This is a genomic window from Peribacillus sp. SRI_006 (assembly GCF_057586375.1).
In genome coordinates, this window is record NZ_JBYCZT010000002.1 from 1 (window position 1) to 57,254 (window position 57,254).

Sequence of the window (57,254 nt, forward strand, 5' to 3'; positions counted from 1 at the left end):
GTTCATTAGGCCTCTCAGAATGTAGACAACTCGGTGAAAATCGAGTTTGTCTGCATTTTTTTTATGGTTTGTACAATTTGACGTCGCCTCCAGGCACTCGCTTTTCCCGCAGAAGTCTCGCACAACCGCTCCAATCAACTTAGATCTCTTTATAAACAGTAAGGAGTGCATGTGAAACACTTTAAAAATTAACCCTTGCGAAAATAGACAAAATGCTGTACTGTTATATTTGCTTTTCAAAACGACTTTCGATGTCACGAACTCAGGCAAGTTTACAGCGTGGTACTTTTCTGGCAGGGCATCGTAATTTTTAAATAATTATATAATGTAATCTTCTTATCAAGAGAGACGGAGGGACTGGCCCGAAGATGTCTCGGCAGCGGACTTAAATGGAGTGCTGTGCCAAATCCAGCAGGCTGATTTTCGCCTGAAAGATAAGGAGGGTGTTTTTTATAAATTAAAAGACCTCTTCTTGTTATTAAATAGAAGGGGTCTTTTTTTATGCCAGTTTTTTGCTACAGCTCCATGACTGGAAAATCAGGTAGGTTCAAACTGGAGTTATTTGCGAAAACTGTTAATAGAATAAGAGCTGTGACACATGTCGCGGGAAAAATAAAAAGAGGTGTACATCATGAGTGCAAACAATAAAGGGAATCCATGGGCATTGATCCCATTTGTCGTATTTTTAATTTTATTTATTGGATCCGGAATCATCACTAAAGATTTTTATTCATTTCCGGTGATTGTAGCGATTTCCATTGCATCGGCAGCTGCATTGGCGATGAATCGGAAAGAGACATTCAATGAAAAGGTTGATATCTTCTGTAAAGGTGCCGGGGACGCCAATATTATGTTAATGGTTATCATTTTCCTTTTGGCCGGCGCTTTTGCCGAAGTTGCCAATGGCATGGGGGCAGTTGAATCAACCGTGAATCTTGCCTTAGCTGTTTTCCCCCAAAATCTATTAATGGTGGGGATTTTCATCATCGCATGTTTTATTTCTCTATCCATGGGGACAAGCATGGGAACGATCGTTGCCCTGGCACCTATCGGGGTAGGGATTAGTGAACAAACTGATATTTCACTTGCCCTTTCAATGGCAGCCGTTATTGGTGGTGCGATGTTTGGGGATAACCTTTCATTCATTTCAGATACGACAATCGCTGCTGTTCGAACTCAGGGAACGAAAATGAAGGATAAGTTTAAAGTGAATTTTTTCATCGTTTTACCTGCAGCCATCATCACATGTGCCATCCTAGGAATTTTAACGATGGGTGAACAAGCTGACATTTCCCAACAGTCTTATGATTGGGTGAAGATTCTTCCGTATCTTTGCGTATTGGTCACTGCATTGGCAGGAGTCAATGTGTTCTTGGTCCTTTCCATCGGAATCGTATTTGCCGGAATCATCGGCTTGGCAGATGGTAGTTATCAACCGTTGGGTGTCATTCAAAAAGTTGGAGAAGGAATGGCGGGAATGTATGAAATCTCCTTCCTTGCCATTTTAATTGCAGGTATGGTAGCCGTAATCAAACATAATGGTGGCATCGACTATTTACTCCACCTGGTGACACGAAATAGCAAATCGAAAAAAGGGGCGGAATTCAGCATTGCGGGGCTTGTTGGTTTAACGAACCTTTCAACGGCAAATAACACGATTTCGATTATCATTGCCGGGCCACTTGCCAAAAATATTTCTGAAAAATATGGGATTGATCCGCGGAAATCGGCGAGTGTCCTTGACATTTTTGCATGTTGTATCCAAGGGTTGATCCCGTATGGAGCACAACTGCTTGTTGCAGCAGGGGTAGCAAAAATTTCTCCGTTAAGCATCTTGCCATATTCATATTACCCAATCCTGATTGGACTTTGTGGCGTCATTGCCATCCTGATTGGTTTTCCACGGTTTCAGCCGGGAAATGATGAAATGAAGAAACGTACCTCTTAAAAAGAGAATATAATAATAAAACACCCTGAATCATTGGATGCAGGGTGTTTTCTGTATGGTAAATACATTTATATAGTTTCAATCATTTTTCAATTTTTCTGCTTAATTCCGGTCCAAATTAGTGATAGTAGTGTGTGCGACACCTGTCATGAATAGAGGACAACACCAACTAAACCGGAAAGAATAATTACATAGGCTGGATGCCAGCGTAATTTCATTAGGGCAAATAACGATAAACCAAAAACGATTAATAAGCTTATCGTATGCCATGAAAAGTTCACGGCTATCATATGATTGGAAAGTGCTAAACTGATCGCTGCAAAGATGATCAAACTAGTGACAATCGGTCTTAATCCATAAAACATGGATTGAACAACTGGATAATGATTCAATTTACTGAAAAATGCGGCTATAACGGATACGATTATAATGGCAGGAAGCAAGATTCCTAGAGCAGATGATATGGCTCCTGCTAACCCAGCAGTGGAATAGCCAACGAGAATGGCACTATTGGCGGTTACAGGTCCTGGGGACATCCCGGAAATGGCGATTATATCGGTGAATTCCTGCGTAGTCATCCATCCATGCTGTGAGACTTCCGTTTCTATTACGGGAATCATGGCGTATCCGCCTCCGAAAGATACAAAGCCGATAATAAAGAAGGTGCTAAACAACTCCCACAATTCCATCATTCCATCACATGCTTTCTTAAAAATTAGTTAGTCCCTATTTTGTGTTACCTATATGCCAGCACCCATGAAAGGTTCGAAATCATTTTCTTCTATTTTCCTATCTTTTTTGTCCATCTTGACATTGTAACCTAATTTTCTCTTAATGGAGATGGTCACAATACCGGCTAGGGCTCCTGCTAATATAACCATCACAGGGTGAAGTAAGAAGAGGACGGGAATTCCTGCTATTAAAATACAGAAAGTTGATTTGTCTACAACTGCGGTTTTTCCTATCTTGATAGCCGCATAGGCGATGATGGCTACTATGGAAACTCTGATCGATATGAATGCGGATTCTACCTTCGGATTATCCTGAATGAAAAAATACACAATGCCCAGGAGCAGAACAATTAAAAAGGTAGGTAATGAAACACCGATCATGGCTGCCATTGCCCCCTTCATTCCGGCAATTCGATGGCCGATAAAGGTGGCGGAGTTAATGGCGACAGCTCCCGGTACGGACTGAGATAAAGCAAAAACATCCGTAACTTCTTCGCTTTTCATCCATTTTCTCTTTTCGACCACTTCATTTTCGATTAAAGGGATCATCGCAAACCCGCCTCCGAATGTGACAGGTGCTATTTTAAAAAAGGTCCAAAATAATTGGAATAGAGTTTTCCATTGTCCTTTCATTGACATCAGTCACTTCCTTTGCATGCTTTGTTAATTCTTATCATTAACATATCAAAGAAAAAGGGCTGGGTAAATTGCAACAAAATCATCGGGTATAACAAAACGTTATACCCAGAAGATTTATCCGTTTTATTAGAATGCCGCCAAAAATTGAATAGCCTTAGAATGTTACTCACAATTTTCATTTCACCATTTACCTAATGATGCTATCATTTTAATAAACTATCTAAAAACATGGAGGTCTTTTTCTTGAAATTGGAAAATCTGAAAATGTTTTGTTTAGTGGTGGATGAAGGAAGTATAAGCCAGGCAGCGAGGTTAAGCTTCCTATCTCAGCCCGCTGTAACACGGCAGATCCATCAACTGGAAAATTATTATAACACTTTGTTATTCGACCGTGAGGAAGGAAGGCTTAGAGTTACAGAAGCAGGAAAGCTGTTATATCCTTTTGCAAAAGCCATAGTAAATGACTTCAACCATTCAAAAGAAGTGATTCAGCAATCGACGGGGAAGTACAATGCAAATCTCATAGTAGGGGCTTCCTTGACTATAGGTGAGTATTTATTGCCTAGCTTGCTTGGGAGATTCAAAAAACAACAACCAGAAATAAAAGTGACATTGACGATAAAAAATACGCCCCGGGTTCTGGAGGATCTTTCAAACGATGTCATTGATTTGGCCTTGGTGGAAGGACTTGTGGAAAACACCGATTTTATTGTAGACAAGTTCGCTGAAGACGAATTGATATTGGTATGTCCATCCGACCACCCATGGAAAGACAGAAAAGAAATACAGCTAGAGGAATTGGGAAATGAAAGGATGATTTGGCGTGAATCCATTTCCGGAACACGGCTTATCGTAGAAAATATGCTAAGGGAGCATGGGATTTTAGAAAAAATTGAAAGCTACATGGAGATTGGCAGTACACAAGCGATAAAAAGTGCGGTTGAAGCTGGACTTGGAATCAGCATTTTGCCAAGGTTGACAGTGGCCAGAGAATTGGAGCAAGGCTTTTTGCGGGAAGTGGATATATACAGAATAAATATGGCAAGAAATTTATGGCTAGTCAGGAAAAACAAGCGTTTTAATAAAATAGGAGTGTCTAAATTTGTTGATTTTCTTCAATAAGGATGGGACGCTGCCTTTGTTCACTCATACAATTGGCAGCGTTTTCAGTTTCGTGATTAACGGCGTGGCCCCGGCAGCTAGCAAAAGTCATGGTAAATTGAATATACAGCATTGATTATAAAAGCTCTTCTCTATCGGGAAGGGCATTTTGTATTTGGTTGTTCAGTCTTCGGTTAGACAAACAAAGGGATTAATGGGCATAATAAAAAATATAATGATGGTTCGGAGATGATATAGCGTGGAGTTAAAGGAAATAAAGAAGCTCGCCGAAGAATTAAATGAAAGCGGTAAACAGCAACTTGTATATTGCTTGCAGTCTCGAACGAAACCGATGTCGGCTCCTATTCGTGCAATTGATGAAATCCAGGTACAAAAGCATAAAGCTATTCTTGTCTGTCCACATTGCGATAGCCATTTTGTTGTGCGATTTGGTAAATACGTTATTAAAACATGTGCTGGAAAGGTGAAACAGCAGCGTTACCGCTGTAAGCCTGCCATCAAACCTTCAACGATCTCACAAACACGCCTCTTCAGTGCACCAGAAGACCACATAAATCTAAACGGGCAGTTTTGTTGAACAAGTTGTAAATTTAACATTTTAAAGTAAGAGCATTTCTTTGTAATGAGAAGTGCTTTTTATTTTTGTTAAAATTAAAAAGATATTTCAATAACAATAATAATATAAATAAAAACAATATAAATTTACTGTTATACGATAAATAATATGCTAAAATCAAGTTGTCATTAAATAGGTGAGGTGTTTTAAATGAATGTTAAACAAGGTTCAACGACTTTCTTAAAGGTATTTATTTTTCTGGCTGGAATTGCAGTGCTTGCTTTGTGTATCTGGTTGCCTGACATAGCCGTTAGAGATGCAAGGTTACATCCAGATACGGCATACTTCCTAATCCCCTTTTTAGTATGTGCATACGGATTCTCTATTGCGTTTTCTGTTGCGTTGTATCAAGCATATAAACTATTAACCTACATCGAACAGAACAATGCTTTCTCTGAATTATCCCTTAAATCTTTGAAGATTATAAAGAAATGTGCTTTTACAGTCATTTTCCTCATTTTGTTAGGAATAGTAAGCTTAAGGGTGCTTGCTAAAGTTACAAGTAGTGATGATGCAGCGGGTCCTACATCATTATGTCTAATGGGTATTTTAGCAACAAGTATCATCGCAGCTATTGTGGACGCACTTCAAAAGCCATTAAAAAATGCCCTAGATATAATGTCAAAAAATGAATGATTAACGGATATGTAAGACTTTGAATGGAAGCCTCAATTTTAAGAACTAAATGATTCGCAGGCACCAGTTGATCTAAAGTAATCATTTCAAGTTGATCTCGCTGAATAGAATCTTGTTTCGAAAGCATCCTCATCACCTCAAGTTTTAATAGTTCTATTTTAAAACAAAAAAAACTGTAGACAAAACTCGATTTTCATCAAGTTTGTCTACAGTCTGAACCGCCTTTTCACCAAGGCGGTTTCCTTATGGTCAAATATCAACATTAGAATATAACATTGCCTTTATATAAATAAAATTGAAGTTACTATTAGAAATAGGAAATATACTTAATGGCAAATTAATTATAAGATAAATTCATATTATTCAAAAAAATCCCAAAAAACGACTTCGACATTCGGAATAGATACAAGATATCTACTTAGAAAGGGGTATGAAATGTCCAAAATATCTTTTATTAAAGGAATTGTAACCGTTCCCATTGTTTTTGTTTTACTGGCAGGTTCTTCTGTTACAAATGCTGCTTCAGATGAGCCAATGCCGGCAACAGATGCAACAATCTCAGCAAATAAGGCTATTTATGAACAGTTGAATTTTACAGATAAAGAAGATTTCAAGAATGCACATAAAGGATTTATAGCGCCTTTGAATATGAATCCCATTAAAAATTCAAAAGGTGACGTGGTATGGGATAGTAATCGATATTCATTCATCAAAGAAGATAAGCCGGCAAGCTTTACTGTAAACCCAAGCTTGTGGAGGCAAGCTCAGTTACAAAATATAACAGGCTTATTTAAAGTGGTAGATGGCGTTTATCAAGTTCGGGGCCAGGATTTATCAGTGCTTACCATTGTGGAAGGAAAAACAGGATTAATAGTTTTGGATACACTTTCTACAATTGAAACGGCCAAAGCCGCCATGGAGCTTTATTTTGAACACAGGCCTAAATCCCCAGTAAGTGCAATTGTTATTAGTCACAGTCATGCGGATCACTTTGGTGGTATGAAAGGCATTGCTCAATATGCTGAAAATCCAGCTAAAGTGCCGATTATTGTCCCAGCAGGTTTTAACGATGAAGCGCTAAGTGAAAACATTCTTTTAGGCAATATAATGTCTCGCCGTGCAGGTTATATGTTTGGAAATCTCTTACCCGCAAGTGAAAGGGGATTTGTTACTTCTGGTATTGGCCCAGGATTAAGTAACGGAACTTTTAGCTATTTACCTCCAACAATGGAAGTGAAGGATGATATTCAAACGGTGGAAATAGACGGAATTACATTTAAATTTTTATTGGCGCCGGATTCGGAAGCTCCATCTGAAATGCATTATTATATCAATGATTACAAAACTTTAGTGGTAGCGGAGAACACCGGACACACGTTACATAATATTTATACATTAAGGGGAGCTAAAACCAGAGATACGCTAAAATGGGTGAAAGCACTTGATGAAACTGTTGATCTGTTCGGAAACGAAGATATAGATGCTATGGTTACGGCCCATACATGGCCCATATGGGGAAGGGACAATGTTTTGGAGCAGTTGGAAAGTCAGCGTGATTTATACAAATATATTCATGACCAAACCATACGATTAGCTAATTTAGGTCTCACACCTGACGAAATCGCGGAAGAGTTAAAGCTTCCTGAAAAGTTGGATAAAGTCTGGGCCAATCGGGGGTATTACGGAACATTGAAACATAACGTAAAAGCGGTGTACAACTTTTATTTAGGATATTTCAACGGTAATCCATCCGACTTGGATCCATTACCACAAGAGGAATCGGGCGCTAAATATGTACAGTATATGGGTGGGGAAAAGAAGATCATTAAACAGGCAAAACTTGATTATAAAAAAGGGGAATATCGCTGGGTGGCTCAAGTCTTAAAGCATGTCGTCATGGCTAACCCGAAAAATACAGAAGCAAAAAATTTACTGGCTAAAGCTTATGAGCAATTAGGATACACAGCAGAATCTTCTGTGTGGCGTAATTTCTATCTTACTGGCGCAGACGAGTTAAGGAATGGTGTGGCAGACTCAAAGGGAAGTGGCGGAATGATGAATCTAGATACGCTGCTCAATATGCCAATGGATGATTTCCTCAAATTCTTGTCCATTAAATTAAACGGAATGAAAGCGGAAAATAAAAATATGACTTTCAATTTGACATTTACAGATTCGAAAACCAATTACACGATCGATCTGAATAATTCTGTATTGAACTTCAAAAAAGGGAAAATGGCGTCCAACCCTGATGCAGCATTAACATTAGATAGAATAACCTTCTATCAGATTGCTCTGGGACGGGAAGATTTATCCAAAATGGAAGCAGCCGGTAAAGTTGCCATTTCCGGTGATAAAAAACAGTTTGAAGATTTCCTGACTTTGCTGGATCAATTCCAACCTAAGGTTAATATCGTAACTCCGTGATAATCAAACACTTCATATTCTGAAACAAGGATGGATCAGTTACCCACGAGTCTACTTAGCAGTCTCGTGGGTTTGAATAATTAATCCTGAAGGCAACTTGTTTCGTTTTTAATTTTTTATAAAACGCTCCTAATAGTTACAGAACAAGTTTTGTAATTCGAAAGGAATTGTAAGCGCTTCCTGTGAGGCTGAGGTTTTGTGAAAATATAAAAAAATGGAGTGATGGGGAATGCAGTTATATGCAAGTAAGAAACGAAAAATAATGATTAGCGGCCTTTTATTTGTTGGAATGATTTTAAGTTTTTTTGATCGCGTTGCCATAAATGTCGGGATTATCCCTATTGCAGATGAGTTTCATCTCAATACGTCCCAGACAGGTATTTTAATTAGTATATTTTTTGTTAGCTACTCACTCATGCAACCGCTTGGTGGATGGATGACCGATAAGTATGGTGCCAGGGTCATGGTTACTGTTTCTTTGTTTAGTTGGTCCTTGTTCACTGTAATGACTGGGTTTGCTTGGTCATTCATGTCTTTAATATTCATCCGTTTTCTGTTCGGGTTAGGTGAAGGGCCTTTCTATCCTGCCAGTATGTCCACTATAAGAGATAACTTCCCGGAAGAAGAACGGGGCCGGGCAAATTCGTTTTTCCTGTCTGCCCAAAATATTGGCGGGATATTAGGTACTGCACTTGCAGCTTCCATGGTGGTGGCATTCGGTTGGCGGGGCATGTTTACCATTTCCGGAATTCTAGGGATATTAGCTTCTTTCGGAATTTGGTTCATTCTCAAGCCTCAAGGAAATCAAGAGGTTAAAAAAGACAAACCGAAACAAAAAAAGGTTGCTCTGAAACTGTTATTTAAAATCGAAAATATTTGGAAACTCATAACATTCAAGTTTATATCAAATATTATCAACTATGGTTTGATCACTTGGATGCCTATATATTTGGTTAAAGAAAAAGGAGTGGATTTAATAGCCGCCGGAGGTTTATTGGCAATCCCTTATATTTTTGGTTTCTTGATGTTTAATGTAAGCGGGTGGCTTCTGGATAAACATATGGCTAACCGGGAGAAGTATCTTGCCGCTGCAGGCGCTTTATTATCGGCAATTTTTCTCTTTTTAATGTCTAACGCCACGTCTATAGGACTTATCATCACGTATCTCACCCTCAACTCCGTAGCACTATCTTTCTTTGGAACCGTTCTATATACGATCATCATAAAATACTCACCAAAGGAACTAACGGGCTCTGCCTCCGGACTCGTAACTTTCGCCGGTCAAATTGCAGGTGCTGTTTCTCCTTTAGCCCTCGGTTTGATTATCAGTCTGTTTAATGGCTCCTATAATGCCGCTTTCCTGTTTTTGGTGATAATAGCGTTATTGGGAACGATTGTTGCCGTATCTATTAAAAATAATCAGGCACAACCCGCTAAAGAATACGAAAAAACATCTACCATTGTATAAGGTATTCTGATTTACTTCTCTAAAATTGAAAGGGCTTTCTGTTCGAGGTATGATAGTAGTAATAGGCTAGAAGGAGAATAAACCATGAATATTGAACAATTGGAATATATCATTAAGGTAGCCGAGGTTAACTCGATTTCCACTGCATCAGAAAGCCTCCATATCTCTCAATCTGGAATCAGTATGGCCATTACGAGTTTGGAGAAGGAATTAGGTATAAAAATCTTCAAGAGGTCAAGGTTAGGAACCATACCTACAGAAGACGGAAAGGAAATCATCCAGAAAGCTCTTGAAGTATTAAGCAAATTGGAAGAAATAAGAGACAGTGCCCAAATACATTCAGATACGATGGAAAAAGAGTTGCGCCTTTCATCAACACAAGGTTTATTTCTAACGGTTTTGCCTAAATCCTTGGCCTTATTTAAGAAGAAGTATCCCGAGGTGAAAATTGTCATTGAAGAAAAAGGGGGACAAGAGATAACCGAAGAAGTACGGAATGGTAAGATAGACATCGGGCTATTGAATATCCCAAAGGTTAAACCAAAAGAAATTGAGTTGGAATTCCAACCTTTGATGGAAGCAAAAGTGATTGTGATGGTCAGTAAGAACTCACCATTAGTGAACCGTAAAAGCATAACCCCACGAGAGCTTATGGACCAAAATTTGGTCATTTACAATGGACCAAGAATGAAGTCGTTCATTAAAGGTTTTTTTGATCAATACGGTGAGATGAATATTTTGTTTTTCACAAATAATACAGAGATCATCAAAAAAACCGTCGCTGAGGGATTAGCGATTGCCTTTTCTTATGATATTGGAGTTAACAGCGACCCCTATTTCCTAAGCGGGGAGCTTGTGGCCATTCCTTTGGTGGAGATGGAAAATAATACAATGGAATTCGGTTACGTTTGCTCTAAGAAGCAGTATTTTTCAAAAGCTGCCAGGGAGTTTATAAAATGTCTCGAATTCTACACCACTCTTAAATATTAGTTTCCTATGATGATAGGGAACTAATATTTTTTTATTTACATCAATATTTCTTATATTTATATCATATATCCTTATTTTACTTAAATATTATTTACATTTAAAATTGATTTTATAACATTTCAAATATTTAAAAATTAAGACGAAAATAAAAATCGAAAGGGGAAACATATGGTTACGACCCAGGAAGAGAAATTAGAGGTACTTCAAACAAAGTTGCAGGATTTCATCCAAAATGAATTGCTTCCATATGAACAGGAGCATGGCTTGAACGCTGAAGAGGATATTCCGATGGAAGCCATAAAATGGGCAAGGAAAAGATCCAGGGAATTGGGCTTTTACGGAATTAACCTCCCTGAAAAATATGGCGGACAAGAAGTAAGCTTAAAAGGATTATGCATGTTCAAGGAAGAATTGGCACGTTCCGGAGCGGTTTTATGGGGGCAGGTTATAGGGGAGATTGGCGGGCCGCTAAGAATTGGTCAGATGTTGGAAAGTTTTACACCGGAGCAAATAGAAAAATATGTGATGCCCGTTGTGACGGGAGAAGTGAGTTGCTGCTTTGCCCTTACAGAACCCAATGCCGGGTCGGATGCATTCGCTATCGAAACAACAGCCGTTAAAGACGGAAATGATTATATATTAAGCGGAAAGAAACATTTTATCAGTGCGGCCCCCTATGCTGATTTCGCCATTGTCATAGCGAAAGAATCCCGGAAAGGAGAAAAAGAAAGGATCACTGCTTTCCTAGTTGATAAAAAAACACCACAACATCCAGGGTTTGAACTAGGAGACATTCAAGTTCCCCTATCAGGAGAACGCATACATGCCGAATTGAATTTCAATCAATGTCGAGTGCCTGCCGCCAATATAATCGGAGAACCAGGAAAAGGGTTGCTGCTCGGATTGAAAAGAATAAACACAAATCGCGCTTCCCATGCCGCCGGCTTTATCGGAATGGCTCAACACCTTCTCGATTTATCTATTGAACATGCCAAAACGCGAGTCCAGTATGGCCGGCCCATCGGTGACTTCCAGGCAATTCAGCATATGCTCGCAGATATGGCGACGGAAATCTATGCAGCAAAATGCATGGTCTATGATGTGGTTGATAAAATTGATCAGGGAAAAGAGGATCGGGCCGGTACGTCCATGGCCAAGCTGTTTGCTTCAGAGGTAAATAGCCGTGTGGCTGACAAGGCCATCCAAATCTTTGGCTCCAAAGGCTTGGTAAAAGGCCATCCAGTAGAAAAAATGTACAGGAGTGCACGGATGTATCGGATTCTGAGCGGTACCTCAGAGATTCAAAAAAATACAATTGCCAAAGCACTATTAAAAGGATGAAAACTTTTTCGGGGGAGGAAAAAATTCATGCTGCATAAGTTGACATTTCAGTCACTGATGAATAAAGGAATGAAACGATTCGGTGACCTGCCGGCTATTACCTTGTTGCCAAACGGAGAAACGATAACCTACGATGAGTTATGGAAGAAAACAGAACGTATCACTTCTTATTTAATGCGTTTAGGTGCAGGTAGGGGCGTCCGCATAGCGACCATCATTCCAAACAGTTTGGAAAGTGTGATGTTTGGTTTGGCCGTCCAGCAATGCGGGGCTACCTTGGTGCCATTAAGTGAAAAACTCGGAAAACGAGAAATACAATTCATTTTAAAGGAAGCAAAACCAGAAGTGGTCATAATTGCTACACAGACACACTTTGACACCTTCTTAGAGTATTTGGAAGAAATGAAGAAGGAGGAGGTCCATGTTATTGGGCTCCCTGGCTTTAATAGTAATTATCCGGAGGAGTTTGAACTATTTAAATGTCCTGGTGAAATAAATAATTTAGACTTGCCAACAGCTGAAGAAGATGACATTGCCCTTCTGTCCTATACAGGCGGGACAACGGGTACACCCAAAGGCGTCATGCATTCCCAGAAAGGACTCGGCGCCGCGATACTTTCTGCAGCTATCGAAGACCCGCTGGACGACCGGGACCGGGTATTGCTAAGTACGCCCATTGTGCATTCAGCCGGTTCACTACTTTGGAGATCCCTTGTTTCGGGCGTCCATGTTTATGTGATGGGCTCATTCGACGCTGCAGCATTCATACAGGCGATAAAGGAACATGAAATCACGACGACATTCATGGTACCGACCATGTTATACAGGCTTCTTGATCAGACCAAGAAGATGGAATATGATATGAGCTCCATGCGCAATATCTTCTATGGTGCGTCACCGATTTCACAGAAGCGCCTTAAAGAAGCTTTTGAAGTATTCGGGCCTATCATGCGCCAGCAATACGGCATGACAGAATGTAATATTGTCATTTCAAGACTATCGAAGAGCGCTCATGTATGGGCTTATCATAATAATCCGGAAGTTTTGAAAAGCTGTGGAAAACCGTGCATTCTTACCGAGGTTCGACTGATTGATGAGAATGGAAATGATGTAAAACCAACCGAGTTTGGAGAAATCATCGTAAAGTCCCCAGCCATGATGGTTGGCTATTATCAAAGACCGGATCTTACCCGTGAATACATCCGTGATGGCTGGTTCTACACGGGGGATATTGGTAAATGGGATGAAAGCGGTTACCTTTATATTGTAGATAGGAAGAAAGATATGATCATTACAGGCGGGATGAACGTATATTCTTCAGAAGTGGAGCGAGTGGTGAACCAGCACCCTTCTGTTGCATTAAGCGCATGCATTGGCGTTCCCCATCCAGATTGGGGAGAAGTAGTATGTGTCGTGATAGCATTGCATGAAGGATTGAGCTGTACTAGTGAGGAATTAATTGATTTCTGCAAACAAAGGACCTCTAAGTATATGGTTCCTAAAATTGCCTATTTTCTTGATAAGTTCCCATTAACGCCGATTGGAAAAATAGATAAAAAAGAATTAAGAAAGATGTTTTCACAAGGTATTCTAACCATTTAGGAGAGGCAGAAGAAGTGTATCATAACAGACTTAATTTCAACATTGATACCTACAGAAAACTAGAAAATATAAGATAGACACAAATTATTTTAAGTTACATCATAATTCATACATGAATAGGGGATTTAGGTATATATTCCTAAAAAAATATTTTCGCACCAGGAACCTTAATAATAAAAAAGACGACTCCAATTTTATGAAAATAAATTGGAGTCGTCTTTTTTACTACTAAATTAAATACCACTAAAAAACGAAAATTTTTCAGTGGCCTCAATTTTTTCAAGTGTGTATTTTGATTTAACTTTTAGATCCCGTTTGATGATTTAATTTTTTAACTCCTTCTTGAAGGGCTGGCAAGTAGATTTCTAATAATTTCTTTTTATCTGTTCGGATGACCTGGGTAGAAACATTTACTGCGGCTATCGTTGCCCCCTGCCAATTGATAATGGGCATTGAAATGGAGCGGAGTCCTTCCTCTAGCTCTTCATCACCTAACGCATAACCCCGTGACCTGGTCATGGCCAGGTCTTCCTCGAATTTTTCATAAGTGGTTATTGTATTTTGGGTAAAGGCTTCGATATTGGTGATTCCCCAAATTTTTTTCCTCTCGTTTTCGGGTAACCAGGCAACAAGTGCTTTTCCTAATGAGGTTGCATAATAAGGCAACCTTGAACCGACCTTCAAGTTTGCCCCGACGATCCTTTTAGCTGCATTCACTCTGGAAACATAGACAACTTCCGCCCCATCCAGAATGGCCAGGTTTGTTGATTCCTTTACAGTGGCAGAGATAGATTCCAAGATTGGTTGAGCAAGATCCGGTAAATTCAATGTTTGTAAATAATGGACCGCTAAATCCAAAACCTTAGGGCTGAGTTGAAATCTATTGTTTTCTATTAACCTTATATAACCAAGGTCGACAAGGGTTAATGCAAAGCGTCTAACTGTCGCTTTATTAATGCCTGTCCGCTCTGCAAGTTCCCGAAGCGAAAGACTAGCAGAACTTGAATCAAAAGCTTTTAACACTTCAAATCCTTTTGCGACTGATTGGACGAAATAAGATGATTGTTCCGTTTCATTATTCATCTCGAACTTCCTCCTAAAAATAATGAAAATTTATAGTGAATTTTCAGCCTAATTGTTAGAAAAAACAAACAATTAGGTTGACTTCTTAACAAAAGATAATTATGATTATCCCAAGATACACTATATGTACAATGTGTACGTATAGTGTACGCTTATGATCGCAATTATACAACTCTTTTTTTTAATTTTTTTCAAAGAATATGTAAGGGATTACATTACGTGGAAGAGGAGGCTTTAAGCTACGTTGAATAAAATCATTACTGCATCAGAAGCAGTTTCGTATATAAAAGATGGAGACACCGTCGCTGTAGGAGGTTTTGGGTTGGTAGGATGCCCTCTTAACTTGGTGGAAGCAATGGCTGAACATCCAGTTTCCGATTTAACAATCATTAGCAATAACCTAGGGGAACCCGGAGGAAAAGGTCTAGGTAAGATTCTACTCCAAAATAAAATAAAAAAAGGGATAGGTTCATATTTTACGAGTAATATGGATGCCGTCCGTTACGTCAAGCAAGGTATGTTGGAAGTGGAGCTGGTTCCGCAAGGGACATTAGGAGAAAGGTTACGAGCAGCAGGTGCAGGTATAGGTGGATTTTATACTCGCACGTCAGCGGGGACACTTATAGGAGAAAATAAAGAATCACGAGTAATTAATGGAAAAGAATATGTTTTAGAGTTACCGTTATTTGCTGATGTGGCTTTAGTGAAGGCTAAAAAAGCAGATAGGTTGGGTAATTTAATCTATTCAAAAACAGCTCGGAACTTTAACCCTGATATGGCTAGTGCAGCAAAAATAACTATAGTTGAAGTGGAGGAGATTGTTGAAATGGGCAAGATATCTCCCGAGGAAATCATAACGCCTCATTTGTTCGTGGATTTTATAGTGGAAAGGAGAAATTGACCGAAGATGTCGACATTTACTATTAAAGAAATGATAGCCAAAAGGGTTGCTATGGAAATAAAAGAGGGAACAATCGTCAATTTAGGGATCGGCATTCCGACCATGGTTGCTAACTATATACCCGAAAATAAATCCGTATACCTTCATACGGAAAATGGGCTCCTTGGAGTAGGTCCTTCGCCAGAGAAAGGAAAGGAAGACCCTGAAATCATAAATGCCGGGAAATTACCGGTCACCGCACAAAAAGGTGCTGCTTATTTTTCATCCTCCGAATCATTTGCGATGATTCGCGGCGGACATATTGATACAGTCGTTTTAGGAGCCCTTCAAGTCAGTGAAACAGGAGATTTAGCAAACTGGGCTGTACCGGGAAAGGATATTTTAGGAGTTGGTGGAGCAATGGATTTAGTCGTGGGTGCAAAGGAAGTCATCATTGCAACTCAGCATTGCACCAAAGAGGGCAATCCGAAAATTGTCAATCACTGCGATATTCCACTAACAGCCCAAGGTGTTGTATCGACATTAATATCTGAATATGCAGTTTTTCGATTTAAAGATAATGAAATGATTTTAGAAGAGTTAGACAAGGGGTGTACGATAGAGAAATTAAAAGAAATCACACCTGCAAATTTTATAATTTCACCAAGTTTGAAAGCGTATTCAGTCGAATGAATTAACAATCCGGAGGTATTATAATGGATCATGAATTTGTAATTGTTAGCGCAAACCGTACAGCCATTGGTAGAGTTGGCGGACGATTAAAAGAGGTGCCGGCTGGAAATCTAGCTGCAACAACCATTAAAGATGCGATTGAGCGTGCTGGGCTAGAACCTGAGCAGATCAATGAAGTGATTTTTGGTGAGGTACGGCAGTCCACTGAATCATCTAATCTAGCACGTGTTGCTGCATTAAGAGCTGGTATTCCCCATGAGGCCTCTGCTTTCACAGTAAACCGACTATGTGCTTCAGGCATTCAGGCTGTTGTATCGGGGGTTAAGCACTTAGCATTTAATCCGGATGATATTGTTGTTGCCGGCGGAGCGGAAAATATGAGTAGGGCTCCCATTTATTTAAGAAATTCACGATATGGAGAAGGAAATCCTTACCTTGTTGATTCTAATCTTGAAAATGGCCAGCAGCCAATCGAAGTTTTTGGAAAAGACTTAGGTATGGGGGTTACAGCTGAAAACGTTGCGGAAAAATATAATATTTCCCGTGAGGATCAGGATGCATTTGCTTTGGAAAGCCAGAATCGGGCAAAATTAGCAATTGAGTCTGAATCCTTTAAATCGCAAATTGTTCCGATTGAAATAAAAACTAGAAAAAACACATCGATTTTCCAAATAGACGAGCACCCAAGGGACACAACCTTAGAAAAATTAACCCAATTGAAACCAGTCTTTAAAAAGGATGGAACTGTCACAGCGGGTAATGCCTGTGGCCGAAATGATGGAGCGAGTTCCTTAGTCTTAATGACTCGAGAAAAGGCTTCCAACATAGGTGTCAAACCCATTGCCAAAATCATTAACTGGTCTACAGCCGGTGTCGATCCACGATATATGGGAATCGGTCCAGTTCCCGCAATCGAAAAACTTTTGAAAAAAACTGGTCTGAAGGTTGAGGATATTGGGCTGTTTGAATTGAATGAGGCTTTCGCTTCGCAATCACTTGCCGTGATACGTGAAGCGAAGCTAGATCCTGATAAAATCAATGTCAATGGTGGGGCTATCGCATTAGGTCATCCATTAGGGGCAACTGGAGCGATAATCATAACGAAATTAATTCATGAAATGCAAAAACGACAAGAAAGATACGGGATAGCGACTCTATGTATTGGCGGAGGTCAGGGCATGGCTATTTTATTAGAATTAGCCTAAGACGATTCTAAATGAATGAACTACATTAAATAAATATATTTTGGACATTTACGATCTGAGGAGGCATTACATGGAGACAGAACTTAATAAGCCACAGCTCAAAATTCCACCAGCTACGATGGGGGAAAAATTAAGACAGGTTGGACCAGGTATAGTTGTAGCTGCCACAGGTGTGGGAACTGCCGATTTGATAACATCTATCGTTATTGGAACGTCTTTTGGAATGACCTTTGTATGGGCCATTATTGTCGGTGCAATTTTGAAATACTTTTTAAATGAAGGTGTAGGACGCTGGTATTTGGCAACTGGACAAACCATGATTGATGGCTGGCATTCATTAGGGAAATGGGCAACAGGTTATTTTGGTATCTACTCAGTCATTTGGGGATTTATCTATGGAGCAGCTGCAGCATCGACTTCAGCATTGGCCATGCACGCCATGTTTCCAATCATGCCGCTTTGGGCTTGGGCTATCGTCCATTCGATTCTAGGCTTCGGTCTCGTTTGGACAGGCCGTTATCTGCTGTTTGAACGTGTAATGACAGTTTTAATAGGTGTTATGTTTGTAACGATTATCGGTACAGCGATTCTTTTCCTACCTAGCTTAGGAGATTTTGCAATCGGATTTGTTCCTAGAGTTCCAGAAGGCTCATTCATTTTAATGCTAGGCTTGATTGGTGGAGTTGGTGGAACAATCACCATGGCTTCCTATGGTTATTGGTTAAGTGAAAAAAGCTGGAGTGGAAAAGGTTGGATTTCCATGATGAGAACAGATACCAAGGTTGCCTATACATTAACAGCTATTTTTACATTGGCTGCATTGATAATCGGTGCTCAATTTCTTGCGGGTACAGGTGTCAGCATCCGTGATGATCAAGGGCTTATCCAACTTGCCGAAATGCTTGGGGCGGAGTTTGGCACACCTATGCGTTGGTTATTCTTAATTGCATTTTGGTCTGCAGCTTTCTCTTCCTTACTTGGAGTTTGGAATGGGGTTCCGTATCTTTTTGCTGATTTTGTCAAAACGATACGCAAGAAAAAGGCTCCAGGAAAACAGGCTGTATCAGAAACGGAACCTGCTTATCGTGCCTATCTAACCTGGCTGACATTCCCTCCGATGATTTTGTTTTATTTCGGAAAACCCGTCGAGTTAATCATCATATATGGAGCTTTAGGAGCATTATTTATGCCATTCCTAGCTATCTCCCTGATTTTATTATTAAATTCGAAAAAGGTAGATAAAGAGTTTAGGAACAAAGCGGTTCCTAATTTGGTTTTAACGGCTTGTCTCATCATGTTCGTCTATTTAGGGGTTAACGAACTTATTGAAATTTTTACGAAATAATAGGTAAAGGCTGTGGGGAATCTTCTTCCTGATAGCCTTTATTTTTCCCTTTAGCTGGTCAGTCTCTCTTTCATACGAAGGTTTTTTTACCCCCAAATCTCTTTTTCGCTGCCCCGTAAAAGCATATGTGCTTTACACCTTCACGGAAGAGTTGATGGTCATCGAAAATAATTATATTAAAGAAGGATTTCTAGCAAACATATTCAATCCAAAAGTAGCTGTGTTTTTAAGTTTTTTACCCTAATTTATATCCAGCAGACAAGCACATAGCTTTTACTTTAGAGTTTGGAATGGTATTTCTTTTATATGCCATTAATTAAAGAATTATATGCCTTCATGTAAAATGAAAAATTGAGAAAATCGATGGAGATGATTTGTGTTTATTCCTTTAATGAAATATGGATCTATGATTTAGTGCATTTAACGGTAGTTTAAAATGGAGTTGCATTTTTTAGGCAGAAGGAATAGACTTGAATAAAATTTAATGTTACGGGAGTCTGTGGAATCAGGCTGAGAGTATGACTAACTGTTGTAGACCGTTTGAACCTGTTGGGTAATGCCAGCGTAGGGATTGTGACTAGAGGACCACTATGCACTTTGCTTACGCAAAGTGCTTTTTTATTTTCTATGAAAGGATGTATTCGAGATGAATCAACAGCAAGTCATAACCAATAATATTGTTCGCTATATGCAAAATGCATCGGATGAGGCATTCAATGAACAGGCCTTACAATTATTTTCTTATCAATACGATCATAATCTTCCCTACCGAACCTTTTGTTTTCAAAAAGGAAAGACACCAAGGGTTGTTAAGACATGGAGGGACATTCCGGCCGTTCCGATTAATGCTTTTAAAGAAGTCACGCTAAGCTCCATAGATCCCTCTGAAACAGAAGCTGTTTTCATGACTAGCGGAACTACAAAAGGAATTAAGGGCAAACATTATCATCCCACTTTGGAGGTGTTTGATAAGTCCATGATTTTAAATTTCAGGAAAAGATTTATGAAGGAAACGGAGAAAATACGCATGGGGATTCTTTTTCCAACCGAAATAGAAATGCCTAATTCTTCATTAGCTCGCTACTTGGGTCTTGGAATGCGTGAATTCGGTACGAAGGATAGCCACTATCTATTAAATGAAAGTGGAATTGATATGGACCGCTTGCTGGAGTACCTTGCGCATGCGGAAAAAACTGGGGAGCCTTATGCCCTTTTAGGCGCGAGTTTTAGTTTCGTACATATGATCGAAGAATTAGAACGAATGGGAAAGATCTTTAGTTTACCAAAGGGAAGTAAAATCCTTGATACGGGAGGATATAAGAATCAATCTAAGGAATTGGGTATGGATGAATTCTATCATATGCTTTCAACTCACTTGGGTGTAGACCGGTCTGGATGCATAAATATGTATGGGATGACGGAGCTAAGCACGCAATTTTATGATGACGGTAACGAGACTGTTCCTCCTGTAAAATCGGGACCGCATTGGATAAGGACTAGAGTGATCAATCCTTTAAGTGGGGAAGAGGTCCAAAAGGGCGAGCGGGGAGTACTTGTTCATTGTGATTTAGCTAATTATAATTCGGTCACTACCATCCTAACAGAAGATTTAGGGGTCGAGGTGGATGGTGGTTTTCTTTTATTAGGAAGAGTGCAGGGAACAGAGGCAAAGGGTTGTTCCATAGCGGTGGATGAGTTTTTAAAAGCTGCAAAGGGCGTTTCGGAATGAACGAGATTGCAGGATATATACCGGATATAGGGGATGAAGATTTTACAAAAAGGGTTTTAGTATTTAAGAGAAAGAATGAAGAAGTGGAAGTGGAGATTCCCCTTCTTACGATAGAACAGATGAATAAGGTTATAGAAAAAGTTAAAAGGGCGAGTGTTGAGATATTAAAGGCATTTACGACGGTGGAAATCATGGACATTATTGATAAAGCGATTGATAGATTACTGGATCGTCGCTCACCCTACCGTCAAAAGGCTGAACAGCTCCTGCCGATTATAACAGGGTATGATGAGGAAATAGTTCGTCTTGGTCTTACTATTTATTTGAAAAAATTCCGTAAACATGAACTCCAACGCTTTGTTGTTGAAGATTTAGGAAATCCCCTGATGCTTGATGACTTTCAACCTCGAATCAAAGGCGGGTTCTCTAAGGCAGTAGGGCCAAATCTAATCACCCATATTTGGTCGGGGAATGTCCCAGGTCTTCCTTTGTGGAGCTTCATCTCCGCCTTGCTTACCAAGTCAGGAAACATTGGGAAGGTCTCAAGTGCAGAGCCTTTGTTTGCGGGCTTGTTTGCCCGTTTGTTAGTGGAAATTGAACCTAAATTAGCGGATTGCTTTGCCATTGTTTGGTGGAAAGGGGGCGATGAAGAGCGGGAAACATGCATATTGGAACAAAGTGACGTTGTAGTAGGGTACGGCGGCAACGCTTCGCTTCAGTCTCTTCAAAGCCGAACGCCAATAACCACCAGATTTTTGGCTTATGGCCATAAAATCAGTTTTGGGTTGATCTCTCGCTTTAGCCTGGATTCACAAAAAGCTTTTGAAACTGCACGTCAAGCGGCACTTGATGTCATCCGTTATGATCAGCAAGGCTGCTACTCTCCCCATATTTTTTATGTCCAACATGGCGGCAATGTTTCGCCAAAAGAATTTGCGAGATATCTTGCACATGAACTTGAAAACATGGAAAAAAGATATCCTCGGCGGATCCTTTCAATGGAAGAGTCTGCAGCACTGGCATCGTGGCGTCAAAGAGAAGAGATGAGTGTTTTTTATGATTCCCAAAAAGAGGTATTGGGAAATGTAGCACATGATTGGACCGTCGTATACGAAGAAAAGGACATTTCCTTCACTCCAAGTAGTTTGAATCGAGTGATAAAAGTGATTGCCTTTGAAAAAATAGGGGACCTTATTCCTTCCATTGAGCCTCACCGTTCTTTCCTCCAAACCGTTGGTATAGCTGCAAACCCAAGAGAACTTTTTCATTGGGCCGAGTTATTGGGGGGAATTGGTGTAACGAGGTTAACGGCTTTGGGCAGTATGACGTCTCCCGAAGCTGGATGGCATCATGATGGCCGCTTTAATTTACTAGATTTGATCAACATGGTAGATATAGAGTCCTCTGCTGTAGTGGACAGTGAAAGATTTGCCCCTTATGTTGATTAGGAGGTAGTGGAATGGGGTTTTTGACAGTTAATGATGTGACATACAGCTATCAGGGCAAAAGGTCAGTTATCAATCGTGTAAGCTGGGAATTAGAAAAAGGGGAGTTTCATTGTTTGCTAGGGAAGAGTGGGTGCGGGAAAACGACGTTATTAAAGCTGGCAGCAGGCTTACTGCAGGTGGATACTGGAATTATTTCCCTGAATGGGGACATCGTAATCAAGCCGTCTCCAGAAGCCGGATTTGTCTTTCAATCCCCAACCCTATTAGAGTGGAAAACTGTAATGGATAACGTTCTGTTGCCCGTTTCCCTTAGGGGGAAAGTGACGGTAAAGGATAAAGAGTATGCGATGAAGTTATTGGACACTGTTGGGTTAGCAGACTATCTTCAAAGTTTCCCGGCACAATTATCAGGAGGTCAGCAGAGTCGTGTAGCCATTGCAAGGGCACTTGTTGAACAGCCGTCCATGATGTTCTTAGACGAACCATTTGCTGCTTTGGACGCGATTACAAGAGAAGAATTACAGGACGACCTTTTAAAGATATGCAAACAGCAAAATACGACAGTCCTTTTTATAACACATGATATTTCAGAAGCTGTTTATCTCTCAGATAAGATAGCGGTAATGGATCAAGGAAGCATTGTCTATGATACAGCTGTCGATCTTGCAAAGCCGCGAACGGTAGAAATGAGGTACAGCTCGTATTTTAATGAACTTTGCCTCAAGATCCACCAGGTTATGGGGGGAGCACGGATATGAAACGATTTCCTATATACTCCGTAATCCTTTTAATGCTTTTGCTATTTTTATGGGATCTAGCAGCAAGGTCCATGTCGGAGCTTGTCCTGCCGACACCTATTGTGATTTTCCATACTCTTTTTGAAGGCATAATCGGCGGATACTTTACCCCGCATATTATCCGAACCACATCAGAGGTGTTGCTGGGACTGTTTTTTGGAGGGGTATTCGGATTTGTGGCAGGCATTATTTTGGGCGAGGTGCCTTTTTTACGGAAGCTCTTATTTCCTTACATTATTGCCAGTCAAGCCGTTCCGAAGCTTGCTTTAGCCCCTCTTTTTATTCTTTGGTTTGGATTTGGAATGACCTCTAAAGTGGTGATTACGGCATTGATCTGTTTTTTTCCTATTTTGGAGAATACGGTGATGGCCATAAAGTATATGGATAAGCAGAAGCTGGAACTGTTCAAAATGCTTGGTGCATCACGCTGGCAAACCTTGATCCATTTAAAGATACCTGCCGGGATGCCTGGGATTATAGCAGGGCTTCGAGTAGCGGTCGTTTTGGCAATTGTAGGTGCGGTTGTTGGAGAGTTTATCGGCGGAAGCGACGGATTAGGAGCGGTGATCATCGCTTCACAGGGAATGATGGATACACCATTGATGTTCGCGACCTTGATATTGTTAACGGCCATGGGAATGGTTCTATATCAGGCAGTGCAACTTATGGAAAAGAAATGGGTCAAACGATTTATAAAGGAGACGGAGAAAAAATGAAATCAAAAATTATGCTAATGGGTTTATTATTTTTGATAGCAATAATTACATGCGCTTGTGGAGCAAAGGAAGAGGCAACCAGGGAAGCAGGCTCAGAGAAAATACAGCAGGTCAGAGTAGCGAATTGGAGTAAGCCGATAACTGAGCAAACGAATTTATTGGTGGATGAGAAAAAACACTTTTTCAAGGATAAAGGATTGGACGTTTCGGTTATTCCAGGAGAAGGTGGCGGGGATGCCATTAAAAATATTGTTTCTGGACAAGCTGACATTGCTTTTACAGATCCCGGCTCTCTTTTCTTTGCATTAGACAAAGGGGAAAAGCTGAAAGTGATTTATAATATCTATCCACAAAATGTGTTTAACATTGTATCCCTTAAAGACAAAAAAATAAATAAGCCACAGGATCTTAAAGGGAAAACAATTGGTGTATATAGTTTAACAAGCGGGACGCGTCAAAATTTATTGGTACTTCTGCATCAGGCTGGACTTTCGGAAAACGATGTAAAAATCGTGGAGACGGGATTGTTGAATTTTGCTCCTTTGATGCAGGGAAAGGTGGATGCAACAGCTGCAACGGATACTGGATTAGCCGTTGCTAAACAAAAAGGATTGGATGAAGTAAATGTAATGGAAGTAAAAGATTATTTGAATGTGCCTAGCGATGTATTTGTTGTCACAGAGAAGATGTATGATAAAAAGAAAGACGTTCTGAAAGAATTTTTGGAGGCTTATAGTAGCAGTGCACAGTGGATGATCAAAAATCCGGAGGAAGCCGCTAAACTAGCATCTGAATTTGCTATTGATGGAAAAGATGAACAACAAAACTTGAAAATTATTAATTTGAGAAATATTTCGAGTGTTTCCTCTGAGGGGACTGATAGTAAGGGGCTAGGGGTACTTGATACATCGGTTTTACAAAAAGGGGCAGATACGTACCAGCAATTAGGACTAATTAAAAATAGCATCGATATGAAAGAGGCAGTGCGTGACGATCTTCTTCCTAACAAAACGGAGGAGAAAAAATGAAAAAATTTCAAGGGAAAGTAGTACTGGTGACGGGAGCTAGCCGAGGAATAGGAGCTAGTATTGCCCGTGCCTTTGCGAGAGAAGGGGCACTGGTTATCATCAACTACCTGAAAAATCACGAGGCCGCTGAACAGGTTGCCGTGGATTGTACTAAACTGGGCGGTGAAGGATGGGCTATACAGGGAGATGTCACATCTGAATCGTCCGTCAAACAGATGATCGAACAAGTTTTGGAAGCGGGGAAAATTGATGTTCTCGTGAATAATGCCTTCAAGTCTTACATTTTTGATGCTGACAACCGAAAAATGTCATGGGAGCTTACATGGGAAGATTATCAGGCGCAAATTGATGGGGCTTTACGCTCGACACATTATATGTGTCAGGCAGTCTTACCCATTATGAAAAAACAGAGCAATGGCAGCATCATCAATATGATCAGCAATTTAGTTCAAAGGCCGATTGTACCTTACCATGAATATACGACAGCAAAAAGTGGACTTATGGGGTACAGCCGTAATTTAGCTGCAGAGCTCGGAGCTTTTGGAATCAGGGTCAATTGTGTGGCTCCGGGGCTTGTCTATCCAACGGATACAAGCAAGGATACAAAAGAAGAGTTGAAGGACCTCATCATCTCCCAAACTCCACTCCGCAGAATTGCAGCACCAGAAGATGTAGCAGGACCCGTGTTGTTCCTGGCATCAGATTGGAGTCAGTTTATGACAGGGCAAACTTTATTTGTAGATGGCGGGCTTGTGATGTGACAACGCGATAATCATTAAATCACTACTTGGTAAGTAAATATACATTTCATTTACTTCATTTATTTGACCAAATCTTCAAATATTATGCTGTCGTTGAGCAAGAGGGGGGAGTTTATCTGTGAGCTTTCCTGATCTAGAGAATTGCTTTACAGTATCTCAGGCTGTAGTAATGGCTGAGGATGTAAATGGTAAAATGCTGAGCTTATGAAGGAGATACATAATAGCTCCAAGTAAGGCAGATGTATTTAATGTCCTGAAGGAGGTAGTTTAAAAACTGATGAGTATAGGGAGGCTGTTTAAGTCTCTCTTTTTGTTTGGAATTTGGGAGCTAAAATGCTCCTTTTTTTATTAGTCTCTGCCTACTGATTTTACGATAGGCACAGCAAAATCTGTTTTGTTTTTGAATTTAAACAGTACCCGCTTAGTATTTTTATAATGATGGTAATATAAATAGAAAATAACTTCCGTTGGGAATGAATGTTAAATGAAGTGGGGAAGTATGATTATTATCTAAAGGAAATGATACTGAAATATTATATTTTTCGATTGATTCCACCAATTCATGAATGAAAAAAATCGTGTGTTAGGATATAATATATTATTGTATTGGAGATTCATTGTGGAATTTCCTTTTTTTTACGGGCTTCTTTTGTTTATCTTCTCGATGCACGGGGAAATAAATTATAGTTGTATATGTTTTTATAATAATAATCAGAGTTAAGTAGAGGGGTTTGTTTTAATGGAATTCTTAGAAAAATTTATTAGTGAGGCTAATGGTGTGTTATGGTCTTCCATATTGATCATCATGTTGGTTGGATTGGGTCTTTATTTTAGCATCCGCACGAAGTTTGTCCAATTCAGAATGGTAGGGGAAATGTTCAGGCTTTTGGGAGAAGGGGCCACTGCGGATAAAAAAGGTGTAACATCTTTTCAGGCATTTTGCATAAGCACGGCATCGCGGGTAGGAACGGGTAACCTTGCAGGTGTTGCCATCGCGATCACGACGGGCGGACCTGGAGCCGTTTTCTGGATGTGGTTAATAGCATTGATCGGATCTGCTTCCGCATTCATTGAAAGTACACTTGCTCAAATCTATAAAGTCAAGGATGGGGATGCATTCCGCGGGGGTCCTGCTTATTATATGGAAAAGGCATTGAATGCCCGTTGGATGGGAATCACTTTCGCCGTGTTGATTTCGCTTACATTTGGATTGGCTTTCAACTCGGTACAAGCCAATACGATTACAAGCGCATTCAATGAATCGTTTGGGATTGAAAAGTGGGTTACGGCAATCATCTTGGCTATGGTAACGGCTGTCATCATTTTTGGCGGGATCAAAATGGTTGCAAAAGTCTCTGAAGTCATCGTTCCGATCATGGCAGGAGCCTATGTAATAGTGGCGTTGATTATCATCATCATGAACATTACCGAGTTACCTGGTGTTTTTGCTTTGATCTTTGAAAGTGCATTCGATGGAATAAAAGAAGTGGCTGGCGGAGTACTGGGAGCTGCCATGATGCAGGGAATCAAGCGCGGCCTATTTTCAAATGAAGCCGGGATGGGTAGTGCACCAAATGCTGGTGCGACGGCTGATGTCAGTCATCCCGTCAAACAAGGGCTCATTCAGTCTCTAGGTGTTTTTGTCGATACGCTCATCATTTGCAGCTCGACAGCCTTCATCATTTTGTTTTCCGGTCTTTATACATCGAAGGAAACGGACGGTATCGTCCTTACCCAAAATGCCCTCGGAACGGCATTGGGATCTTGGGCAGGTATTTTCCTTGCCATTATCGTACTTTTATTCGCCTTTAGTTCCATTGTGGGCAACTATTATTATGGAGAGTCGAACATCGGCTTCATCAATGAAAATAAGGTTTGGCTGAATGTCTATCGTGTCGCAGTCGTAGGAATGGTGATATTCGGTTCGCTTGCCTCGCTGGATTTTGTTTGGGGACTGGCTGACTTGCTTATGGCCCTTATGGCGATTATCAACCTGATTGCCATAGCATTACTAGGGAAAATTGCTTTTGCTGCACTGGCGGATTATCAAAAGCAAAAGAAAAGTGGGAAAAATCCAGTTTTCCATGTGAACAATATTAAAGGTTTGAAGAATGTGGAATGTTGGGGTGACCCATCCGATAATGTGGATGTGAAAAAGGAAGCCTAAGTTCTCATTAAGCTTACAAGTAAGTCCTTGAAAGGGGATTTTACTTGTAAGCTTTTTTTGTCTTTTCCCCCTTTTTTCATCATTATTGAATATTGCTTCGTTTTTTACACAAAATACCTTTGTCTTTAATACTGCAATGATAATTTAAAAACTAGGAGTGAAACAAATGGATAGGAAGCAATCAAAAAATGAATCTTCAGAAGTTGCCGGGAGAATATATGATGTCAGCGATTATAAACGGGAAGATCCTTTATCTTCTGGACTGGCTCAAACCCACGAACAAGTCTCGGATACTTATGCGGAAGGCGAGATAAAGGCAGTCATTGATGATGTAAACGGAAGGGATATTGAGATTAAAAAAGAAAAGGAAGAAAAGTAATACTGAGGTTTTTGCTTTTGAACAAGGATTATCGCTGAATATTTTAAAGATATATCGGGTCCCCTAGCTTCTGGAAAGGTGAAACAGAAGCTAGGGGATCTTAATTAATAAATTTTTTCTGTTTCCAAGTTTTGAAGCAATTCTTCCTTCGTTCTTGGGAAAAGGTCCCTTTCTGCAAGATTCCTTGATTGAAGAAGGGCTTGAAACATTTCAAAAACCCACGGTTTCTCCAGATGTGCCTGCAGCAAAACGTCTTCATCATGGAAAACGGAAACAGGGTCCCCTTGGTATATGACCTTACCATCGTTCATGACCACGATTTCATCTGCCCATTGGTAAGCAAAATTAACATCATGAGTTGAGAGGATTATCGTTTTATCAGGGTGGTGGATACTGTCCAGCAGATTCATGATCTGTCTTGAGAAATATGGATCCAATCCAGCGGTAGGCTCGTCCAGGAGCCAGACATCGGGCTCCATGGCAAGTACCCCTGCGATGGCGACCCGTTTTTTTTGCCCAAGGCTCAAAAAATGGGTAGGTCTGTCTTTTAGTTCGGTTACTTCCGTTTCAGCCATTGCCCAATTTACTTTCTCCTGGACTGTAATTCTATCCCATCCTAAATTCATTGGTCCAAACGATATATCCTGTTGTACATTAGCGGAAAAGAGCTGAGAGTCGGGATCTTGAAAAACGATACCGACTTGCTTTCGTAATGATAATAATGCTTTCCGGTCATATTTCATTTTCTTGCCCTTAAATCTGATCTTTCCTGCAGTAGGTTGTAATAGACCATTTAAATGGAGGAATAAAGTCGATTTGCCAGCACCATTATTGCCTAATAATGCAATTTTTTTACCTTGTTGGATCGTTAGCGAAAGTCCTTTTAAAGCGAAGGTTCCATCTGCGAATTGATGGGTGAGGCCTTCTATATGAAAAATATGCTCGTCCATTGTTGGGTTGCCTCCAATTTACAAATATCCATTAATAAGGATTAAGCTTCCTAGTATGACAATCGCGATCAGCCAATTGCGTGAGGAATAGGTGTAAGTATCCTCGATATAGGAAAGGTTCTCCTGATAGCCTCTTGCGTTCATGGCCATCGTCAACTGTCCAGAGCGCTGCAATACTCCTAAAAATAATGATGAAATTAGTAATCCGAGAGATCGAATGCCTTTCCTAAACGAACCATACCCCAGCCGTGAAGCTTGTGATTGGTGAATGGCCAAAGCCGTATCTAAAAAAATAAAGATGAATCGATAGGTCAATTCTATTAAATCGACCAATAACGAAGGCACTTTAAGTTTTCGCAGCACAGATAGGATGACGGTAATGGGTGTAGTTAAGGTAAGGAAATATAAACAGCTGATGCTGCAGAATACGACAGTGATCAAATTGGCCACCGTACCAAAGCTGTCATCGCTGATGAATATTTGCCAATTCCCGATCTTACAGGACCACCATATATTCGAAATCGAAGTGAATTTACTAGTGAAAGAAAAAAGGATGGTAATGGTTCCTGATAGTATAAAAAATCCTGGTAATAGAAGTAATTTAAGATAATAAGAAAGCGGGATTTTTGCCGCGAAAATGATTAAAGCGCTCATCACCGTAAAAGTGATGAGCGAAACGGCCATATCCCTTACCGTTAACGAAAACAGCAAAAGAGTGAGTGCAAATACCATCTTTTCCAACGGATGTACATCCTTTAGCCCATTGAAATAGGCATATTTATCAATGAGTAACATGCTTCGATTTTTCGGCCAATTCTTGTTTGGTTTGCTTATTCCTTTGTCTCATCACACCAATGAAGTATCCAATGAAACCGGCTCCGATTGCAGCTTGAAGCGCAAATAATAAGCTTTCGGTTTCTGCACCTGGCGGCTCCCAAATACTGTTGAACCATGGCTTGTATTCCGGATGGATCTTAGTGATGGCTTCCTCAGCTTCGCCGTCGGCACCGCCAAATTCCGTTCCTTGTTGGGTGATTAACGGTAAGGTTGCAAGAATGACAACCAGGAAAAGCAGCAGTAAACTTTTTTTCATTTTAACGGGCCTCCTTAGATAAAACTCGCAGAAATTTCAATTCGCCTAGATTGTATTTTTTCAAGAAATTCATTACGACGACTGTCAATAACCCCTCACTGATCGCCAAGGGAATTTGGGTCAGGGCAAAAATCCCGGCAAATTTACTGAAAGAGGCCATGAATCCTCCTACCTCGGAAGGGAAAGCAAGAGCAAGTTGAACAGAAGTTACCACATAGGTGCCCAAATCACCAAAGGCAGCTGCCAAGAATACGGCAAGTGAAAAAGACCATCCCAATTTAGTTGCGCCCTTGAAGACAAAGTAAGCAATGAAGGGTCCGCAAACGGCCATGGAGAATGCATTGGCCCCTAATGTCGTCAATCCTCCGTGTGCCAGTAAAACAGCTTGAAATAACAAAACGATGGAGCCGACCACACTCATGGCCAATGGTCCGAATAGTATGGAACCTAAACCAACTCCGGTAGGGTGCGAAGAACTTCCCGTAACAGAAGGAATCTTTAGGGCCGATAATATAAATACAAATGCGCCCGATAGACCAAGTATCATTTTTGTTTCTGGGTTTTCCCTTACTTTGGACCTAATGGACCGGTAACCCAAGATTAAAAATGGAAGCGTCACCGCCCACCAGAATATAGCCCATTCTATGGGTAAAAAGCCCTCCATGATATGCATGGCCAATGCCCGTTTCGGGACAAAAAGCAGTAAAATGACAAAATAAATAATTTTCCAATTGGTTTTTTTCATTCTTTCTCCTTTCAACACTTTTAATTGTTCTGATCAATCTTGAGAAGAAAAGCGGCGCCCAAACTAAAAAGCACTTCTCTCAAAGGAAAGAAGTGCGTAATGAACAGGAATTTTGCAGCATGAACCAACCATGGGCCATTTTGCCTGATCCGCACGCCCATCCTCGTAGGCTGAAACAGTTTCACGCTTCATGGCAGGTCTCCTGGCTTTGGTTCATCATCCCATTACATCCTTCCCATCTCATTTGACAGTGGATTAAAGTTAACGTAATGGAACTTCCCTTTACAGTGGCGGGACCGCTCCGGATTTTCACCGGCTTCCCTTTTAAGCTGAATTCCGAGAAATTCAACACCATGAAACTTATGTAATTATTTAGAAAATTCTCGTATAGTGTACCATAAAGAAATAATTCCAGCTACACTATCTTTTTTTTGGGGCCGAAATTTGTTGCGAGGATAGGATTGTAACTGGTTTTACACGTTTAAACTTTTCTAAACAGTCGGAATAAACTATTGAATTTTGACAAAGTTGTTATATGATAGATTAAGTTAGTTTGAAATGTATAATAAAACCAAATATTTCATTTTAAAAGTGCCCTTGTGTGAATAAGCAAGGGATAATAGGGAAATCGGTGAAAATCCGATGCAGCCCCCGCTACTGTAAACGCTGATGAAATTGTCGATAGCCACTGGCATGATGCCGGGAAGGGACAAAGTAAAATGAAGCGTAAGCCAGGAAACCTGCTTTTAAAATTGCATGATACTTTTCGGAGGGAAAGGTAGAAGGACTATGACGATTTTGGGAGGATTTGGCATGCTCGCCTTTGGCTCCTCATTCATATAGTTTTTTTAAAACCTTGACTCTTATGTTAAGGTTTTTTATTTCGCCTTTTCCCTGAACTCAGGAGGAAGAAGATGACTACTTGGAACTTGACGGGTACAAATACGCATCTGTTGATTTGTAATGGGAGCAGCTGCATGAAAAAGGGCGGGGAAGAAGTAACCCAAGCGATTCGCGATGAAATTGCTTCAAAAGGACTGGATCTGAAAATCCATACAACGAGGACACGCTGTAACGGAAGATGTAAGGATGCCTGCGTTGTGATTGCCTATCCCCAAGGAAACTGGTATCGAGTGGAAACGCCTGATTTCGGTCGGCAGATCGTCAGTAATATCGATGATGGTGAGTTTGTTCCACAGATGATCTATCAGTACAATGACGGGGAAATGGCCCCTAATCCAGATTTTCCTGCTCATACGGGTATTTCAAAGAACAAAGCGTAAAAGGAGATGTCTTAATGAGTACAAACGGTAAATTATTCGTCGTGGGCTTTGGGCCCGGGAATTTTGAACACATTACCAAACGTGCCGTCGAAGCCCTTCAAGAAAGTGACTACATCATTGGTTATAAAACTTATGTTGAACTCATTCAGGGACTGCTAACAGATCAAACGATCATTAGTACGGGGATGACTGAAGAGGTATCACGTGCACAGGAAGCAGTGAAACAAGCGGAGCTGGGAAAGAAAGTGGCGGTGATTTCCAGTGGGGATGCCGGAGTTTACGGGATGGCAGGGTTGGTTTATGAAGTATTGATTGAAAAAGGCTGGAAAGAAGAAACTGGAGTGAGCATTGAAGTCATTCCTGGCATTTCTGCAATCAACTCATGTGCGTCTTTACTTGGGGCGCCCGTCATGCACGATTCGTGTACGATCAGCCTCAGTGATCATTTAACTCCTTGGGAACTGATCGCTAAAAGGGTTGAAGCAGCTGCAATGGCAGACTTTGTCATTGCGCTTTATAATCCGCGCAGCGGCAGGCGGACCCGGCAAATTGTTGAAACACAGAAGATTCTCCTTCGCTACCGCTCGCCGGATACACCTGTCGGGTTGGTGAAAAGTGCTTATCGCGATAGGCAGGATATTGTCATAACCAATTTGCAGGATATGTTGAATCACGATATTGGAATGTTGACAACCGTCATTATCGGTAATTCATCCACCTTTTTATATGATGACAAAATCATCACACCAAGAGGCTATCAGAGAAAATATACGCTGAATTCGGAAAAGCAAACATTGAAGCCGCATCAGCGACTGCAAAAAGAAGCGGAACCGTGGGCATTAGATCAAGAAGCCTTAACCGATTCCGCTGGAGGAGTTGGATTACTTACAAAAGCACCAGAAAAGAAGCCAGCTTCCTATGAAATGGCAATGGAGGCCCTGTCAAGAGTCAAGGGTCAAGCCGTTAAGCAGTCCATTCAGCCGATTGTTCAGCAAAAAATGGAGTCGGTATTCGAACTTGCCGTTAGTCCAGGTGTGGCGAATAAACAATTCACTCCCAAACAAATGATGACACTTGCGGAAGTTGTCGGGGAAAAGGGAACGATGGAATATACGCCAAATCATAAAATCGTCTTAAAGATCCCGACAATGGATCCGGAAGTCATTACGGGGAAATTGCAATCAGCAAACTTTCTTTTGTCGCCGATTGGGGATGTACTGACATTAAAAGCCTGTGATTTCTGTGATGGTGAAAAAGCGGAATCCATTCCTTATGCGGACGAAATACACCGGGTGCTTGGCGGAATGAGCATGCCCAAGGAACTGAATATCGGTTTTAATGGGTGTGGGATGGCTTGTTATAGTGCTGTGATGGATGATATCGGGATTGTCTTCCGAAAAGGGAAGTTCGACTTATTTCTTGGAGCTAAACCGGTTGGAAGAACGGCCCATCCGGGTCAGCCGGTAGCGGAAGGCATTGAACCGGAACAGCTTGTAGAACTGATCACGGACATTGTCGGCGAGTATAAGCAAAATGCCCATCCAAATGAGCGGCTTTTTAAATACTTCAAACGTTCGAAAAAGATACAGAATTTTTCTTATCAGGACATCGCTCCCAAAATAAACATAGAGCCTGCGCCTTGTGAAGACTAATCAAGAGGGGGAAAGTAAATGAAAGCAGTTTTGTTCGTAGGACACGGAAGCCGGTTGGCTTCGGGAAATGAAGAAGTCCGTCATTTTATTGAAAATATGATTCCGGCAATGGACGGGCGTTTCCTAGTGGAAACGTGCTTCTTGGAATTTGCGGCACCGAATATATCCAAAGGAATCGATAATTGTGTAAAACGAGGGGCTACTGAAGTTATCGTCATACCGATCATTTTGTTGCATGCAGGACATTCGAAATTACATATCCCAGCTGAAATAGAGGACGGGAAAACCAAGTATCCAGAAGTGAAATTCACATACGGCCAAACGATCGGGGTCCACCATGATGTATTGACGATCCTGACAGACCGTCTTGAGGAAGCGGGATTCGATACGACCTCTGAACATTCTGAGACAGCGATATTGCTAATTGGCCGAGGCGGCAGTGATGCTGATGCCAATAGTGATATATATAAAATTTCACGATTATTATGGGAAAAATTAAGCGTTAAATGGGTCGAAACAGCCTTCATGGGTGTAACGGACCCTCACGTGGATGAAGGTATTGAACGATGCATCCGATTAGGGGCAAAAAAAATCGTGATGCTGCCATATTTCCTCTTCACTGGGGTGTTGATGGAAAGAATGGAGGATATGCTGAAAGGCTATCAAGAGCAATATCATGATCGAGAATTCATATTGGCAAAGTATTTTGGATACCATCCAACCTTACAGAACATTCTGCAAGAACGAGTAATTGAAGCCAGTGAAGGCAAATCAAGCGGGGCGCGTGATTTGGAAAACTATCGTAAACATGTCGAGGAACATGGACATGCTCACCATCATCACCATCACGACCACGATCATGATCACCATCACGACCACGACCATGATCATCACCACGATCATGATGGGCAAGCGGTGGGGACATCAAAATGATTTTGTTCTTGGCGGGTACAAGTGATGCAAGGGAATTAGCGATTGAGATGCAGCAGGTGGGGTACAAGGTTTTGGCAACTGTTGTAACCGAATCGGCTGCTAAGAGTTTGCAGGATGCAGGGATATCCACCCGGATTGGCCGATTATCTGCAGAAGATATGACATCTTTAATCTCTGCAAAAGGTTTTCAGGCTGTAGTCGATGCAAGTCACCCATTTGCCGAAGAAGCATCCAAAAACGCCCTTAACGGAGCAAAGGCAGCAAATGTTCCTTATATTCGTTATGAGCGTGAAAGTCAACGGTTTCAGAATGATAAATTGATAGTTGTCCGTGATTATGAGGAAGCTGCCAAGCTTGCCGCAGAAAAACGGGGAGTCATCATGCTCACGACCGGAAGTAAAACCCTAGCCGTGTTTGCAAAAGAATTGGTGGGGCTCGAGAATACCAGAGTCATAGCGAGAATGCTGCCACGCATGGACAATATGGAAAAATGTGCACAGCTGGGCATTGAACAAAAAAATATCGTTGCGATTCAAGGGCCATTTTCCAAAGAATTAAATAAAGCTCTATATGAACAATATGGGGTCACATTGATGATAACGAAAGAAAGCGGCAAGGTCGGTGCGGTTGATGAGAAATTGGAAGCCGCGTTGGAATGTGGAATAGAGACGATCATGATATCACGACCGGATGTCGACTATCAGAATGTTCATTCCAGTTTTGATCATGTCATTGCCGAGTTGAATAAACAGCTAATTGAAAAATAGGAGGAATGCAAGATGGATTTTAAAACAGATTTTAAACCACTCACGGTAGACCCTGACAAAATATATGATTATAGCTTTTCGATCATTGCTGAAGAAATGGGCAAACATGATTTTTCTGAAGATGAATGGAAGATTGTCCGCAGGGTCATTCATGCTTCAGCGGATTTTGAATTGGGAAGAAGTGTCATCATTCACCCAAATGCCATTCAAGCTGGTGTGGAAGCCATTCGCAAAGGAAGGCATGTCATTGCTGATGTGCAAATGATCGAGAGCGGCACAGGCAAAAAAAGATTTCAAAAACACGGCGGGGACGTTCATTGCTATATTTCAGATCCGGATGTGATGGTCGAGGCAAAACGTTTGAATACGACAAGGGCAATCATTTCGATGCAAAAAGCTGTAAAGGAAAATGAAGGGGGCATTTATGCCATTGGCAATGCACCTACCGCTTTACTTGAGCTCATTCGCCTCATTAAAGAAGGAATTGCAAAACCGGACTTAATCATTGGAATGCCTGTTGGGTTTGTTTCTGCAGCAGAATCGAAAGAGGAACTCGCTAAGATCACAGAAGTTCCATTCATTACGAATATTGGCCGAAAAGGTGGAAGTACTGTCACTGTTGCCGCATTGAACGCGATTTCCCTTTTAGCTGATAGTTAAAAAACATGGAAAAGAAGGTGAAAAAAGACCCCTCACAAATGCGTCATGGATATACGACGGGAGCATGTTCGACAGCCGTGACCAAAGCGGCATTGACTGCATTGATCACGGGGGATGCACTAGAGGAGGCAACGATTTCCTTGCCAATTGGCCGAGATGCCACTTTCACTATTGAGAAATATGAAATATCGGAAAATGCGGTTAGTGCAGAAACGGTTAAAGATGCCGGAGATGATCCCGATGCCACACATCTGGCCCATATTATCTCTACTGTCAGCTGGTCCGATGCACCTGGGATTATCTTGGATGGAGGGACCGGAGTTGGTCGTGTGACCAAACCCGGGCTTCCCGTTCCTGTAGGGGAAGCGGCTATTAATCCTGTACCGCGCAAAATGATTTTAACCACTGTACAGCAAACATTGGAAGAATTTAAGATCAATAGAGGGGTGAAAGTCGTCATCTCCGTACCCGCAGGTGAAGAAATAGCGAAAAAGACATTAAATGGCCGCTTGGGGATTGTGGGAGGCATTTCCATTTTGGGAACAAGGGGCACTGTCGTCCCTTTTTCCAGTTCCGCCTATATGGCAAGTATCGTCCAGGCTATCAGTGTCGCCAAAGCGAGTGGGTGTGAGCATCTAGTTTTAACGACTGGCGGGCGCAGTGAAAAGTATGCAATGGGCCTTCTTCCAGACTTACCTGAGGAAGCCTTTATTGAAATGGGTGATTTTGTGGGCTTCTCACTTAAGCAATGTAAGAGGCAGGGAATTAAAAAGGTATCACTGGTCGGCATGATGGGTAAATTCTCCAAAGTGGCCCAAGGTGTGATGATGGTGCATTCAAAAAGTGCCCCGGTCGACTTTGGTTTTCTATCGGAAATAGCCCAAAGCGTCGGAGCTGAAGATGATCTTGTTCTTGAAATCAAGAATGCAAACACAGCGTCACAAGTCGGGGATATGATGTCAGCCATTAATAACTTTGACTTTTTTAATAAACTATGTGAATCCTGCTGTCTCTCTGCCATTAACCAGGTGAAGGGCGGCATTGAAATGGAAACGGCGATTTATTCGTTGAAAGGACAATTACTGGGAAGGGCTGTTGGAATTGAGTCAATCGATTAAATTAATTGGGATAGGGGATAACGGTCAGGAAAGCTTACTGCCTCAATATGCCCAATGGATAGAAGAAAGTGAAGTGCTGGTCGGAGGTGAACGGATCTTATCCTTCTTTCCGAACTATTCTGGCAAGAAGATTGTCATAAAGGGCGGTTTGAAAAAGGTCGTGGAGCAACTGCAGGATGAAACTCGTCCAACGGTTGTCTTAGCTTCCGGTGACCCACTGTTTTATGGAATGGGAGGCTATCTTTCCAGCAAAATCAACATGGAGGTTTACCCATATTTCAGTTCGATTCAGCTTGCTTTCGCAAAAATGGGGGAAAGCTGGCAAGATGCCTTTCTCGTCAGCATTCATGGCCGCAGCATGAAAGGGCTGGCCCAAAGAATTGATGGGAAAGCGAAAGTGGCCTTACTTACAGACAGTGAAAATAGTCCTGATCAACTGGCTAAATATCTCCTTTCATTCGGAATGACTGAATACCGGGCATTTGTGGCTGAAAACCTTCAAGGAGAAGCCGAAGAATCTGGCTGGTATGAACTAGATGAAATGACGGAGCGGGAATTCTCTCCCTTGAATGTCGTCATTTTGAAAAGAAAATCAGAAGGTCCAAGCTGGTCCTTGGGGATAGAAGATGAAGAATTTTCGCAGCGTAAGCCGGACAAAGGCCTCATAACCAAAAAGGAAATTCGGGTACTAAGCCTGCATGCGTTGAAGCTAAGGAAAAACAGCATAGTTTGGGATGTTGGGACGTGTACGGGCTCAATGGCAATTGAAGCGGCCAAGCTTGCATCCGAAGGCCATATCTTCGCAATTGAAAAAAATGAGCCTGATTTAGAAAACTGTTATCAAAACCAACGTAAATTCCGTACCGATATAACGGCGATTCATGGAAAAGCCCCGCAGGGATTGGAAACTTTTCCGGATCCTGATGCAATCTTCATTGGCGGGACCGGCGGCGAAATGGCAGAGCTGATCAATACTTGCTGCAAACGGCTTAAAGTTGGCGGCAGGATCGTTCTGAATGCTGCGACGATCGAGAATCTTTACCGAGCTAATGAGGCATTTGCTGAAGCTGGTTTTCACACTTCCATCATGCATGCGCAAATCTCCAGAAGTAAGCCAATATTGGGAATGAACAGATTTGTACCTCTTAATCCGGTTTATATCATTACTGCACAACGAAAGGAAGACATGAATGAGTAATCTTGGTACATTATATGGCCTTGGCGTGGGCCCGGGCGATCCAGAGCTAATTACAGTAAAGGCATTTCGCGTGATTCAGGAATCTCCGGTCATTGCGTATCCAAAAAAAAGAAAAGGGAGTAAAAGCTACGCCCATCGCATTGTTGAAGTTTACATTCGTCCTGAAGAGAAGGAGATGCTGGGCCTTGTTTTTCCGATGACGAAAGATCAAGCCATCTTGGATCGGGAATGGAATGGAACGGTTGAAAAGGTTTGGCAAAAATTAAATGAAGGAAAAGATGTAGCTTTCGTTACGGAAGGCGATCCGCTTTTATATAGTACGTTCATACATATGATGAAATTGATGCAGGAGTTGCATCCTGAAGTCGAAATCAAGACGGTCCCGGGCATTTCTTCCTTTAATGGATCAGCGTCAAGGCTGGGCATCGCTTTGGCTGATGGTGATGATCATGTTGCGATAGTTCCTGCAAGGGATGATTATGAAGCGATGAAGAAGGCGATCGAAGATCATGATGCCGTGGTGTTCATCAAAGTGGCAAAGGTCATCGATTTAATGATTTCCGTTTTAAAAGATTTGGACTTACTTGAAAAGGCCTCGGTCGTAACCAAAGTCACTTCCGATGAAGAAGTGATTTGGAAAGTGAGTGAATTGGAAGGACTTGAACTAGAATACTTAACATTGATGGTGGTGAGAAAATGAAGATATATATTGTAGGTGCTGGCCCAGGAGATCCGGATTTGATTACTGTAAAAGGATTGAACATTCTCCAAACGGCCGATGTGATTTTATATACGGATTCATTAGTGAATGAAGAATTGATTGCTAAGGCAAAACCCGATGCTGAGGTGCTAAAAACGGCTGGAATGCATTTGGAAGAAATTGTTGGCATCATGGTCGATCGTGTTAAAGAAGGAAAGATGGTTGCCAGAATCCATACAGGGGATCCTGCCATGTACGGTGCAATCATGGAACAAATTGTCCTATTGAAGAAAGAGGGTATTGGTTATGAGGTGATCCCTGGAGTGAGTTCGGTATTCGCCTCAGCAGCGGCAATAGGAGCAGAGCTGACTATCCCTGATTTAACCCAGACACTCATATTAACGAGAGCTGAAGGACGTACGCCTGTTCCGGAATTTGAAAAATTACGTGATTTGGCTAGTCATCATTGTACGATTGCCCTTTTCTTGAGTGCGACCTTGACAAAAAAAATCGTTAAAGAACTTCAGGAAGCAGGTTGGAAGGATGAAACACCGGTCGCAGTCATTCAACGGGCAACATGGCCGGACCAAAAAATTGTCCGTACCACATTAGTGAACTTAGATGATGCCATGCGTCAAAACGGTATTCGCAAGCACGCGATGATTTTGGCTGGATGGGCTTTGGACCCTGACATCCATGATAAAGATGAATACCGTTCCAAACTATATGATGCGAGCTTTACCCACGGTTTCAGAAAAGGTGTTAAACCATGATCATTGAATTGAAAGAAGCGGAACTTGCTCCCATTAAACGGTCCCATACTTATGCGATCGTAGCGATTACAAAGCATGGCGTCGAGCTGGCACGAAAATTACATACCGTTTTTTCGAATTCGGATCTATATTACATGAGCAAGTTTGAAAAAGGGGACGAAGAGCATAAACAGATCCAGCTTTTTTCGGGCAGTGTCCGTATGCTATTGCCAGCTTTGTTCAAGGAATATAAAGGAATCATACTAATTATTTCTCTCGGGGCAGTAGTCAGGATGATTGCACCAATTTTGAAGGATAAGAAAACGGATCCAGGTGTCGTAGTCATTGATGATAAAGGGGAAAATGTTATCAGTGTACTTTCAGGGCATCTGGGAGGGGCAAATGAACTGACAAAGGAAGTGGCTGCAGCGCTTGACGCAAGAGCCATAATCACGACGGCTTCTGATGTACAAAAAACGATTCCTGTCGACTTATTCGGCCAGCGCTTCGGCTGGATTTGGGATTCAGCAGAAAAATTGACGCCAGTAAGTGCGTCCGTTGTAAATGAAGAGCATGTTGCCGTTGTACAGGAATCAGGGGAACGGAACTGGTGGCATTATGATACGGCTTTACCTGAACGAATTATCGTATACCCATCCATTGAAGAAGCGCTTCAAGCAAAGCCGCAAGCTGCTCTGGTCGTGACTCACCGCATGCTCAAGCAGTCGGAAAAGAGGATCCTGGAAAATGGAATCGTATATCGTCCAAAGGTCATCGCTCTCGGTATCGGATGCAATAGGGGAACGGAAGCTGCTGAAATTGAGCATGTGATTGCAGAAACACTAGCCGAATTATCATTTTCATTAAAAAGCGTTAAGGCTATCTGTACAATTTCCTTGAAGAAAGACGAACTCGGCTTGATTGAAGTAGTTGAAAAATACGGCTGGGAATTCGTGCATTATGAACCCGAAGAGCTTAATCAAGCCAAAATCGAGGCGCCATCGGATACAGTGTTTAAATACACGGGTGCATATGGTGTGAGTGAACCGGCTGTGAGGATTTATACCAAAGCTGAACAATTGGAGCTTGTTAAGAAAAAATCGGGAAACGTAACCATATCAGTTGGGATCATTCCTTTTTAAGGAGGAAGAAACAAATATGAACGATAGAAGACTGGTAATTGCGGGTACCGGAAGCGGGGTCGGAAAAACGACATTGACCATCGGAATCATGGCAGCCCTCCAGAAGAAAGGCTATACCGTTCAAGGGTTCAAATGTGGTCCTGACTATATTGATCCTACTTATCATACTGCAGTTACAGGAAGGGTTTCACGCAATCTTGACAGTTGGATGTTCGAACATGACACTGTCCGGGAAATTCTTAACAAAGCAGGTACCGGAGCTGATATATCAATCATCGAAGGGGTCATGGGCTTCTTCGATGGCAAAAGTCCGTTAGCCAATACAGGATCGACGGCTGAAATCAGCATCATCACGCAAAGCCCTGTCCTGTTGGTAGTCAATTGTGCCAGCATGGCTCGGAGTGCAGCTGCCATCGTAAAAGGATTTCAGGACTTTTCGACCGGTCCGAACATCATTGGGGTCATTGCCAATCAAGTGGGAAGTGTAGGCCATTACAAAATCGTCAAATCAGCCATTGAGCAAGAATGCGATGTACCGGTGCTGGGATTTATGAAGCGGGAATTGGATATTGATATTCCAAGCCGTCATTTAGGTTTAATTCCTGCGATTGAACGCGGGGAACTAAATCCGTTTTTCGATAAGCTTGCACAATTGGTCATGGAAACAATCGATATCGATCAGTTATACCGATTGTCAAAGACAGATCCCGTTTCCAGTGGGAACTCAAATATATTTCAACATCAAAATGAAAGTGACGTGTGCATTGCCGTCGCAAAAGATGCAGCCTTCAATTTTTATTATCAGGAAAACCTTGAGCTGCTTGAAGCATATGGGGCGAACATCAAGTATTTTTCTCCATTAAACGGGGATGAAGTACCATTGGATGCTGATGGTTTATACCTTGGTGGCGGTTTTCCTGAGGAATTTGCAGCTGAACTTTCCGGTAACGTGGATGCTATCAAATCCATCAGAAGCACCATAGAAAAGGGGATGCCGACTCTTGCGGAATGTGGCGGTTTCATGTTTTTGAGCAAATCGATTGAAACGACTTCCGGAGAAACGCATCAGATGGCAGGAATGATACCGGGCAGGATTAAAATGCAGAAAAAACTGGCAGCACTAGGATATCGTGAAATAACAGGAACTCCAGGCAATTTTTTGATCAACGAAATGGAGCAGGCAAAAGGTCATGAATTCCACTACTCAACATTTGAAGCGGATGCTGATCTTACACATGCTTATGAAGCCAAAGGCAGATTCGGTTCGAAACAAGAGGGGTGTGTATTGGACAACCTTGTTGCTGGGTATACGCACTTTCATTTTGCTTCCAATCCAACACTTGCAAAGAACTGGATTGATGCTTGCTTAAAACAAAAAAACAGATCTGCCCATGAAACTATCAACTAGTAAAAGGTATTTTTTGAAGCTTAAGAGGAGGCGCGAGCATGAAACCGGGAAAAGTTCATCTGGTCGGTGCGGGTCCCGGAGATCCGAAATTGATTACGGTATATGGACTGGAATGTATCCAAAAGGCGGATGTCATTGCATATGACAGGCTTGTCAATCCAGAACTATTAAACTATGCAAAAGAAGATGCAGAACTGGTGTATTGCGGGAAATCACCAGGGAAACATCATCTCATTCAAAATGAAATACATGAACTTTTAGTGGAGAAAGCCTTACAGGGGAAAAACGTCACCCGTCTGAAGGGTGGAGATCCATTTGTCTTCGGGCGGGGCGGTGAGGAAGCAGAAATACTGGCTGCAAACGGGATTGAATATGATATCGTCCCAGGAATCACAGCAGGAATCGCAGCACCGGCTTATGCGGGCATCCCGGTAACCCACCGTGAACATGCCTCAAGTTATGCCATTGTGACAGGCCATGGCCGTGATTACAAGGGGCAGGATAACCTGAATTGGCAGGCGTTGGCCCAAGGCATCGATACCATTGCCTTTTATATGGGAATTGGTAATATGCCGTTCATCTGTGAAAAATTGATGGAGCATGGCAGGGACGGTAAAACGCCAGTGGCCGTCATTGAATGGGGCACGACAGATAAACAAAGGACGATCACCGGTACTTTGAATTCGATTTCTTCGAAGGCTGTAAAAGAAGAAATTCAAAATCCGTCAATCTTTCTAGTAGGGGATGTCGTCCAATTAAGAGAAAAAATCCATTGGTTTGAAAGAGTGATTGAATCAGAGTCCATTATGGAAGGGAATGAGTTGGAATGTCCATCATTCAAGAATTGAAGGAACGCCGGGCGATAAGGAATTACGAAGAAAAAGAAGTGGAAGATCAAAAAATCAGGCAGTTATTGGAAGCGGCTACGTATGCCCCTAACGACCGATTGCGTGAACCTTGGAGTTTTTATGTAATCAAGGGAGAAGCGAAGCACCGTTATGAAAGTTTGGCAGAAAGGTATCTGCATGAGCGCTTCCCTACCAAACCAAAATTGATTGAAAGTTCACTTGAAGTTGTTAAGACGACACCGCTCATCATTGTCGTGACTTCTGATATTTTGCCGGATGATCCAGATTCATCCGAAGACAATGTATTCGCGTCTTGTTGCGCTGTCCATTCGATGTGGCTTGCCGCAAAAGAGCTAGGTCTTGGATTCGTTTGGCGGACTAGAGGAGTGGGTCTTGTCAGGGATGAACGCCTGCACGAATTTATCGGCTCACCGGATAACAAAAAAGTGATCGGCACCATTTTTGTCGGATACCCAAAAGGAGATCAACCGGTTCCTGCTACTAAAAGGACTTCATACATAGAAAAAACAGTTTGGTTATGAGGGTAGGTGAGTGAGTGGCACGCAGAGGATTAATGCTTATTTATACCGGAAATGGGAAGGGCAAGACGACTGCCTCATTAGGGGTGACTTTAAGGGCTATCGGCAGAGGAATGAATGTCAAATACCTTCAGTTCATAAAATCTCCAGAGCGTACATATGGGGAAGCATTGGCATTGGGAAAGTTAGGAGTTAAAATGGAACAGCTAGGTATTGGTTTCACATGGACCAAAACCCCGGAAGAGCATCGCAATGCATTGGCGTTAGCTTGGGAAAAGGTGAAACTTGCCCTTGCTGATCCGGGCATTGATTTACTTGTTTTGGATGAGCTGAACAATGCTTTAGCCATTTCCAAATTCCCGATTGATGATGTCTTGCCATTGGCTGAAGTCATCGATGCAATACGAAATCGTCCCGCTCATATGCATATAGTCATTACCGGCAGGGACGCCAAGCCAGAGCTTATGGAAATGGCGGATTTGGTTTCATCGATTGAGGCGACCAAGCATTATTATGACGAGGGTATCGGTGCTGTCAAAGGATTAGAGTTTTAGGGGGTGAGCGTAATGAAGGCACGATCCATCATGATACAAGGGACGTCATCCGATGTAGGGAAAAGTTTGATTTGTACGGCGTTTTGCCGGGTATTTTCCAATAAAGGATTACGTGTCGTCCCTTTCAAATCACAAAACATGGCTTTGAATTCTTATGTAACCTTGGATGGCGGTGAAATCGGACGGGCTCAGGGAGTACAGGCGGAAGCAGCACGGATAACGGCAACGACTGATATGAATCCGATATTACTGAAACCAAAGCAGGATATGGTTTCGGAAGTGATCGTTCACGGAAAACATTTTCTTGATATGAATGCAAAAAGCTATCGGTCCCAATTTGTCCAGGAAGCCATGCCCATCATCCGTAAATCGGTGGAAAAACTACAAGATGAATATGACATCTTAGTACTCGAAGGGGCAGGAAGTCCTGCTGAAATTAACCTTAAGGACCGGGATATTGCAAATATGCGAATGGCTAAACTCACGGATGCGGCTGTCATTTTAGTGGCCGATATTGATCGTGGTGGAGTATTTGCGTCCATTATCGGGACACTTGCCTTATTGGATAAAGAAGAACGAGATAGTGTAAAGGGGATCATCATCAATAAATTTCGTGGCATGCGTGAATTGTTGGACGATGGCATTGAATGGGTGGAAAAGGAAACCGGGATTCCGGTCCTCGGGGTGCTGCCCTATCTAGACGTGAATATTGAAGCGGAAGATTCACTTGCCCTCTCTTCCTTACGTTTTAAAAAACCTAAAAAGGCTGAGTTTCCGATCGATGTAGCCGTCCTGAGATTTCCGCGGATCTCCAATTTTACAGATGTGGATCCTTTTTTCGACGAACCGGGAGTAGGTGTCCGACTTGTTAGCAGTGTCCATGAGTTAGGTAATCCCGATCTGCTAATTTTGCCGGGTACAAAAAACACGATGGATGATTTAGAGTGGTTGAAACGTATGGGATTTGATCGAGCCATCGATGAACGGCGGAAACAAGGAACGATGATCTTCGGCATATGCGGCGGTTTTCAAATGCTAGGGACTAAACTTTTCGATCCTGATGCTATCGAGGGTGATGGTGAGAACGCAGAAGGGCTTTCGCTTCTTCCGGTGGAAACCGTCTTTCAAGCAGAAAAGAAGACGGTACAAATGGAAGGTGTCCTTTCTGCTGGGATAATGGAAAGTCAAATGAATCTTAACGGTTTCGAAATACATTTAGGCAGAACGACATTGAAGTCACAAGTAAGGCCCTTTCTATTATTGAAGGATGGAAGAGAGGATGGAGCCATTTCCAATGACAACCAAGTTATGGGAACATATCTCCATGGAATATTCCATAATCGCTTGTTCACTAGATTACTGGTTAACCAAATTCGACGGAACAAGGGGTTGGATGAAGTGAAAGAAAACGTTCAAAGCGACTCGGAGCGCAGGGAGGAAGCGTATAACCTCTTGGCTTCCCATCTGGAAGAAAACATTGATATGGATACCGTCTATCAATGGCTGCAGCTCGAAACTGCAGAAAGTTGAACAAGAGTCAGACCGTGCTTAGTATGTTGATCAAGGCCCTTTTATCTGCAAGAAAGATCAATTTTGAGCTGCAATTCCTTTTATTTAGCCATAATAAGTGACAGAGGCATACAAGATATGTTATGTTGTCTTCTCTACATATTTTATACAAAATAAAAGGATGAGGTGTTCATATGAATAAAACAGAATTAGTGAGCAGTGTTGCAGCACAAGCTGAACTGACAAAAGACGAAGCAAAAAAAGTAGTGGATGCATTGTTTGAAACAATCACGGCTACACTTGCTAAAGATGAAAAAATCCAATTAGTTGGTTTTGGTACATTTGAAGTGCGTGACCGTGCTGCCCGTACAGGAAGAAACCCGCAAACTGGCGAAGAAATACAAATTGCAGCTAGTAAAGTACCTGCTTTTAAAGCAGGAAAGGAATTAAAAGAAGCTGTAAAATAAAAGGTGAACGAAGAAAAAAACCTGGCGATGAAATATGCGCCAGGTTTCAGTTTGTAGACAAAAGGGGTTCGGAATTAAAAAATTCTGAACCCCTTTTGAAATTCCCTTTGAATTTTCGCCTAAAGTTAAGAGATTGCGGCTCTACGGGCCCACATGTTAGGCCATTTTTGTACCTCGCCATGTCCAATTGACCATCTTCTTTAAATTAATGGCAGCTCCCATTTTACGAACCAAATGGTTCGGTGGCACCAGTTGATCTAAAGTAATCATTTCAAGTTGATCTCGCTGAATAGAATCATGTTTAGAAAGCATTCTCATCACCTCAAGTTTTAATAATTCTATTTTAAAACAAAAATGACTCCAGGCAAAAGTGTTCTATCTAAAAGGTAAGACAAAGTTGATTGGAGCGGGTGTTCGAGACTCCTGCTTAGAAAAGCGCGTCTAGTGGAGACCTCGCAGGCGAAAGCCGAGGGCCGACCGCCCGCGGAAAGCGAGTGCCCTACGTTCCAATCAACGTCCAAATTGTACAAGCCATAAAAATAGACAAACTCGATTTTCATCGAGTTTGTCTACAGTCTGAAACCTGGCGATGAAATATGCGCCAGGTTTTTTGTTTACTGACTGATTCGAAAAACAGATAATATATACCGAATGTGACTCAGAAATGGAAAAGATAAAAATCGACTTTGTCATCTATTCGTATATTGCAAGAGCCATTTGGAGTTTCATAAATTGAAGGGATTAGGGCGTTCCCATGACCAACAATGAAAAAAGCCGAATGAAGCAGTAATGGACTGTAACACAAATGAAAAAAAATTATAGTACTTATTAATAAGGTTTATACTGTGACTATGTTAGGCTAAATGAATAACAGGCTTTAAAACCAAAATAAAAGAGGTGAAAGAAATGCTGAAGAAAATAATGAAAAAAATCAAACAGCTTTCCCAAGGCAGCAGTGAGCGAAGACATGGGCATTATCGCCGAGGCAGCAGCAGCAGCAGCCGGGGGTACAAAAGGTATCCCATGAGTGGAAGTGACCGCTACAAGAGAAAAGGGCGGGGCAGCAGCAGCTAATTCCAATTCTTTGACTTCAATACAGCCTTCAGGTCCATTGAGATTTCTTTAATATCTGAGTAAGGTTCTTGGATGCTTAATAACCTTTTCAGTAAATGCACGGTTTCTTTTTCTAACGAAAGCTCTTCTGTCCAAGGAAGTGCTTTTTTACTTTTGGAAGCGTACGTCGTATAAAGTACATATAGAAGTATTTCCCCCAAGTCGTAAAAATCCTGCCTTTTCAGCTGCAAAATGGATTCTTTTGCGAGGTTGGCGGAATTGATCATCTTGGACAAACCAAAGTCTATCAAAATGGGCTGATGGTTCTTAAGTAGAATATTCGGTATACGTAAATCTTGATGGAAAATGTCATGCTCATGTAGATAACATACTAAATCGACCAGCTTATCCAGAAAATATAGAGACTCTTTCTCATTGAACGTTAATTGATTCGAGAAAATATGGTCTTCTAAATTATTCCCTTCTATGAAATCCATCACAAAATAAACATTTCCATCTTGCGAAAATTTCTCGTGAAATTTAGGGATATTTCTGTGGTTTAACATTCGTAATATGGAAATTTCATTTTCAAACTGTTTCAGCTCTTTTTTGCTGCGGCGTTTACTTTTCCGGAGCTGTTTGATCACTATATTTTCATTCTTTTTCAAATCATTGCAACGATAAACAATACCGTAGCTTCCTGTTCCGATTACAGCTTTTACCTCGTAGCGGTAATTCAAAACCACACTCTTTTTTAAAGGAATATCCACAAAAAATTGGTATAACTTTCTAAAGGAACGAAAAATTGAAACTTTCCTCACCACTTTCATCTATTCAAGTCAAGAACAAAAAAAGGCCGTTATTAATTAAGCTGGAAATATGAATGAACATGGATAGTTTAACACTGATTTTTGATAATGCGGTAATGAAAGTCATTTCTTCGGGGCGATCTTTTGATAGTTCACAATTAAAAATAAATTTTTCCTATAATTTCACATTATGAAATTATATGGTTTTTAAAAATATTAAGTTTACTAAAATGAATTCATAATAAATGAGTAGGAGGTGATGAGGTGGATGGGCGCGAGTTGAGAAGTTGCTTTGGGAAATCCCTAACCGGCGTCACAATAGTGAGCTGGTTTGATGGAAAGTTCAAAAGGGGATTACTGTGAATTCATTAAATTCACGAGTAAAATTGCAAAACTCACGAGTAAAGCAGCTGAATTCACGAGTAAACCGGCAAAACTCACGAGTAAAACAGTAGAATTCACGAGTAAACCGGTAAAACTCACGAGTAAACTACTAACTGAGCTCCCTTTGATCAAATTCTTTGAAGGCTACGGGAAATGAGGGGATGGAGGATTGAAAGTTTAGTAACCCTAAATCAAGAAAACTTTTCTAATACGTTTGACAATTGGATTTATCGTGTTAATATAAAGGCAAATGAATTTAATATACAATTTGTACCACTAGGGGTGCTTTATAGGTAAAAGTTGATTTTTTACCCACAAAAGCTGAGATTAAAGTATGACTTTAAGACCCTTAGAACCTGATCTGGTTTATTCCAGCGTAGGGAAGTGGGGTCTGGAACAATACGTTTCTGTATTTTTCAAGTACAACCACTTTCTTTACGTTTAAGAAAGTGGTTTTTTGTTTGCAAAAAAAGGGGGATAAAAGGTTTTTTTTCGTAACATTTCTTGAAAAATATTATTTGGAGGTAATGGACATGAAGTTTTCAGAGGAAATTCGTCAGGAAGCTGATCATATTTGGGAAGCTAGTTTTAATCACCCGTTTGTTGCAGGAATAGGAGATGGCACATTGCCATTGGAGTGTTTCCGCTATTATGTCATGCAAGATGCCTATTATTTATCCCATTTTGCCAGGGTTCAAGCTTTAGGGGCAGTCAAAGCTACAGATTTACATACAACAAGCAGGCTTGCCGGCCATGCACAAGGAACATATGAAGCGGAGTTGAAGCTTCATGAGAATTTTTCTGAGAGATTAGGCATCACAAAAGAAGAACGGGATAATTTCAAACCTGCCCCGACTGCTTATGCTTATACTTCCCACATGTATCGTGCGGCTTATTCGGGACATTTAGGGGATGTTATTGCAGCTATCTTGCCGTGTTACTGGCTGTATTATGAAATAGGTGAAAGACTGCAAGGGTGCATTCCGGAAGAGCCGATTTATCAAGAATGGATAGCGGCTTACGGAGGGGAGTGGTTCCGTACTTTGGTGGAAGAACAAATTGCCAGGCTTGATGAAATTGCTGAAAAAGTGACAGACGAAGATAAGGAAAGAATGAAAGAGCATTTTATCCTCAGCAGCCAATATGAATACTCATTTTGGGAAATGGCTTATCGTTTAGAGACATGGCCTGTGCATAAGGAAACACTAGAAGTATAAAGGGGAATGAAACAATGAAAAAAGGATTGAAATTAACGGACATATTGGTCACGATCGTAATTGCGGTAGCATTTGGAATCGTTTATATCCTTTGGGGTTCGATTTATTATTCAGTTAAACCATTAGGGTTACATCTGGATCAACTTATTTATGGAATGTGGTTTATAGCTGGCCCCGTCGCCTTTTTAATTTTACGGAAACCGGGTGTGGCACTTTTGGCGGAGATAGCTGCAGCTTCCGGGGAGTTCTTTCTTGGTTCACCATGGGGGCTGACCGTACTGTTATATGGGGTGGTACAAGGTTTGTTCGCGGAACTGGTGTTCATGGCGTTCAAATATAAAAAATTCAATATGCCGGTGGCCGTTTTAGCTGCGATAGCTTCCTGCCTGGCATCAGTTATCATGGATTTTGCATACGGGGAAATAGGTGCGCTTTCAACTTGGAATCTATCGTTATTCATGATAGCGAGGTTTGTGGGTTCCATATTCTTTGCAGGAGTGACTGCCTATTATCTAGTTAAAGTCCTGGAAGCAACAGGAGTAACTAATCTTGTGCGTCCGGTTTCAAATAAAGATTATGCAGAACTGGATCAAAAGTAGAGGTTGAGGGCCATGGAACCAATCGTTTCTGTTGAAAAGTTAAGAATGAAATTTCCCGGTGATGAATCTTTGATATTCAAGGACCTATCATTATCGTTCGATCAAGGAGAAAAAGTGCTATTGTTGGGACCATCAGGATGTGGTAAGTCGACTCTTTTACAAGTGTTAAGCGGATTGATTCCGAATTCCATCGAAGTACCGATGAAAACGGAGAAATTGAAATGCCCTTCTTCGTGGGGGTATGTTTTTCAAGACCCTGATAGTCAGTTTTGCATGCCATTTGCCGATGAGGAAATTGCCTTCGTCCTTGAGAATCTTTCCGTCCCTAAAGAAGAAATGAAAGAGAAGATTCAAAATCATTTCCGTAAAGTAGGATTGAACCTGGGCCATACAAGTATTGAAACATTATCAGGCGGGATGAAACAACGTCTGGCAATCGCTTCAGTATTGGCCCTTGAACCAGAAGTGATATTTTTAGATGAACCAACCGCCATGCTTGATCCGGAAGGAACGAAAGAAATCTGGGAATTGTTGATGGAAGTCGGACGAGACAAAACGGTTATTATCGTCGAGCATAAAATTGACCATGTTTTAGAATTCATCGAAAGAATCGTGCTTTTTAACGATGATGGTCAAATCATAGCTGATGGTCCAAGAGACACCATTCTTTCACTATATAAAAATGAAATGAAAGAACATGGAATTTGGTTCCCAGGTGTTTGGGATGAATATATACAGCAGTATGCACCGATTCGGGAACACCCATTTACAGATGATTCACCCCTTATGGATGTGCAAGGATTTCGCGGTTTTCGGAATAAAGAGGAGAAAATCATGATTGAAGAGCTGAAGGTCCATTCAGGTGAATGGATTGTAATCAGGGGTGAAAATGGCGCGGGGAAGAGTACTCTTTTGCATGCACTGATGCAGTTCATAAAAACGAATGGTAAGTATGAATTATTGGGAACACCGATTAAAAAGGTGAAAAATCCAACGGATCATATGACGTTTGTCTTTCAAAATCCTGAGTTTCAGTTCGTTGCAAATACTGTATATGAAGAGATTGCTTATTCATTGCGAATTGATAAAAGGCCGCAACAAGAAATAGATGAGAGAGTCCGCTCCTTGCTTAAAGTGTTCCGCCTGGAGGCACATCGGGATAAACATCCGTTTCAATTATCAATGGGTCAAAAGCGTCGCTTAAGCGTAGCCGCCTCAATCGTAATAGACAAAAAAATCATTCTCCTGGATGAGCCAACCTTTGGCCAAGATTCGAAAAATACCTTTGCATTACTGGAAAGGTTTGAGGAATATCGAAGACGCGGAATAACAGTGATCATGGTAACTCATGACGATCATATTTCAAAAAACTTTGCAACCAGGATCTGGACGGTTAAGGACGGAAACGTAATAAGTGATGAAAACATTGCGCAAGCCGGATTTTTGGAGACTAAAGTTTTATCACTATAAAAGGAGTGTCATGTAGATGAATGTTTCAAATGCAGAAACATGGCTCCATAGAATTAATCCAAGCCTTAAACTTGGTGTACTGATTGTGTTATGCATCGTGGCGTTATTCATTCATGACCTGAATTATATGATGAATATCACCATTGGCGTATTACTTTTATTTTTGTTTTTTACCGGGCATTCGATAAAACGAATCTTACTTTTGTCGATTCCCTTTTGTTTCATTTTTATATCCACCTCTTCTGCAATGATATTATTCGGGCAAGGTGAGACGCTTTGGTTTGAGTGGGGCCTAATATCGATTACGGAAGAAAGTTTCATGAGGGGATTACTGGTGGGCTTTCGAGCTTTGTTCTTTGCGGCCCTTGGTTTAACTTTTTCCTTAACGACAAGGCCAGTGAACTTGTTTTATTCGTTAATGCAGCAAGTTAAGCTTAAACCGAAATATGCCTATAGTTTCATGGCGGCATTAAGGCTGATTCCCATCATGATGGAGGAGTTCCAAACGATACGAAACGCGATGAAGGTACGCGGTTTCGAAAGGGGAAAAGGGATAAGATCGGTATATTTTAAAATGAAAGCCTATTCCATCCCGTTGTTATCGGGAAGCATCAGACGTGCTCACCGAATCGCGGTTGCGATGGAGGCAAAGCGATTTACAGACACTCGGGATCGAACATACTATTATGAATTTGGATTTTCAAAAAAGGATCATGGTTTCATTTTGTATTTTATCATCCTGCTGTTGGCCGGCTTTTATCTATCGATTCAATTCCCGTTAGTATCTATTTGATTTTATGAGATTGTAACTTTACTAGTTAGGGGTTCTTAGTATGATTGCACATGAATTGCATATTATTTCTACTGGGAAACAGCCAATTGAAAAGTTTGTGGAAATCGCTTCAAACATTCAGGAACATGTTGATTTCTTTTATCTAAGGGAAAAGCATATGAGTGCATCGGAACTCTATCGAGCAGTGACCCTATTACATGATAATAAGATTCCGCTTTCTAAGATCATCATTAATGACCGGGTGGATGTAGCTTGGGTACACAAAGTATTTGGTGTGCAATTGGCTTTTCATAGTTTAGATGCGGGAGTCGTAAAAGGAGCTTTTCCAGGGATGAATGTCGGCTGTTCGATCCATTCCATGGATGAAGCGAAAGCCGCATTCAGCAAAGGGGCCAATTTCGCGATTTATGGACATGTTTTTGAAACGGATTCAAAAATCGGACTTCCTCCTAAGGGAGTTGAGGAGCTTCATGCAATCACAAGAAGTGTCAATCTTCCGATTATTGCGATAGGCGGAATAACACCTTTCAATTGCCAAGTCGTGCTGGATGCGGGGGCACGCGGAATTGCCGTCATGTCAGGTGTGCTTGAAGCTGAAAATCCGGTTAGAGCCGTTAAAGAATATTCGAAGTCTTTGGGAAAGGAGACATAAGATGAATTCCATATATGATGCAATCATTGTTGGGGGAGGAGTAATAGGTGGATCCATCGCTTTTCAATTAGCCAAGCGAGGTAAAAAGGTCCTTTTATTGGAAAAGGATAGACTTGCCAGTAAAGCATCGAGTGCTGCAGCCGGGATGTTAGGGGCACAAGCCGAGTTGGATGCTCATAACCCGCTTTTTACATTGGCAAGCCGAAGCAGGGGGATGTTTCCTGCACTGGCGGAAGAATTAAAAGACATAAGTGGAATAGACATCGAATTAGTGAACAAAGGCATGTTTAAGGTGGCGCTAACGAAAGATCAGGTAGCCGAGTTGAAGAACATGATCAGAGTCCAGCAAGATGCGGGACTTGAGGCTGAATGGCTATCGACTGCCGAAATAAGGAAAACGGAACCGCTTCTATCGGATGAGATTAAGGGGGCCATGTTCATTCCGAAGGATGGACAAGTTTCGGCCACTAGGCTGTCGCTCGCTTTTACTGAATCTGCAGCTGCCCTTGGTGTAGATATAAAGGAATTTGTTCATGTCTCCGATTTAATTACGGAAAACGGATGTGTGACGGGAGTGGTCACGAACATAGGTGGATTTTCAAGTGAAAATGTCATCGTGGCAGGTGGGGCTTGGAGTGCTTTCCTCCTTGAAAAATCAGGGATGAGACTCGACAGTTATCCAGTAAAGGGTGAGTGCTTTTCCGTCCTGACCGATCGTCCATTGCTTGAAAAGACAATCTTCTCACATGGCTGTTATCTTGTTCCCAAAGTTGGCGGAAGAATCATTGTCGGGGCAACGGTTAAAGCGAACACTTTCGATCAAAAGGTAAGTCTTGACGGTATCTCTACCTTAATAGAAAAGGCAACGCAATTGCTTCCGGCGATTAAAGGAACCGAATTGGAAAAGACATGGGCAGGTATACGCCCCCAAACTGGGGACGGCTTGCCGTACTTTGGTGAACATCCAGCATGCAAAGGACTATTCATTGCAACGGGGCACTACAGGAATGGCATCCTGCTGTCTCCAATTACAGGTTTACTTATAGCTGATCTTTTAGAAAGGAAAACAAATGCCGAATGGTCCGCTTTTCGATTGGATCGTTCGATACAGACCCTTTATTCTTAATGGAGGTGGATGAAGTGGAATTGATTATTAACGGGGAAAAAATACGGATTCCTGCTAATGAAACAACAGTTACAGGGCTTTTGCAACACTTTGATTTACATCAAAAAGTGGTGATTGTTGAATTGAATGATGAAATAATAGCAAAAGAAAGTCTTAGTGAAACACTTTTGTCAAATGGTGACAAGGTAGAGATTGTACATTTTGTAGGAGGCGGATGATATGTTAAAGATAGGTTCTTATGAATTTTCTTCAAGATTATTATTAGGTACTGGGAAATATCCAAATTTCGATGTTCAAAAGCAATCAGTGGAGGTTTCGGAGGCGGAAATATTAACGTTTGCGGTCCGGAGAATGAACATTTTTGAAGCCAGTCAGCCCAATTTTTTAGAAAAACTTGATTTGAAAAAATACACACTCCTTCCCAATACAGCAGGAGCTAAAACAGCCAAGGAAGCAGTGCGCATTGCCCATCTTGCAAAGGCATCTGGCTTATGTGACATGATTAAGGTAGAAGTCATTGGCTGTCAAAAAACACTGCTGCCTGATCCGATTGAAACCTTAAAAGCTGCTGAAGAATTAGTGAAACTGGGATTCACCGTTTTGCCCTATACTTCGGATGACGTGTTGCTCGCTAAGCGCCTGGAAGAAGTGGGGTGCCATGCAATCATGCCTGGCGCTTCACCAATTGGCTCTGGTCAAGGCATTATAAACCCACTGAACTTACGATTCATCATGGAACAATCAGAGGTTCCGGTAATTGTCGATGCAGGGATTGGAACGCCCTCCGATGCGGCAATCGCCATGGAATTAGGGGCGGATGGCGTATTGCTTAACACTGCTGTTTCCGGCGCAAAAGACCCCGTCAAAATGGCGAAAGCAATGAAACTTGCCATTGAGGCAGGTCGATTAGGGTATGAAGCAGGAAGAATCGCAAAAAATGATTACGCGATAGCAAGCAGCCCAGTTGAAGGATTGAGCATTGGATGAATGAACGTTATTCACGTCAAGAACTTTTTGGCCCAATAGGGGAAGAAGGGCAATTGAAAATTCGCAAAAAACACGTTTTGGTTATTGGAGCGGGTGCTCTCGGTACGGGAAGTGCAGAAGGCCTTGTTCGAGCCGGAATTGGGAAACTCACCATTGTTGACAGGGATTATGTAGAGTGGAGCAACCTTCAAAGACAACAGCTTTATTGTGAAGATGATGCACAAAAAAGAATACCGAAAGCAGTGGCAGCGAAGAATCGCCTGAATGCGCTAAATTCGGATGTAATCGTAAAATCACATGTGGCGGATGTTTCGGTTGATGAATTGGCGAAGCTTGTTGAAGGCGTGGATTTGATATTGGATGCCACTGATAATTTCGATACAAGGATGCTTATTAACGATACTGCACAAAAATATAAAATCCCCTGGATTTACGGTGCCTGTGTAGGGAGTTATGGGATAAGTTACACGGTGATCCCAGAGAAGACACCATGTTTGAATTGTTTGCTGGAAACGGTCCCGATTGGAGGACTGACTTGTGATACGGCGGGAATCATCAGTCCTGCCGTTCAAACGGTCGTTGCCCATCAAATGGCGGAAGCTTTAAAAATCCTTGTCGAAGATCACGAATCGCTGAGAAACAAAATCGTTTCATTTGATCTTTGGAAAAATGAACATTCATCGATAAATGTAGCGAAATTAAAAAAGGATACTTGTTTGTCATGTGGGTCAAATCGAACGTATCCCCACCTCTCTTATTCAAATCGAACAAAGACCGCCGTTTTATGCGGTAGGGATTCCGTCCAAATCCGGCCGGCAATGAGGGTTGAAAGAGACTTAGCGGAACTCGAAAATAATCTTATCGCACAAGGTGGTAAGATCGACAGGAATCCTTATTTACTTTCATTTACCATTGGAGCCCATCGGTTGGTCGTTTTTAAAGACGGGCGGGCGTTGATTCATGGAACAAAAGATATTGCAGAAGCAAAAACGTTATATCATCGTTATTTTGGCTGAACGCACCGAATTCACGTTTATACCCGTGAAAGAGTGCCAAAAAAAGATGCCCTTATAATAGGAAGGTATCGAACATTTTCCCAATGTGGCTTATTTGCTTCAGAAATATAAAACGAAAGCGGTGTCTGCCTTTTTGGGGCGGCACCGCTTTGTTATGGAACGATTATTTAAGCAGCTTACATATCATGACTGCTATTATGCTTCTGACGGGAGTGCTGCCTGTTTTTCACCTTATGAGAACCGCTTAACGGTGCTGGTTGACCTGGGTTATTTCCTTTAGGAGCATTTTTTCGCATATCTTTACCATCGTTTTTGTTCATGTTCGATCCCTCCTATCTCTTAAGATAATCAGTCCGTGAAATTTTATTCACATACATATATTTGCAAACCTCGTACATGCTATGGATGGACACCATATTTAAGGAGCTGAATCCAAATGCAGGATAAACAAGATAAGCGAAGGTCTTTTCAGGAAGCCCAGCAAAGTTATCAACAAGTATTTGATGTATACTCATCCATTGAGAAAAACGCACCGAATTACGGAACGGAATTGAAACATGTGAAGCAGGAAGTGAACGAGGCCTATCAACAAATACAATCTGCTTTAGTCACCGCTTCCGAACACCAGAAAGAACAATTGAAAAAATTCGAACAGGATATCCAGGCAATCGTCAATGAGGTCAATTCTGAGGACTATTGAGTGACAGGTTATTTCGTCATGAGACCATGCGCATTAGTCTTGGGTTTTGCGCGTTTTACTTGTGCGTTAATTGATTTTAGAAAGGAATAGGCTTTTTGAAAAATGCAGGACATCTGCCATTTCAAAAAGCCTATCCTATTTAAAGTCTAAAAATGAGGGGAATCATTGGTTTTTCTTTCTTTTTTTATTGTTTTGCCTTTGCATTTCCGATAATGGCGGTTCATTTCCCAGTTCATCATTGTATCCAGCCCCATTACCTTGCGCTTTTGCTGCATTCATACCTGGTATAACATGATTTGCCTTTTGTTTTGTCATTTCGACACCTCCACCCATAGAATGTGATAATGTCGAATGATTATGTATGAAGTGTCAATATGTT

59 protein-coding genes, 1 pseudogene and 4 riboswitches are annotated in these 57,254 nt (G+C 41.4%); of the genes and pseudogenes, 48 read left to right on the forward strand and 12 right to left on the reverse strand.

The window, feature by feature from the left end:
* Positions 1-333 precede the first annotated feature (333 nt).
* Positions 334-441: riboswitch (SAM riboswitch) on the forward strand.
* Between the two features lie 190 nt (positions 442-631).
* Positions 632-1,948, forward strand: coding sequence for a Na+/H+ antiporter NhaC family protein (locus tag AC2YHV_RS02340; protein WP_187049278.1), 1,317 nt, complete (start codon positions 632-634; stop codon positions 1,946-1,948).
* A gap of 146 nt (positions 1,949-2,094) precedes the next feature.
* Here the strand turns inward: AC2YHV_RS02340 and AC2YHV_RS02345 are convergent, their stop codons facing one another.
* Positions 2,095-2,640, reverse strand: coding sequence for a chromate transporter (locus AC2YHV_RS02345; protein ID WP_487372501.1), 546 nt, complete (start codon positions 2,638-2,640; stop codon positions 2,095-2,097).
* Positions 2,641-2,688: 48 nt separating this feature from the next.
* Entirely contained in the window at positions 2,689-3,318 is a 630-nt protein-coding gene (locus AC2YHV_RS02350) for a chromate transporter (protein ID WP_487372502.1), read from the reverse strand.
* A gap of 243 nt (positions 3,319-3,561) precedes the next feature.
* Between AC2YHV_RS02350 and AC2YHV_RS02355 the strand changes: the two genes are divergently transcribed.
* The 8 genes and pseudogenes from AC2YHV_RS02355 (at position 3,562) to AC2YHV_RS02390 (ending at position 13,520) form a co-directional block, all read left to right on the forward strand.
* Complete coding sequence (locus AC2YHV_RS02355) at positions 3,562-4,440, forward strand: LysR family transcriptional regulator (protein WP_034312547.1); 879 nt, start codon at positions 3,562-3,564, stop codon at positions 4,438-4,440.
* Positions 4,441-4,678: 238 nt separating this feature from the next.
* Positions 4,679-4,992, forward strand: a pseudogene (locus AC2YHV_RS02360) (transposase); the annotation flags it as partial.
* 214 nt (positions 4,993-5,206) lie between these two features.
* The gene (locus AC2YHV_RS02365; RefSeq protein WP_487372503.1) at positions 5,207-5,692 is read left to right on the forward strand and encodes a DUF2975 domain-containing protein; all 486 of its coding nucleotides are present in this window, start codon (positions 5,207-5,209) and stop codon (positions 5,690-5,692) included.
* A gap of 435 nt (positions 5,693-6,127) precedes the next feature.
* Positions 6,128-8,119, forward strand: a complete 1,992-nt coding sequence (locus AC2YHV_RS02370; RefSeq protein ID WP_268936834.1) for an alkyl/aryl-sulfatase — start codon at positions 6,128-6,130, stop codon at positions 8,117-8,119.
* A gap of 229 nt (positions 8,120-8,348) precedes the next feature.
* Positions 8,349-9,587: an MFS transporter gene (locus AC2YHV_RS02375; protein WP_487372504.1), complete on the forward strand. Its 1,239-nt coding sequence runs from the start codon at positions 8,349-8,351 to the stop codon at positions 9,585-9,587.
* Positions 9,588-9,671: 84 nt separating this feature from the next.
* Entirely contained in the window at positions 9,672-10,577 is a 906-nt protein-coding gene (locus tag AC2YHV_RS02380) for a LysR family transcriptional regulator (protein ID WP_268936836.1), read from the forward strand.
* Between the two features lie 168 nt (positions 10,578-10,745).
* Complete coding sequence (locus AC2YHV_RS02385) at positions 10,746-11,918, forward strand: acyl-CoA dehydrogenase family protein (protein ID WP_034312532.1); 1,173 nt, start codon at positions 10,746-10,748, stop codon at positions 11,916-11,918.
* Between the two features lie 27 nt (positions 11,919-11,945).
* Positions 11,946-13,520, forward strand: coding sequence for a class I adenylate-forming enzyme family protein (locus AC2YHV_RS02390; protein WP_487372505.1), 1,575 nt, complete (start codon positions 11,946-11,948; stop codon positions 13,518-13,520).
* A 297-nt stretch (positions 13,521-13,817) separates the two neighbouring features.
* Here AC2YHV_RS02390 and AC2YHV_RS02395 read toward each other — a convergent pair whose 3' ends face one another.
* Positions 13,818-14,603, reverse strand: a complete 786-nt coding sequence (locus AC2YHV_RS02395) for an IclR family transcriptional regulator domain-containing protein (protein WP_487372506.1) — start codon at positions 14,601-14,603, stop codon at positions 13,818-13,820.
* Between the two features lie 244 nt (positions 14,604-14,847).
* Between AC2YHV_RS02395 and AC2YHV_RS02400 the strand changes: the two genes are divergently transcribed.
* The 12 genes from AC2YHV_RS02400 to AC2YHV_RS02455 all read left to right on the forward strand — a co-directional run bounded on the left by AC2YHV_RS02400 (position 14,848) and on the right by AC2YHV_RS02455 (position 27,751).
* Positions 14,848-15,504 carry a CoA transferase subunit A gene (locus AC2YHV_RS02400; protein ID WP_098185350.1) on the forward strand — a complete coding sequence of 219 codons (657 nt, stop codon included), beginning with the start codon at positions 14,848-14,850 and terminating at the stop codon, positions 15,502-15,504.
* Between the two features lie 6 nt (positions 15,505-15,510).
* Complete coding sequence (locus AC2YHV_RS02405; protein WP_487372507.1) at positions 15,511-16,176, forward strand: 3-oxoacid CoA-transferase subunit B; 666 nt, start codon at positions 15,511-15,513, stop codon at positions 16,174-16,176.
* Positions 16,177-16,199: 23 nt separating this feature from the next.
* Positions 16,200-17,381, forward strand: a complete 1,182-nt coding sequence (locus AC2YHV_RS02410; RefSeq protein WP_487372508.1) for a thiolase family protein — start codon at positions 16,200-16,202, stop codon at positions 17,379-17,381.
* A gap of 70 nt (positions 17,382-17,451) precedes the next feature.
* Entirely contained in the window at positions 17,452-18,726 is a 1,275-nt protein-coding gene (locus tag AC2YHV_RS02415) for an Nramp family divalent metal transporter (protein ID WP_222619746.1), read from the forward strand.
* 646 nt (positions 18,727-19,372) lie between these two features.
* The gene (locus AC2YHV_RS02420; protein ID WP_411740000.1) at positions 19,373-20,455 is read left to right on the forward strand and encodes a LuxE/PaaK family acyltransferase; all 1,083 of its coding nucleotides are present in this window, start codon (positions 19,373-19,375) and stop codon (positions 20,453-20,455) included.
* Complete coding sequence (locus AC2YHV_RS02425) at positions 20,452-21,903, forward strand: acyl-CoA reductase (protein WP_187049286.1); 1,452 nt, start codon at positions 20,452-20,454, stop codon at positions 21,901-21,903. Before AC2YHV_RS02420 ends, AC2YHV_RS02425 begins: the two co-directional genes overlap by 4 nt.
* Before the next feature lie 11 nt (positions 21,904-21,914).
* Positions 21,915-22,661: an ABC transporter ATP-binding protein gene (locus AC2YHV_RS02430; protein ID WP_487372509.1), complete on the forward strand. Its 747-nt coding sequence runs from the start codon at positions 21,915-21,917 to the stop codon at positions 22,659-22,661.
* Positions 22,658-23,416 carry an ABC transporter permease gene (locus AC2YHV_RS02435; protein WP_187049288.1) on the forward strand — a complete coding sequence of 253 codons (759 nt, stop codon included), beginning with the start codon at positions 22,658-22,660 and terminating at the stop codon, positions 23,414-23,416. Before AC2YHV_RS02430 ends, AC2YHV_RS02435 begins: the two co-directional genes overlap by 4 nt.
* The gene (locus tag AC2YHV_RS02440; protein WP_487372510.1) at positions 23,413-24,444 is read left to right on the forward strand and encodes an ABC transporter substrate-binding protein; all 1,032 of its coding nucleotides are present in this window, start codon (positions 23,413-23,415) and stop codon (positions 24,442-24,444) included. Before AC2YHV_RS02435 ends, AC2YHV_RS02440 begins: the two co-directional genes overlap by 4 nt.
* A complete protein-coding gene (locus AC2YHV_RS02445) occupies positions 24,441-25,205 on the forward strand; it encodes an SDR family oxidoreductase (RefSeq protein ID WP_098185342.1) in 765 nt (254 codons plus the stop codon). Before AC2YHV_RS02440 ends, AC2YHV_RS02445 begins: the two co-directional genes overlap by 4 nt.
* 739 nt (positions 25,206-25,944) lie before the next feature.
* Entirely contained in the window at positions 25,945-27,372 is a 1,428-nt protein-coding gene (locus tag AC2YHV_RS02450; RefSeq protein WP_034312526.1) for an alanine/glycine:cation symporter family protein, read from the forward strand.
* A 166-nt stretch (positions 27,373-27,538) separates the two neighbouring features.
* On the forward strand, positions 27,539-27,751 hold the full coding sequence (locus AC2YHV_RS02455) for a YozQ family protein (protein WP_057275929.1): 213 nt from the start codon (positions 27,539-27,541) through the stop codon (positions 27,749-27,751).
* 104 nt (positions 27,752-27,855) lie between these two features.
* Here AC2YHV_RS02455 and AC2YHV_RS02460 read toward each other — a convergent pair whose 3' ends face one another.
* From AC2YHV_RS02460 to AC2YHV_RS02480, 5 genes are all read right to left on the reverse strand, one after another.
* Positions 27,856-28,701: an energy-coupling factor ABC transporter ATP-binding protein gene (locus tag AC2YHV_RS02460; protein ID WP_057275928.1), complete on the reverse strand. Its 846-nt coding sequence runs from the start codon at positions 28,699-28,701 to the stop codon at positions 27,856-27,858.
* Between the two features lie 18 nt (positions 28,702-28,719).
* Positions 28,720-29,496 (reverse strand): cobalt ECF transporter T component CbiQ, encoded by a 777-nt coding sequence (gene cbiQ, locus AC2YHV_RS02465; RefSeq protein ID WP_063576409.1) that lies wholly within the window; start codon positions 29,494-29,496, stop codon positions 28,720-28,722.
* Positions 29,483-29,794: an energy-coupling factor ABC transporter substrate-binding protein gene (locus AC2YHV_RS02470; RefSeq protein WP_034312516.1), complete on the reverse strand. Its 312-nt coding sequence runs from the start codon at positions 29,792-29,794 to the stop codon at positions 29,483-29,485. The genes cbiQ and AC2YHV_RS02470 overlap by 14 nt, the downstream gene beginning before the upstream one ends.
* A gap of 1 nt (position 29,795) precedes the next feature.
* Complete coding sequence (locus tag AC2YHV_RS02475; RefSeq protein WP_063576408.1) at positions 29,796-30,539, reverse strand: energy-coupling factor ABC transporter permease; 744 nt, start codon at positions 30,537-30,539, stop codon at positions 29,796-29,798.
* A gap of 63 nt (positions 30,540-30,602) precedes the next feature.
* Positions 30,603-30,731 carry a hypothetical protein gene (locus AC2YHV_RS02480; RefSeq protein WP_264641018.1) on the reverse strand — a complete coding sequence of 43 codons (129 nt, stop codon included), beginning with the start codon at positions 30,729-30,731 and terminating at the stop codon, positions 30,603-30,605.
* Positions 30,715-30,910: riboswitch (cobalamin riboswitch) on the reverse strand. It overlaps the preceding gene by 17 nt.
* 201 nt (positions 30,911-31,111) lie before the next feature.
* A riboswitch (cobalamin riboswitch) is annotated at positions 31,112-31,301 on the forward strand.
* 152 nt (positions 31,302-31,453) lie between these two features.
* Between AC2YHV_RS02480 and AC2YHV_RS02485 the strand changes: the two genes are divergently transcribed.
* From AC2YHV_RS02485 to AC2YHV_RS02560, 16 genes are all read left to right on the forward strand, one after another.
* Positions 31,454-31,822: a (2Fe-2S) ferredoxin domain-containing protein gene (locus AC2YHV_RS02485; protein ID WP_098866412.1), complete on the forward strand. Its 369-nt coding sequence runs from the start codon at positions 31,454-31,456 to the stop codon at positions 31,820-31,822.
* A gap of 14 nt (positions 31,823-31,836) precedes the next feature.
* Positions 31,837-33,474 carry a precorrin-3B C(17)-methyltransferase gene (cobJ, locus tag AC2YHV_RS02490; protein ID WP_487372511.1) on the forward strand — a complete coding sequence of 546 codons (1,638 nt, stop codon included), beginning with the start codon at positions 31,837-31,839 and terminating at the stop codon, positions 33,472-33,474.
* Between the two features lie 18 nt (positions 33,475-33,492).
* A complete protein-coding gene (locus AC2YHV_RS02495) occupies positions 33,493-34,407 on the forward strand; it encodes a sirohydrochlorin chelatase (protein ID WP_106026517.1) in 915 nt (304 codons plus the stop codon).
* Positions 34,404-35,174, forward strand: a complete 771-nt coding sequence (gene cobK, locus AC2YHV_RS02500; protein WP_063576404.1) for a precorrin-6A reductase — start codon at positions 34,404-34,406, stop codon at positions 35,172-35,174. The genes AC2YHV_RS02495 and cobK overlap by 4 nt, the downstream gene beginning before the upstream one ends.
* A gap of 12 nt (positions 35,175-35,186) precedes the next feature.
* The gene (locus AC2YHV_RS02505; RefSeq protein WP_458347143.1) at positions 35,187-35,834 is read left to right on the forward strand and encodes a precorrin-8X methylmutase; all 648 of its coding nucleotides are present in this window, start codon (positions 35,187-35,189) and stop codon (positions 35,832-35,834) included.
* 5 nt (positions 35,835-35,839) lie between these two features.
* The gene (locus tag AC2YHV_RS02510; protein ID WP_363928668.1) at positions 35,840-36,952 is read left to right on the forward strand and encodes a cobalt-precorrin-5B (C(1))-methyltransferase; all 1,113 of its coding nucleotides are present in this window, start codon (positions 35,840-35,842) and stop codon (positions 36,950-36,952) included.
* A complete protein-coding gene (cbiE, locus tag AC2YHV_RS02515) occupies positions 36,936-38,150 on the forward strand; it encodes a precorrin-6y C5,15-methyltransferase (decarboxylating) subunit CbiE (RefSeq protein WP_440438557.1) in 1,215 nt (404 codons plus the stop codon). Before AC2YHV_RS02510 ends, cbiE begins: the two co-directional genes overlap by 17 nt.
* Positions 38,143-38,850 (forward strand): precorrin-2 C(20)-methyltransferase, encoded by a 708-nt coding sequence (gene cobI, locus AC2YHV_RS02520; protein ID WP_057275921.1) that lies wholly within the window; start codon positions 38,143-38,145, stop codon positions 38,848-38,850. Before cbiE ends, cobI begins: the two co-directional genes overlap by 8 nt.
* Positions 38,847-39,623, forward strand: coding sequence for a precorrin-4 C(11)-methyltransferase (cobM, locus tag AC2YHV_RS02525; protein WP_048678465.1), 777 nt, complete (start codon positions 38,847-38,849; stop codon positions 39,621-39,623). Before cobI ends, cobM begins: the two co-directional genes overlap by 4 nt.
* Positions 39,620-40,744, forward strand: a complete 1,125-nt coding sequence (locus AC2YHV_RS02530) for a cobalt-precorrin 5A hydrolase (protein ID WP_268565194.1) — start codon at positions 39,620-39,622, stop codon at positions 40,742-40,744. Before cobM ends, AC2YHV_RS02530 begins: the two co-directional genes overlap by 4 nt.
* Before the next feature lie 16 nt (positions 40,745-40,760).
* Positions 40,761-42,152, forward strand: a complete 1,392-nt coding sequence (locus tag AC2YHV_RS02535) for a cobyrinic acid a,c-diamide synthase CobB (RefSeq protein ID WP_487372512.1) — start codon at positions 40,761-40,763, stop codon at positions 42,150-42,152.
* Between the two features lie 38 nt (positions 42,153-42,190).
* A complete protein-coding gene (gene cobA, locus AC2YHV_RS02540; RefSeq protein ID WP_098866418.1) occupies positions 42,191-43,000 on the forward strand; it encodes a uroporphyrinogen-III C-methyltransferase in 810 nt (269 codons plus the stop codon).
* Positions 42,979-43,542, forward strand: coding sequence for a nitroreductase family protein (locus AC2YHV_RS02545; protein WP_057275916.1), 564 nt, complete (start codon positions 42,979-42,981; stop codon positions 43,540-43,542). The genes cobA and AC2YHV_RS02545 overlap by 22 nt, the downstream gene beginning before the upstream one ends.
* Positions 43,543-43,556: 14 nt before the next feature.
* Entirely contained in the window at positions 43,557-44,093 is a 537-nt protein-coding gene (locus AC2YHV_RS02550) for a cob(I)yrinic acid a,c-diamide adenosyltransferase (RefSeq protein WP_048678477.1), read from the forward strand.
* Between the two features lie 12 nt (positions 44,094-44,105).
* Positions 44,106-45,623 (forward strand): cobyric acid synthase, encoded by a 1,518-nt coding sequence (locus AC2YHV_RS02555; protein ID WP_487372513.1) that lies wholly within the window; start codon positions 44,106-44,108, stop codon positions 45,621-45,623.
* A gap of 173 nt (positions 45,624-45,796) precedes the next feature.
* On the forward strand, positions 45,797-46,069 hold the full coding sequence (locus AC2YHV_RS02560) for an HU family DNA-binding protein (protein ID WP_034312477.1): 273 nt from the start codon (positions 45,797-45,799) through the stop codon (positions 46,067-46,069).
* Positions 46,070-46,225: 156 nt separating this feature from the next.
* Here AC2YHV_RS02560 and AC2YHV_RS02565 read toward each other — a convergent pair whose 3' ends face one another.
* A complete protein-coding gene (locus AC2YHV_RS02565; protein WP_186442125.1) occupies positions 46,226-46,381 on the reverse strand; it encodes a hypothetical protein in 156 nt (51 codons plus the stop codon).
* 758 nt (positions 46,382-47,139) lie between these two features.
* On the reverse strand, positions 47,140-47,868 hold the full coding sequence (locus AC2YHV_RS02570; RefSeq protein ID WP_487372668.1) for a protein kinase domain-containing protein: 729 nt from the start codon (positions 47,866-47,868) through the stop codon (positions 47,140-47,142).
* A 397-nt stretch (positions 47,869-48,265) separates the two neighbouring features.
* On the opposite strand from AC2YHV_RS02570, the gene AC2YHV_RS02575 reads away from it, so the two are divergent.
* From AC2YHV_RS02575 to AC2YHV_RS02620, 10 genes are all read left to right on the forward strand, one after another.
* Positions 48,266-48,472 (forward strand): hypothetical protein, encoded by a 207-nt coding sequence (locus tag AC2YHV_RS02575; RefSeq protein WP_487372514.1) that lies wholly within the window; start codon positions 48,266-48,268, stop codon positions 48,470-48,472.
* A gap of 111 nt (positions 48,473-48,583) precedes the next feature.
* Positions 48,584-48,715, forward strand: a riboswitch (TPP riboswitch).
* 133 nt (positions 48,716-48,848) lie between these two features.
* Positions 48,849-49,532: a thiaminase II gene (gene tenA / locus AC2YHV_RS02580; RefSeq protein WP_487372515.1), complete on the forward strand. Its 684-nt coding sequence runs from the start codon at positions 48,849-48,851 to the stop codon at positions 49,530-49,532.
* A 14-nt stretch (positions 49,533-49,546) separates the two neighbouring features.
* Complete coding sequence (locus tag AC2YHV_RS02585) at positions 49,547-50,131, forward strand: ECF transporter S component (RefSeq protein WP_230176404.1); 585 nt, start codon at positions 49,547-49,549, stop codon at positions 50,129-50,131.
* A 12-nt stretch (positions 50,132-50,143) separates the two neighbouring features.
* Entirely contained in the window at positions 50,144-51,601 is a 1,458-nt protein-coding gene (locus AC2YHV_RS02590; protein ID WP_487372516.1) for an ABC transporter ATP-binding protein, read from the forward strand.
* 16 nt (positions 51,602-51,617) lie between these two features.
* Positions 51,618-52,394, forward strand: a complete 777-nt coding sequence (locus tag AC2YHV_RS02595; RefSeq protein WP_230302644.1) for an energy-coupling factor transporter transmembrane component T family protein — start codon at positions 51,618-51,620, stop codon at positions 52,392-52,394.
* Between the two features lie 40 nt (positions 52,395-52,434).
* Positions 52,435-53,046 (forward strand): thiamine phosphate synthase, encoded by a 612-nt coding sequence (locus tag AC2YHV_RS02600; protein ID WP_487372517.1) that lies wholly within the window; start codon positions 52,435-52,437, stop codon positions 53,044-53,046.
* Position 53,047: 1 nt separating this feature from the next.
* Complete coding sequence (gene thiO, locus AC2YHV_RS02605; protein WP_487372518.1) at positions 53,048-54,172, forward strand: glycine oxidase ThiO; 1,125 nt, start codon at positions 53,048-53,050, stop codon at positions 54,170-54,172.
* A 14-nt stretch (positions 54,173-54,186) separates the two neighbouring features.
* A complete protein-coding gene (gene thiS, locus AC2YHV_RS02610) occupies positions 54,187-54,390 on the forward strand; it encodes a sulfur carrier protein ThiS (RefSeq protein WP_487372519.1) in 204 nt (67 codons plus the stop codon).
* Between the two features lies 1 nt (position 54,391).
* Complete coding sequence (locus AC2YHV_RS02615; RefSeq protein ID WP_230302648.1) at positions 54,392-55,159, forward strand: thiazole synthase; 768 nt, start codon at positions 54,392-54,394, stop codon at positions 55,157-55,159.
* A complete protein-coding gene (locus AC2YHV_RS02620; RefSeq protein ID WP_487372520.1) occupies positions 55,156-56,175 on the forward strand; it encodes a thiazole biosynthesis adenylyltransferase ThiF in 1,020 nt (339 codons plus the stop codon). The genes AC2YHV_RS02615 and AC2YHV_RS02620 overlap by 4 nt, the downstream gene beginning before the upstream one ends.
* Positions 56,176-56,351: 176 nt before the next feature.
* Here the strand turns inward: AC2YHV_RS02620 and AC2YHV_RS02625 are convergent, their stop codons facing one another.
* The gene (locus AC2YHV_RS02625; protein ID WP_063576391.1) at positions 56,352-56,495 is read right to left on the reverse strand and encodes a small acid-soluble spore protein P; all 144 of its coding nucleotides are present in this window, start codon (positions 56,493-56,495) and stop codon (positions 56,352-56,354) included.
* A gap of 116 nt (positions 56,496-56,611) precedes the next feature.
* Here AC2YHV_RS02625 and AC2YHV_RS02630 point away from each other — a divergent pair, with 116 nt between their 5' ends.
* On the forward strand, positions 56,612-56,875 hold the full coding sequence (locus tag AC2YHV_RS02630) for a hypothetical protein (RefSeq protein ID WP_034312430.1): 264 nt from the start codon (positions 56,612-56,614) through the stop codon (positions 56,873-56,875).
* Between the two features lie 162 nt (positions 56,876-57,037).
* On the opposite strand, the gene sspO is transcribed toward AC2YHV_RS02630, so the two are convergent.
* Entirely contained in the window at positions 57,038-57,190 is a 153-nt protein-coding gene (sspO, locus tag AC2YHV_RS02635) for a small acid-soluble spore protein SspO (protein WP_034312428.1), read from the reverse strand.
* Between the last annotated feature and the right edge of the window lie 64 nt (positions 57,191-57,254).

Bases quoted from the DNA above. Each gene is read 5' to 3' on its own strand.
- AC2YHV_RS02340 (WP_187049278.1), top strand. From the start codon at position 632: ATGAGTGCAAACAATAAAGGGAATCCATGGGCATTGATCCCATTTGTC.
- AC2YHV_RS02345 (WP_487372501.1), bottom strand. From the start codon at position 2,640: ATGATGGAATTGTGGGAGTTGTTTAGCACCTTCTTTATTATCGGCTTT.
- AC2YHV_RS02350 (WP_487372502.1), bottom strand. From the start codon at position 3,318: ATGTCAATGAAAGGACAATGGAAAACTCTATTCCAATTATTTTGGACC.
- AC2YHV_RS02365 (WP_487372503.1), top strand. From the start codon at position 5,207: ATGAATGTTAAACAAGGTTCAACGACTTTCTTAAAGGTATTTATTTTT.
- AC2YHV_RS02370 (WP_268936834.1), top strand. From the start codon at position 6,128: ATGTCCAAAATATCTTTTATTAAAGGAATTGTAACCGTTCCCATTGTT.
- AC2YHV_RS02375 (WP_487372504.1), top strand. From the start codon at position 8,349: ATGCAGTTATATGCAAGTAAGAAACGAAAAATAATGATTAGCGGCCTT.
- AC2YHV_RS02380 (WP_268936836.1), top strand. From the start codon at position 9,672: ATGAATATTGAACAATTGGAATATATCATTAAGGTAGCCGAGGTTAAC.
- AC2YHV_RS02385 (WP_034312532.1), top strand. From the start codon at position 10,746: ATGGTTACGACCCAGGAAGAGAAATTAGAGGTACTTCAAACAAAGTTG.
- AC2YHV_RS02390 (WP_487372505.1), top strand. From the start codon at position 11,946: ATGCTGCATAAGTTGACATTTCAGTCACTGATGAATAAAGGAATGAAA.
- AC2YHV_RS02395 (WP_487372506.1), bottom strand. From the start codon at position 14,603: ATGAATAATGAAACGGAACAATCATCTTATTTCGTCCAATCAGTCGCA.
- AC2YHV_RS02405 (WP_487372507.1), top strand. From the start codon at position 15,511: ATGTCGACATTTACTATTAAAGAAATGATAGCCAAAAGGGTTGCTATG.
- AC2YHV_RS02410 (WP_487372508.1), top strand. From the start codon at position 16,200: ATGGATCATGAATTTGTAATTGTTAGCGCAAACCGTACAGCCATTGGT.
- AC2YHV_RS02415 (WP_222619746.1), top strand. From the start codon at position 17,452: ATGGAGACAGAACTTAATAAGCCACAGCTCAAAATTCCACCAGCTACG.
- AC2YHV_RS02420 (WP_411740000.1), top strand. From the start codon at position 19,373: ATGAATCAACAGCAAGTCATAACCAATAATATTGTTCGCTATATGCAA.
- AC2YHV_RS02425 (WP_187049286.1), top strand. From the start codon at position 20,452: ATGAACGAGATTGCAGGATATATACCGGATATAGGGGATGAAGATTTT.
- AC2YHV_RS02430 (WP_487372509.1), top strand. From the start codon at position 21,915: ATGGGGTTTTTGACAGTTAATGATGTGACATACAGCTATCAGGGCAAA.
- AC2YHV_RS02435 (WP_187049288.1), top strand. From the start codon at position 22,658: ATGAAACGATTTCCTATATACTCCGTAATCCTTTTAATGCTTTTGCTA.
- AC2YHV_RS02440 (WP_487372510.1), top strand. From the start codon at position 23,413: ATGAAATCAAAAATTATGCTAATGGGTTTATTATTTTTGATAGCAATA.
- AC2YHV_RS02445 (WP_098185342.1), top strand. From the start codon at position 24,441: ATGAAAAAATTTCAAGGGAAAGTAGTACTGGTGACGGGAGCTAGCCGA.
- AC2YHV_RS02450 (WP_034312526.1), top strand. From the start codon at position 25,945: ATGGAATTCTTAGAAAAATTTATTAGTGAGGCTAATGGTGTGTTATGG.
- AC2YHV_RS02455 (WP_057275929.1), top strand. From the start codon at position 27,539: ATGGATAGGAAGCAATCAAAAAATGAATCTTCAGAAGTTGCCGGGAGA.
- AC2YHV_RS02460 (WP_057275928.1), bottom strand. From the start codon at position 28,701: ATGGACGAGCATATTTTTCATATAGAAGGCCTCACCCATCAATTCGCA.
- cbiQ (WP_063576409.1), bottom strand. From the start codon at position 29,496: ATGTTACTCATTGATAAATATGCCTATTTCAATGGGCTAAAGGATGTA.
- AC2YHV_RS02470 (WP_034312516.1), bottom strand. From the start codon at position 29,794: ATGAAAAAAAGTTTACTGCTGCTTTTCCTGGTTGTCATTCTTGCAACC.
- AC2YHV_RS02475 (WP_063576408.1), bottom strand. From the start codon at position 30,539: ATGAAAAAAACCAATTGGAAAATTATTTATTTTGTCATTTTACTGCTT.
- AC2YHV_RS02480 (WP_264641018.1), bottom strand. From the start codon at position 30,731: ATGAAGCGTGAAACTGTTTCAGCCTACGAGGATGGGCGTGCGGATCAG.
- AC2YHV_RS02485 (WP_098866412.1), top strand. From the start codon at position 31,454: ATGACTACTTGGAACTTGACGGGTACAAATACGCATCTGTTGATTTGT.
- cobJ (WP_487372511.1), top strand. From the start codon at position 31,837: ATGAGTACAAACGGTAAATTATTCGTCGTGGGCTTTGGGCCCGGGAAT.
- AC2YHV_RS02495 (WP_106026517.1), top strand. From the start codon at position 33,493: ATGAAAGCAGTTTTGTTCGTAGGACACGGAAGCCGGTTGGCTTCGGGA.
- cobK (WP_063576404.1), top strand. From the start codon at position 34,404: ATGATTTTGTTCTTGGCGGGTACAAGTGATGCAAGGGAATTAGCGATT.
- AC2YHV_RS02505 (WP_458347143.1), top strand. From the start codon at position 35,187: ATGGATTTTAAAACAGATTTTAAACCACTCACGGTAGACCCTGACAAA.
- AC2YHV_RS02510 (WP_363928668.1), top strand. From the start codon at position 35,840: ATGGAAAAGAAGGTGAAAAAAGACCCCTCACAAATGCGTCATGGATAT.
- cobI (WP_057275921.1), top strand. From the start codon at position 38,143: ATGAGTAATCTTGGTACATTATATGGCCTTGGCGTGGGCCCGGGCGAT.
- cobM (WP_048678465.1), top strand. From the start codon at position 38,847: ATGAAGATATATATTGTAGGTGCTGGCCCAGGAGATCCGGATTTGATT.
- AC2YHV_RS02530 (WP_268565194.1), top strand. From the start codon at position 39,620: ATGATCATTGAATTGAAAGAAGCGGAACTTGCTCCCATTAAACGGTCC.
- AC2YHV_RS02535 (WP_487372512.1), top strand. From the start codon at position 40,761: ATGAACGATAGAAGACTGGTAATTGCGGGTACCGGAAGCGGGGTCGGA.
- cobA (WP_098866418.1), top strand. From the start codon at position 42,191: ATGAAACCGGGAAAAGTTCATCTGGTCGGTGCGGGTCCCGGAGATCCG.
- AC2YHV_RS02545 (WP_057275916.1), top strand. From the start codon at position 42,979: ATGTCCATCATTCAAGAATTGAAGGAACGCCGGGCGATAAGGAATTAC.
- AC2YHV_RS02555 (WP_487372513.1), top strand. From the start codon at position 44,106: ATGAAGGCACGATCCATCATGATACAAGGGACGTCATCCGATGTAGGG.
- AC2YHV_RS02560 (WP_034312477.1), top strand. From the start codon at position 45,797: ATGAATAAAACAGAATTAGTGAGCAGTGTTGCAGCACAAGCTGAACTG.
- AC2YHV_RS02565 (WP_186442125.1), bottom strand. From the start codon at position 46,381: ATGCTTTCTAAACATGATTCTATTCAGCGAGATCAACTTGAAATGATT.
- AC2YHV_RS02575 (WP_487372514.1), top strand. From the start codon at position 48,266: ATGGAAAGTTCAAAAGGGGATTACTGTGAATTCATTAAATTCACGAGT.
- tenA (WP_487372515.1), top strand. From the start codon at position 48,849: ATGAAGTTTTCAGAGGAAATTCGTCAGGAAGCTGATCATATTTGGGAA.
- AC2YHV_RS02585 (WP_230176404.1), top strand. From the start codon at position 49,547: ATGAAAAAAGGATTGAAATTAACGGACATATTGGTCACGATCGTAATT.
- AC2YHV_RS02590 (WP_487372516.1), top strand. From the start codon at position 50,144: ATGGAACCAATCGTTTCTGTTGAAAAGTTAAGAATGAAATTTCCCGGT.
- AC2YHV_RS02595 (WP_230302644.1), top strand. From the start codon at position 51,618: ATGAATGTTTCAAATGCAGAAACATGGCTCCATAGAATTAATCCAAGC.
- AC2YHV_RS02600 (WP_487372517.1), top strand. From the start codon at position 52,435: ATGATTGCACATGAATTGCATATTATTTCTACTGGGAAACAGCCAATT.
- thiO (WP_487372518.1), top strand. From the start codon at position 53,048: ATGAATTCCATATATGATGCAATCATTGTTGGGGGAGGAGTAATAGGT.
- AC2YHV_RS02615 (WP_230302648.1), top strand. From the start codon at position 54,392: ATGTTAAAGATAGGTTCTTATGAATTTTCTTCAAGATTATTATTAGGT.
- AC2YHV_RS02620 (WP_487372520.1), top strand. From the start codon at position 55,156: ATGAATGAACGTTATTCACGTCAAGAACTTTTTGGCCCAATAGGGGAA.
- AC2YHV_RS02625 (WP_063576391.1), bottom strand. From the start codon at position 56,495: ATGAACAAAAACGATGGTAAAGATATGCGAAAAAATGCTCCTAAAGGA.
- AC2YHV_RS02630 (WP_034312430.1), top strand. From the start codon at position 56,612: ATGCAGGATAAACAAGATAAGCGAAGGTCTTTTCAGGAAGCCCAGCAA.
- sspO (WP_034312428.1), bottom strand. From the start codon at position 57,190: ATGACAAAACAAAAGGCAAATCATGTTATACCAGGTATGAATGCAGCA.